General features: G+C 64.9%; 54 protein-coding genes (2 of these 54 only partly in view). 22 read left to right on the top strand and 32 right to left on the bottom strand.

Features of this window, described 5'->3' with window-relative positions:
- Together AC5WEY_RS03590 and AC5WEY_RS03585 are read left to right on the top strand one after the other, a co-directional pair.
- Nucleotides 1-1,529, top strand: partial view of a DUF4118 domain-containing protein gene (locus AC5WEY_RS03590; RefSeq protein ID WP_495644718.1) — the 3' portion only. Its footprint begins 1,009 nt before the window's first position; only the last 1,529 of its 2,538 coding nucleotides appear in the window; its start codon lies beyond the left edge, outside the window; the stop codon is at nt 1,527-1,529.
- Complete coding sequence (locus tag AC5WEY_RS03585; RefSeq protein ID WP_495644717.1) at nt 1,526-2,203, top strand: response regulator; 678 nt, start codon at nt 1,526-1,528, stop codon at nt 2,201-2,203. Before AC5WEY_RS03590 ends, AC5WEY_RS03585 begins: the two co-directional genes overlap by 4 nt.
- 3 nt (nt 2,204-2,206) lie before the next feature.
- On the opposite strand, the gene ggt is transcribed toward AC5WEY_RS03585, so the two are convergent.
- The 3 genes from ggt to AC5WEY_RS03570 form a co-directional block, all read right to left on the bottom strand.
- On the bottom strand, nt 2,207-4,129 hold the full coding sequence (gene ggt / locus AC5WEY_RS03580) for a gamma-glutamyltransferase (RefSeq protein ID WP_495645516.1): 1,923 nt from the start codon (nt 4,127-4,129) through the stop codon (nt 2,207-2,209).
- Nucleotides 4,130-4,165: 36 nt separating this feature from the next.
- Complete coding sequence (locus AC5WEY_RS03575) at nt 4,166-6,379, bottom strand: putative bifunctional diguanylate cyclase/phosphodiesterase (RefSeq protein ID WP_495644716.1); 2,214 nt, start codon at nt 6,377-6,379, stop codon at nt 4,166-4,168.
- 134 nt (nt 6,380-6,513) lie between these two features.
- Nucleotides 6,514-7,413 (bottom strand): NAD(P)/FAD-dependent oxidoreductase, encoded by a 900-nt coding sequence (locus tag AC5WEY_RS03570; RefSeq protein ID WP_495644715.1) that lies wholly within the window; start codon nt 7,411-7,413, stop codon nt 6,514-6,516.
- A 318-nt stretch (nt 7,414-7,731) separates the two neighbouring features.
- Between AC5WEY_RS03570 and AC5WEY_RS03565 the strand changes: the two genes are divergently transcribed.
- Complete coding sequence (locus AC5WEY_RS03565) at nt 7,732-7,974, top strand: hypothetical protein (protein WP_495644714.1); 243 nt, start codon at nt 7,732-7,734, stop codon at nt 7,972-7,974.
- Here AC5WEY_RS03565 and AC5WEY_RS03560 read toward each other — a convergent pair.
- Nucleotides 7,971-8,129, bottom strand: a complete 159-nt coding sequence (locus AC5WEY_RS03560) for a hypothetical protein (RefSeq protein ID WP_495644713.1) — start codon at nt 8,127-8,129, stop codon at nt 7,971-7,973. The genes AC5WEY_RS03565 and AC5WEY_RS03560 overlap by 4 nt on opposite strands.
- 267 nt (nt 8,130-8,396) lie before the next feature.
- On the opposite strand from AC5WEY_RS03560, the gene AC5WEY_RS03555 reads away from it, so the two are divergent.
- Both AC5WEY_RS03555 and AC5WEY_RS03550 read left to right on the top strand, forming a co-directional pair.
- Nucleotides 8,397-9,272 (top strand): SGNH/GDSL hydrolase family protein, encoded by an 876-nt coding sequence (locus AC5WEY_RS03555; RefSeq protein WP_495644712.1) that lies wholly within the window; start codon nt 8,397-8,399, stop codon nt 9,270-9,272.
- 61 nt (nt 9,273-9,333) lie between these two features.
- Entirely contained in the window at nt 9,334-9,975 is a 642-nt protein-coding gene (locus tag AC5WEY_RS03550) for a LysE family translocator (protein WP_495644711.1), read from the top strand.
- Here AC5WEY_RS03550 and atzF read toward each other — a convergent pair.
- From atzF to AC5WEY_RS03525, 5 genes are read right to left on the bottom strand one after another with little or no spacing between them, the layout of a single operon-like run.
- Nucleotides 9,925-11,658, bottom strand: a complete 1,734-nt coding sequence (gene atzF / locus AC5WEY_RS03545) for an allophanate hydrolase (RefSeq protein ID WP_495644710.1) — start codon at nt 11,656-11,658, stop codon at nt 9,925-9,927. The two genes, AC5WEY_RS03550 and atzF, sit on opposite strands and share 51 nt — an antisense overlap.
- On the bottom strand, nt 11,648-13,672 hold the full coding sequence (locus AC5WEY_RS03540) for a 5-oxoprolinase/urea amidolyase family protein (protein WP_495644709.1): 2,025 nt from the start codon (nt 13,670-13,672) through the stop codon (nt 11,648-11,650). Before AC5WEY_RS03540 ends, atzF begins: the two co-directional genes overlap by 11 nt.
- Nucleotides 13,669-14,322, bottom strand: a complete 654-nt coding sequence (locus tag AC5WEY_RS03535) for an urea amidolyase associated protein UAAP2 (protein ID WP_495644708.1) — start codon at nt 14,320-14,322, stop codon at nt 13,669-13,671. Before AC5WEY_RS03535 ends, AC5WEY_RS03540 begins: the two co-directional genes overlap by 4 nt.
- Nucleotides 14,319-15,101 (bottom strand): urea amidolyase associated protein UAAP1, encoded by a 783-nt coding sequence (locus AC5WEY_RS03530; protein WP_495644707.1) that lies wholly within the window; start codon nt 15,099-15,101, stop codon nt 14,319-14,321. The genes AC5WEY_RS03535 and AC5WEY_RS03530 overlap by 4 nt, the downstream gene beginning before the upstream one ends.
- A gap of 3 nt (nt 15,102-15,104) precedes the next feature.
- A complete protein-coding gene (locus AC5WEY_RS03525; RefSeq protein WP_495644706.1) occupies nt 15,105-16,652 on the bottom strand; it encodes an amino acid permease in 1,548 nt (515 codons plus the stop codon).
- 187 nt (nt 16,653-16,839) lie between these two features.
- Here AC5WEY_RS03525 and AC5WEY_RS03520 point away from each other — a divergent pair, with 187 nt between their 5' ends.
- From AC5WEY_RS03520 to AC5WEY_RS03505, 4 genes are read left to right on the top strand one after another with little or no spacing between them, the layout of a single operon-like run.
- Entirely contained in the window at nt 16,840-17,541 is a 702-nt protein-coding gene (locus tag AC5WEY_RS03520) for a TetR/AcrR family transcriptional regulator (RefSeq protein ID WP_495644705.1), read from the top strand.
- Nucleotides 17,538-18,203, top strand: a complete 666-nt coding sequence (locus AC5WEY_RS03515) for an SDR family NAD(P)-dependent oxidoreductase (RefSeq protein ID WP_495644704.1) — start codon at nt 17,538-17,540, stop codon at nt 18,201-18,203. Before AC5WEY_RS03520 ends, AC5WEY_RS03515 begins: the two co-directional genes overlap by 4 nt.
- A gap of 10 nt (nt 18,204-18,213) precedes the next feature.
- Complete coding sequence (locus AC5WEY_RS03510; protein WP_495644703.1) at nt 18,214-18,657, top strand: cupin domain-containing protein; 444 nt, start codon at nt 18,214-18,216, stop codon at nt 18,655-18,657.
- Nucleotides 18,650-19,468, top strand: coding sequence for a spermidine synthase (locus AC5WEY_RS03505; protein WP_495644702.1), 819 nt, complete (start codon nt 18,650-18,652; stop codon nt 19,466-19,468). The genes AC5WEY_RS03510 and AC5WEY_RS03505 overlap by 8 nt, the downstream gene beginning before the upstream one ends.
- On the opposite strand, the gene AC5WEY_RS03500 is transcribed toward AC5WEY_RS03505, so the two are convergent.
- The 5 genes from AC5WEY_RS03500 to uraD are packed head-to-tail and all read right to left on the bottom strand — an operon-like array spanning nt 19,465 to nt 23,447.
- Complete coding sequence (locus AC5WEY_RS03500; protein ID WP_495644701.1) at nt 19,465-20,226, bottom strand: IclR family transcriptional regulator; 762 nt, start codon at nt 20,224-20,226, stop codon at nt 19,465-19,467. The two genes, AC5WEY_RS03505 and AC5WEY_RS03500, sit on opposite strands and share 4 nt — an antisense overlap.
- Before the next feature lie 43 nt (nt 20,227-20,269).
- Nucleotides 20,270-21,670, bottom strand: a complete 1,401-nt coding sequence (locus AC5WEY_RS03495; RefSeq protein WP_495644700.1) for a nucleobase:cation symporter-2 family protein — start codon at nt 21,668-21,670, stop codon at nt 20,270-20,272.
- A gap of 12 nt (nt 21,671-21,682) precedes the next feature.
- A complete protein-coding gene (gene pucL / locus AC5WEY_RS03490; protein ID WP_495644699.1) occupies nt 21,683-22,573 on the bottom strand; it encodes a factor-independent urate hydroxylase in 891 nt (296 codons plus the stop codon).
- A 5-nt stretch (nt 22,574-22,578) separates the two neighbouring features.
- On the bottom strand, nt 22,579-22,908 hold the full coding sequence (gene uraH / locus AC5WEY_RS03485) for a hydroxyisourate hydrolase (RefSeq protein ID WP_495644698.1): 330 nt from the start codon (nt 22,906-22,908) through the stop codon (nt 22,579-22,581).
- Nucleotides 22,905-23,447, bottom strand: a complete 543-nt coding sequence (gene uraD, locus AC5WEY_RS03480) for a 2-oxo-4-hydroxy-4-carboxy-5-ureidoimidazoline decarboxylase (protein WP_495644697.1) — start codon at nt 23,445-23,447, stop codon at nt 22,905-22,907. The genes uraH and uraD overlap by 4 nt, the downstream gene beginning before the upstream one ends.
- A gap of 221 nt (nt 23,448-23,668) precedes the next feature.
- On the opposite strand from uraD, the gene AC5WEY_RS03475 reads away from it, so the two are divergent.
- The 7 genes from AC5WEY_RS03475 to allB are packed head-to-tail and all read left to right on the top strand — an operon-like array spanning nt 23,669 to nt 31,101.
- Nucleotides 23,669-24,064: an allophanate hydrolase-related protein gene (locus tag AC5WEY_RS03475; RefSeq protein ID WP_495644696.1), complete on the top strand. Its 396-nt coding sequence runs from the start codon at nt 23,669-23,671 to the stop codon at nt 24,062-24,064.
- A gap of 12 nt (nt 24,065-24,076) precedes the next feature.
- Nucleotides 24,077-24,913, top strand: a complete 837-nt coding sequence (locus tag AC5WEY_RS03470) for a hydroxypyruvate isomerase family protein (RefSeq protein WP_495644695.1) — start codon at nt 24,077-24,079, stop codon at nt 24,911-24,913.
- 8 nt (nt 24,914-24,921) lie between these two features.
- A complete protein-coding gene (locus AC5WEY_RS03465; protein ID WP_495644694.1) occupies nt 24,922-25,818 on the top strand; it encodes a 2-hydroxy-3-oxopropionate reductase in 897 nt (298 codons plus the stop codon).
- A gap of 1 nt (nt 25,819) precedes the next feature.
- On the top strand, nt 25,820-27,619 hold the full coding sequence (gcl, locus tag AC5WEY_RS03460; RefSeq protein ID WP_495644693.1) for a glyoxylate carboligase: 1,800 nt from the start codon (nt 25,820-25,822) through the stop codon (nt 27,617-27,619).
- Nucleotides 27,620-27,621: 2 nt separating this feature from the next.
- Nucleotides 27,622-28,755 carry a glycerate kinase gene (locus AC5WEY_RS03455; RefSeq protein WP_495644692.1) on the top strand — a complete coding sequence of 378 codons (1,134 nt, stop codon included), beginning with the start codon at nt 27,622-27,624 and terminating at the stop codon, nt 28,753-28,755.
- Complete coding sequence (gene alc / locus AC5WEY_RS03450; protein WP_495644691.1) at nt 28,752-29,795, top strand: allantoicase; 1,044 nt, start codon at nt 28,752-28,754, stop codon at nt 29,793-29,795. Before AC5WEY_RS03455 ends, alc begins: the two co-directional genes overlap by 4 nt.
- Nucleotides 29,746-31,101, top strand: coding sequence for an allantoinase AllB (gene allB, locus AC5WEY_RS03445; protein ID WP_495644690.1), 1,356 nt, complete (start codon nt 29,746-29,748; stop codon nt 31,099-31,101). The genes alc and allB overlap by 50 nt, the downstream gene beginning before the upstream one ends.
- Here allB and AC5WEY_RS03440 read toward each other — a convergent pair.
- Complete coding sequence (locus AC5WEY_RS03440; RefSeq protein WP_495644689.1) at nt 31,098-33,467, bottom strand: HNH endonuclease signature motif containing protein; 2,370 nt, start codon at nt 33,465-33,467, stop codon at nt 31,098-31,100. The two genes, allB and AC5WEY_RS03440, sit on opposite strands and share 4 nt — an antisense overlap.
- Nucleotides 33,468-33,899: 432 nt before the next feature.
- Nucleotides 33,900-34,316, bottom strand: coding sequence for a MarR family winged helix-turn-helix transcriptional regulator (locus tag AC5WEY_RS03435; RefSeq protein ID WP_495644688.1), 417 nt, complete (start codon nt 34,314-34,316; stop codon nt 33,900-33,902).
- A 99-nt stretch (nt 34,317-34,415) separates the two neighbouring features.
- On the opposite strand from AC5WEY_RS03435, the gene AC5WEY_RS03430 reads away from it, so the two are divergent.
- Complete coding sequence (locus tag AC5WEY_RS03430) at nt 34,416-35,333, top strand: alpha/beta hydrolase (protein WP_495644687.1); 918 nt, start codon at nt 34,416-34,418, stop codon at nt 35,331-35,333.
- Nucleotides 35,334-35,408: 75 nt separating this feature from the next.
- Here the strand turns inward: AC5WEY_RS03430 and AC5WEY_RS03425 are convergent, their stop codons facing one another.
- From AC5WEY_RS03425 to AC5WEY_RS03400, 6 genes are all read right to left on the bottom strand, one after another.
- On the bottom strand, nt 35,409-36,485 hold the full coding sequence (locus AC5WEY_RS03425) for an XdhC family protein (protein WP_495644686.1): 1,077 nt from the start codon (nt 36,483-36,485) through the stop codon (nt 35,409-35,411).
- Between the two features lies 1 nt (nt 36,486).
- A complete protein-coding gene (locus AC5WEY_RS03420; RefSeq protein ID WP_495644685.1) occupies nt 36,487-37,929 on the bottom strand; it encodes an NCS2 family permease in 1,443 nt (480 codons plus the stop codon).
- Nucleotides 37,930-38,039: 110 nt separating this feature from the next.
- Nucleotides 38,040-40,364 (bottom strand): xanthine dehydrogenase family protein molybdopterin-binding subunit, encoded by a 2,325-nt coding sequence (locus AC5WEY_RS03415; RefSeq protein WP_495644684.1) that lies wholly within the window; start codon nt 40,362-40,364, stop codon nt 38,040-38,042.
- Complete coding sequence (locus AC5WEY_RS03410; protein WP_495644683.1) at nt 40,361-41,713, bottom strand: 8-oxoguanine deaminase; 1,353 nt, start codon at nt 41,711-41,713, stop codon at nt 40,361-40,363. The genes AC5WEY_RS03415 and AC5WEY_RS03410 overlap by 4 nt, the downstream gene beginning before the upstream one ends.
- The gene (locus AC5WEY_RS03405; RefSeq protein WP_495644682.1) at nt 41,710-42,183 is read right to left on the bottom strand and encodes a (2Fe-2S)-binding protein; all 474 of its coding nucleotides are present in this window, start codon (nt 42,181-42,183) and stop codon (nt 41,710-41,712) included. Before AC5WEY_RS03405 ends, AC5WEY_RS03410 begins: the two co-directional genes overlap by 4 nt.
- Nucleotides 42,184-42,185: 2 nt before the next feature.
- Nucleotides 42,186-43,052: an FAD binding domain-containing protein gene (locus AC5WEY_RS03400; RefSeq protein WP_495644681.1), complete on the bottom strand. Its 867-nt coding sequence runs from the start codon at nt 43,050-43,052 to the stop codon at nt 42,186-42,188.
- A 147-nt stretch (nt 43,053-43,199) separates the two neighbouring features.
- Here AC5WEY_RS03400 and AC5WEY_RS03395 point away from each other — a divergent pair, with 147 nt between their 5' ends.
- Both AC5WEY_RS03395 and AC5WEY_RS03390 read left to right on the top strand, forming a co-directional pair.
- A complete protein-coding gene (locus AC5WEY_RS03395) occupies nt 43,200-44,705 on the top strand; it encodes a PucR family transcriptional regulator (RefSeq protein ID WP_495644680.1) in 1,506 nt (501 codons plus the stop codon).
- A 24-nt stretch (nt 44,706-44,729) separates the two neighbouring features.
- On the top strand, nt 44,730-45,026 hold the full coding sequence (locus tag AC5WEY_RS03390; protein WP_495644679.1) for a putative quinol monooxygenase: 297 nt from the start codon (nt 44,730-44,732) through the stop codon (nt 45,024-45,026).
- Between the two features lie 17 nt (nt 45,027-45,043).
- Here the strand turns inward: AC5WEY_RS03390 and AC5WEY_RS03385 are convergent, their stop codons facing one another.
- From AC5WEY_RS03385 to AC5WEY_RS03370, 4 genes are all read right to left on the bottom strand, one after another.
- On the bottom strand, nt 45,044-46,897 hold the full coding sequence (locus AC5WEY_RS03385) for an EAL domain-containing protein (RefSeq protein ID WP_495644678.1): 1,854 nt from the start codon (nt 46,895-46,897) through the stop codon (nt 45,044-45,046).
- Nucleotides 46,898-46,979: 82 nt separating this feature from the next.
- Nucleotides 46,980-49,349, bottom strand: coding sequence for a lysylphosphatidylglycerol synthase transmembrane domain-containing protein (locus AC5WEY_RS03380; protein ID WP_495644677.1), 2,370 nt, complete (start codon nt 49,347-49,349; stop codon nt 46,980-46,982).
- Between the two features lie 9 nt (nt 49,350-49,358).
- A complete protein-coding gene (locus AC5WEY_RS03375) occupies nt 49,359-49,946 on the bottom strand; it encodes a GNAT family N-acetyltransferase (RefSeq protein ID WP_495644676.1) in 588 nt (195 codons plus the stop codon).
- A complete protein-coding gene (locus AC5WEY_RS03370) occupies nt 49,915-51,198 on the bottom strand; it encodes an MFS transporter (RefSeq protein WP_495644675.1) in 1,284 nt (427 codons plus the stop codon). Before AC5WEY_RS03370 ends, AC5WEY_RS03375 begins: the two co-directional genes overlap by 32 nt.
- 89 nt (nt 51,199-51,287) lie before the next feature.
- On the opposite strand from AC5WEY_RS03370, the gene AC5WEY_RS03365 reads away from it, so the two are divergent.
- Nucleotides 51,288-51,602, top strand: a complete 315-nt coding sequence (locus AC5WEY_RS03365; protein WP_057476799.1) for an ArsR/SmtB family transcription factor — start codon at nt 51,288-51,290, stop codon at nt 51,600-51,602.
- Between the two features lie 33 nt (nt 51,603-51,635).
- Nucleotides 51,636-52,784: a macrolide family glycosyltransferase gene (locus tag AC5WEY_RS03360; RefSeq protein ID WP_495644674.1), complete on the top strand. Its 1,149-nt coding sequence runs from the start codon at nt 51,636-51,638 to the stop codon at nt 52,782-52,784.
- Nucleotide 52,785: 1 nt separating this feature from the next.
- On the opposite strand, the gene AC5WEY_RS03355 is transcribed toward AC5WEY_RS03360, so the two are convergent.
- Nucleotides 52,786-53,244, bottom strand: coding sequence for a hypothetical protein (locus tag AC5WEY_RS03355; protein WP_495644673.1), 459 nt, complete (start codon nt 53,242-53,244; stop codon nt 52,786-52,788).
- A gap of 71 nt (nt 53,245-53,315) precedes the next feature.
- Nucleotides 53,316-53,642: an Rv0313 family protein gene (locus AC5WEY_RS03350; RefSeq protein WP_495644672.1), complete on the bottom strand. Its 327-nt coding sequence runs from the start codon at nt 53,640-53,642 to the stop codon at nt 53,316-53,318.
- A 29-nt stretch (nt 53,643-53,671) separates the two neighbouring features.
- Here AC5WEY_RS03350 and AC5WEY_RS03345 point away from each other — a divergent pair, with 29 nt between their 5' ends.
- Nucleotides 53,672-54,424 (top strand): alpha/beta fold hydrolase, encoded by a 753-nt coding sequence (locus AC5WEY_RS03345; RefSeq protein WP_495644671.1) that lies wholly within the window; start codon nt 53,672-53,674, stop codon nt 54,422-54,424.
- Here AC5WEY_RS03345 and AC5WEY_RS03340 read toward each other — a convergent pair.
- The 4 genes from AC5WEY_RS03340 to AC5WEY_RS03325 form a co-directional block, all read right to left on the bottom strand.
- Entirely contained in the window at nt 54,413-55,156 is a 744-nt protein-coding gene (locus AC5WEY_RS03340; protein ID WP_495644670.1) for an AIM24 family protein, read from the bottom strand. The two genes, AC5WEY_RS03345 and AC5WEY_RS03340, sit on opposite strands and share 12 nt — an antisense overlap.
- Nucleotides 55,157-55,165: 9 nt before the next feature.
- Nucleotides 55,166-55,843 (bottom strand): AIM24 family protein, encoded by a 678-nt coding sequence (locus tag AC5WEY_RS03335; protein WP_462665221.1) that lies wholly within the window; start codon nt 55,841-55,843, stop codon nt 55,166-55,168.
- A 1-nt stretch (nt 55,844) separates the two neighbouring features.
- On the bottom strand, nt 55,845-56,453 hold the full coding sequence (locus AC5WEY_RS03330; RefSeq protein WP_495645515.1) for an AIM24 family protein: 609 nt from the start codon (nt 56,451-56,453) through the stop codon (nt 55,845-55,847).
- A gap of 76 nt (nt 56,454-56,529) precedes the next feature.
- On the bottom strand, nt 56,530-56,782 hold the final stretch of the coding sequence (locus AC5WEY_RS03325; RefSeq protein WP_495644669.1) for a response regulator. The gene runs 422 nt beyond the window's last position; only the last 253 of its 675 coding nucleotides appear in the window; the start codon falls outside the window, past its right edge; its stop codon occupies nt 56,530-56,532.

The raw sequence follows: 56,782 nt of genomic DNA, 5'->3' as shown, positions 1-56,782 counted from the left end.
GGGTGAATGCAACGCAGCTGGTGATCGGTACCTCGAGACGGTCGCGCGCGGCGCGGATCCTGGACGAGGGTATCGGCGCAGCAGTGGTGCAGAACTCGGGAAAGATCGACGTGCACATGGTCACTCACGCCGAGCAAGCCCGCCGCCGGGGCATGCAGGTCGATTCGGGACGACGTCGCATTCTGGCGTGGGTCGCCGCTGTACTGGTGCCCTGCCTCGCCGCCGCCGTACTGAGCACAGTCGGACCGAACTTCGACTCCAGCGGCGAGAGCGCCCTGTTCTTCATGGTGGTGCTCTGTGTCGCACTGTTGGGAGGGGTTGCGCCGGCGGCACTGTCGGCGCTGATCGCGGGATTCCTGCTCAACTACTTCTTCACCACACCCCGGTACAGCCTCACCATCGCCGAGCCGGAAAACTTCGTCGTCACCGTGGTGCTGCTCGTCGTGGCCGTTGCCGTTGCCGCCCTCGTCGACGCTGCGGCCCGGCGAACGCGTCAGGCACGGAGGGCAACGCAGGAAGCCGAGCTGTTGACGTTGTTCGCCGGATCGGTGCTGCGCGGAGCGGACCTGACGGCACTGCTCGAGCGCGCCCGCGAGACCTATCGGCAGACCGGTGTTGCGCTGTGGGACAACCAGTCTCAGACGGTGGTGGGCAGTGCAGGCGCGCAGACCCCAGAGAACCGAGCCGGGGCCGATACCGAGGTCGATGCGGGCGACTTCACTCTGTTGCTCGTCGGAGAGCGCACGCGCGCACACGATCGACGCGTATTGGCAGCGGTGGCCAACCAGGCTGCGGGCATGGTCCGTCAGGCACGGCTGGCCGAGGAAGCCAGCCGCGCCAACGCGCTCGCCGAGGCCGACGCGCTTCGTCGAGCACTGCTCTCGGCCGTCAGCCACGATCTCCGGACGCCGCTGTCCGCCGTCAAGGCGGCGTCCTCGTCTCTGCGCAGCACCGACGTTCAGTTCTCACCCGAGGACACCGACGAGTTGCTCGCCACCATCGACGAATCGGCCGATCAGCTGACCGCTCTGGTGAGCAATCTGCTCGACTCCTCGCGGCTGCAAGCCGGTGTGGTGCAACCGAGTCTGCGTCCCGTCTTCGTCGACGACGTGCTGAGCGGTGCACTGGTCGGTGTCGACAGAACGAGGGCAGGCGATCGGGTGCGGGTCGAGGTGGGTGACGTCGAGGTTCTGGCAGACCCTGGTCTGCTCGAACGTGTGCTCGCGAACCTGGTGGACAACAGCGCCCGGTACGCCCCCGCCGGTGACATCACCGTCACGGCCTCGGCGCACGGCGAGAGGGCATCCATCTCCGTCGTCGATCACGGCCCCGGAATCAGCGAGGGAACCGAGGACACGATGTTCGACGCGTTCCAACGACTCGGTGACCGCGACAATTCGATAGGCGTCGGGCTGGGACTGTCGGTGGTGCGCGGATTCGTTCGGGCCATGGGCGGTACCGTCACGGCATCGAACACCGTCGGCGGCGGGCTGACGATGACGGTCGAGCTGAAGGCGGCGAGCAGGTGAAGGTGCGGGTGCTCGTCGTCGACGACGAGCCACAGATCGTGCGAGCGCTGCGGATCAATCTCAATGTGCGCGGGTTCGAGGTGGTCACTGCCGCAACGGGTGGCGAGGCGCTGCGAGTGGCTGCGAACTTCCACCCGGACATCGTGATTCTCGATCTCGGCCTACCCGACATCGACGGTATCGACGTCATCGCCGGACTGCGCGGCTGGACCGAGGTGCCGATTCTGGTGCTCTCGGCACGGACCGACTCGGCCGATACCGTCGAGGCACTCGATGCCGGTGCCGACGACTTCGTGACCAAGCCCTTCGGGATGGACGAGTTGCTGGCACGTGTACGCGCGGCCCTGCGCCGCGGCCCGCAGACCGTGACCGATCCTCTGGTCGAGACCGCGGACTTCACCGTCGATCTGGCCGCGAAAACCGTTGTCCGAGCCGGCGAGAACGTTCACCTGACCCGCACCGAATGGGGCGTCCTCGAACTGCTCGTACGCAACGAGGGCAAGCTGGTATCGCAGAAGGACATACTGCGCACCGTCTGGGGCCCCGGGCACGAGCGTGAAACACATTATCTACGAATCTATCTCGGCCAGTTGCGGCAAAAACTGGAACGCGACCCGGCGGCCCCGGTGCATCTGATCACCGAGACCGGTATGGGTTACCGATTCGTGAGCTGACCCCTACCCACCCAGTACCTCACCCTCACGGCGGGGGTCTGCGCCCCCGATCCAACCGTCGTCGGTGCGTTGCAGGGCGCTCAGTCCGCTGGACTGGTCTGCGACCGAGACCTGATGGCCCATCTCGCGCAGCTTCACCACCACGGGATCGTTTTCGCCCGTCACGTTCGGATGCTCGCCGCCGTAGTTCGTGGACGGTGTGTTGGCCGCACCGAAGTCGACCATCGATACCGCCTGCTGCGGATCCATGCCCCAATCGAGCAGTCCCACCAACGTTTTGACGACGAACTGAATGATCACCGATCCGCCGGGAGATCCGGCGACCAACACGAGATCACCGCGTGCGCCGTCGTCGCCCCGGTCGAACACCAGCGTCGGGGCCATCGAGCTGCGCGGACGCTTTCCGGGCTCGACGCGGTTGGCCGTGGGAGTTCCGTCCTCGGCGACGGGTGCCGCGGAGAAGTCGGTGAGCTGATTGTTGAGCAGAAAGCCGTCGACCATGTGGAACGAGCCGAAAGCCGATTCGACGGTCGTCGTCATCGATGCCGCGTTGCCCTCGCTGTCGACGATGGAGATGTGGCTGGTGCCGTGCTCTGGGTCGGTGGACGAGGCGAACTGCACCGGGCCGAAGTCGCCGGGTCGTGCGGTGCCCATCGACTTCGACTCGTCGATGAGTCCTGCTCTACTGCTGAGATATTCGGGGTCGAGCAAGGCGTCGGGTGAACCGCCGGGCAGGGGTACGAAGTCCGGATCGGCCACGTACTTGTCGCGATCGGCGTAGGCCAGTCGCTCGGCCTCGGAGATCAAGTGCACGGCCTCGGCCGTCGGGGTTCCGCCGTTGGCGTCCATTCCCGTCGGGGCGTACTGCGCCAGATCGAAGTTCGACAGTATTCCCATCGTCGACGCCACCGCGATGCCACCCGACGACGGTCCCGGCATACCGCAGATGTCGTGGTCCCGGTACTCGGTGCACACGGCGGTGCGGGTCTTGGGCTCGTATCCGGCGAGGTCGTCGAGGGTGATCTGTCCGGGGGTCCGGCCGGCGGTGGTATCGGCGGTGGCGTCGACGATGGCCTGCGCGATGTCGCCGGTGTAGAAGGCGTCGGCACCATCGGTTGCGATGGTGGACAACGTCTTCGACATCGCCGGGTTGTTCAGCACTGTTCCGGTCGGCTTGCCGGTACCGTCCGGCTGCAGGAAGTAGTCCTTGGACGCGGGGTCGAGGGCGAGCTTGGGCGCCGAGTCTGCGATGGACGAGGCCATCCGTGGACTGATTTCGATTCCGTTGTCGGCGAGCTCGATCGCGGGCTGGAAGAGATCCCCCCACGGCTTGTCGCCGTGATCGTCGTGGGCTTGCTCCAGCATGCGCAGCACGCCCGGTACGCCGATCGATCGGCCACTGGACCGCGCATCGGGTTGCGGCACAGTCCGGTTCACGTCGTCGATGTATCGCAGGTAGTCGCCGGTGGCGCTCATCGGCGCGGTTTCGCGGCCGTCGTAGCTCTGTACCTCGCCGGACGCGGCGTCGTAGTACATCAGGAAGGCACCGCCGCCGATACCGGACGACTGCGGTTCGACGAGACCGAGCACCGTCTGCGCGACGATCAGTGCGTCGGCTGCGGTACCGCCGTTACGCAATACCTCGCACGCTGCTTCGGTCGACACCGGGTTCGCCGTCGAGACCGAGTACGACGCGGTCTCCACCGGCGTCATGTCGGATCGATAGCCGGTCGCGACTTCCGGATTGGTGGAGATGTCGCCCGAACCCGCGCTGGGCGTCGCTCCTACCGGCGTGCCGCCGCTGGCCCCGAGAACGCAACTGTTCTCGGCGGCGGAGTCGGTGCCGGTGCTGTCACTGCTGCTACACGCGGCGAGCGGTACCAGCAGGAGGGCACAGGCAAGAGCGGTCGATCGCAGCGGGCGCATTCCGGTTGCAGACACCGCTCGACGCTAACACCGTGATCACCGTTGCTGCGCGGATTCGAGGAGCCAGTGTGCGATGGGAGCCGGCCTGCCGAACAGGAAACCCTGCGCGAAGCGGCATTCGAGTGACTCGATGATCGAGGCCTGCTCCTCCGTCTCGACACCTTCGGCCACCGTGTTCACCGGTAGCGCCGAGGCCATGGCGACGATCGCGCGAATCAGTTGAGTATCGGATTCGGAACGACCGATCTCGTGCACGAACGACTTGTCGATCTTGAGCAGCGCGATCGGCATCGCGCGCAACCTGTTCAGCGAGGAGTACCCGATTCCGAAGTCGTCCAGCACGATGAGTACACCCATCGCAGCGAGCCGATCGAGAAGGCTTTTCGCAGTGCCCATGTCGTCGATCAGAATGCTCTCGGTGATCTCGAGCGCCAGATCTGCTCCGCTGAGCCCGAACTCGTCGAGCAGTCCTCGCACGATGGTCGGCAGCGAATCGTCCCGCAATTGCATCGGGGATACGTTCACCGACATCGTGACGTCCTGATCGTGAGCGCGCAGTGTCACCAGATCCGAGAGCGCGCACCGCAGCACCCACTCTCCGATCTCCTTGATCAGACCGGTGGATTCGGCAATCGGAATGAATTCGTTGGGCGTACACACCCGGCCGTCCCTGTTCCAGCGGACGAGTGCCTCGTAGACGACCGTGGTGCGCGAGGCGGTGTCGACGATGGGCTGGTAGTACACCTCGAGCTCGCCGCGCCTGATTGCACCGCGCAGCGCAGTCGTGGTTTCCATCGCGGAAGTGGCACGTGCGCGCAAGGATTCGTCGAAGAACGCATAGCGCGCCGCGCCGAGGGATTTGGCGTGATACATCGCGGTATCGGCCTCGCGGATGGCGTCGTGCAGGCGGTCTGCTTCGGCGATGCCGACCGATGCCGTGACGTAGGCCGTTGCGGCGCTGAGCGGGAACGGCTCGTTCATTCGGTCGATGATGCGGCGTGCCAACGCTTCTGCGCCGAGACGATCGCGCCGGGACAAGATCACGAATTCGTCGCCCGCGTATCGAACGACGGAGTCGGCGGCACCGACGGCTGCGCGGATCCGACGCGCAGCGGCGACGATCAGTTCGTCACCGACGCGATGACCGTACGAGTCGTTGACGATCTTGAAATTGTCCAGGTCGACGAACAGGACGCAGGTGCGTCCGTGGGCCTGGGAACGCTCGTGCCTGGCGAATTCCTCGTCCAGCATCGTGCGGTTGGGGAGGCCGGTCAGCAGGTCGTGTGCCGCGAGGTGTTTGGCGTGTTCCTTGCCGAACTGGACTCGCGTGAGCGCACGTTCGCCGCGCAGGAAGGCACCGACCAGGATCGACGCGAGCAACAGCGAACGCACCACCAGGTCTCCGGTGGATACCGCCGAGCCCAGTAGGGGCACGGTGGCGCACACGACCAGCAGAGTCACCACGAACACGACCCGACGGTTGCTGTGGGCGGGTGCCGGATCCTGTCGCTGAGAGACGGTGCGCATCGACGGGTCGAGCGCTGCCATCGCCAGGGAGAGGTATGCGAAGAGGTAGATGCCGTCGAGCAGACCCGAGGACGGCGCGTCGGCAGTCGTGGCGGCGAATGCGTACGAGACGTCTCCGACGAGCGTCGCAATCAGAGCGATCAGTGCCCATCGCAGAGCCGGTGTGCGGGGTTTGGACGAGTACAGCAGGTAGGTGGTCAGCGTGATCAGCGCCGCGTCGATCGCCGGGTACACGCCGTTCACCACGGTCGATGCCGACGAGTACGAGGATTCCAGGGCCGGTGAGATGAACAGCAACCATGACAGAAACAGGGTGCCGAGGAAGATCAGGCCGGCATCGACCAGTGGTGTTATGTCGTCGATCGACTGGCGATCTCGGATCCACCGCGACAGTGCGTATCCGACGAGTGCGTACCCGGTCAGCGTGAACAGGTCCGGTAGCAACGAAAAGGAATGGCTGGGATCACCCCGGAGCGAGACGCCGAACATGAACACCACCGACGCACCGAACAGTGCCCACCAGCACCGAGAGTCGTCGGGACGGTAGCGGCGAATGGCGGCGCTGATGGTGAGCACCGAGCCGACGGCGACTGTGGCCAGGACTCCCGCCCGCACGTCGGCGTTACCGAGAACGAAGAATGCGGTCGCGATGACGGCCACCGCAGCGAGTCCTGCTGTTCGTCTGGAGTGGACGGCAAAGGGCGCAGCGACCTTCGTGTTCATCGAAGGACCTACTTCCTGCTCGCGCGCGGCCTGCCCACCGCCTATTTTCGACGCCTCCTCCGGTGAATATACGTCTTCGATCAGTGAATTCGGTGGCGGATCTGTCGTATGAGGGGAAAGCGGCACAACAGCTGTCAGGTCGCCGCCGCGGAGGTGTTCCGCTGGACTGCGCTGCGAACCTCTTCCTCGATCAGGTCCCCGTTGATCGCGGCACCGGCTCGCACGCCGGCGGCCGCGGCAGCGACCACTGTGTCCATGGGTGCGGCGACGTTCCCGGCCACCCAGACACCGGGCACCGAGGTAGCACCCATGGGGTCGGCCTCGATGTAGGTGCCGAGAACGTGGTCGTTCATCACCATCTCGGTGGTATCGATTCCGAGCGAGACCAGGACGTCGGCGCGAGAGGCGAAGTTGGGTCCCACGACCAGCGCGTCGAGTCGAACCTCCCGCCCGTCCGCGAGGGTGACGCCCACGATCGCGTCGTCGGCCACATCCACCCGAGCGATCTCCTGGTCGATGATGTCGATGCCACGGGCCCGGAGTCGGTGTAGCTCCTCGGCGGTGAGTTCCGAGGCAGTATGGGCGAACACCGTGACGTTGTCGGTGAGCTGACGCCACATCTGAGCTTGGTGCCCGGACATCGCGCTGCCGATGATGCCGATCGCACGGTCTCGAACTTCCCAGCCGTGGCAGTACGGGCAGTGCAGTACGTCGCGGCCCCACCGCTCGGCGAGGCCGGGAATGTTCGGGAGAACGTCGGTGAGCCCGGTGGTGACCAACAGGCGACGGCCACGAACGACGGAGCCGTCGGCCAATGTCACTTCGAAGCCGGAATCTGTCCGGCTTGCCGACCGGGCAGTGCCCTCGATGATGTGGACGCCGTAGCCACGTGCCTCGTCGCGGCCGAGCCGTACCAGTTCGAGAGGCGATTCGCCGTCACGGGTGAGGTAGTTGTGGGAATGCGCGGCCGGCGCATTGCGGGGATCGCCGGCATCGACGACAACAACCGAGCGTCGGGACCGGCCGAGGGCCACCGCAGCGCTGAGACCGGCAACGCCGCCGCCGACGATGATCGCGTCGACCGGGGTGTGGTGAACAGTGTCTGAAGTCATGTAGGGAGTGTGCGGCCGAAAACCTACTATCGGCAAGTTTCATTGCCAATCCAGCAACTTATTCGGGTATCACATACCGAGACTCACGACTCGGTCCACCGAAGCAGGGGATCGATCTTTTTCGGATAGGAACTTTCAACCACCGCGCTGTTAGTGCTGACCGTAAGCGCGGATGTACCGCTTGAACAGGCAGTTCATTCGAGGTCTACTGGTCGGTAAGAATCGAGCCCGGGGGGACGTATGGGTCATTTCGAGATAGGCGAGACCGTTGTGGCGGTCCGAGATCTGGGGCGCGTGCGGTGGCGCAGCGGTATCCCCAAGGGAACTCTGGGGGTTGTCGTCGGCGTGGATTGGCTCGGCGATGCCCGAGTGAAATTCTGCGTCGGCGAATCGATGCGTGCCCGAGGCGAGACGGTCGAGCACATCGTCGCCGACGGCGACGTTCGCACGGTGCGGGCCGTTCCCCGCCGATTGACCGGCTAGTTGCTGTCGGTGCGCTCGTCCGAGGTCGCGGGGCCGGTTTCGATTGCGCCGCCTTCGCTGGACCAATCGTTGTCCTCGGAAGAGGCTGCCGGGTCGGACTGAACGTCCTCTTCTGCGTCGGGGGCCGAGGTGTTGTCTTTGTTCTGGGAGGTCATGACGTGGGGGTACCCGCACGGTGCCGAACGAACCGTCGACACCGCACGGGTACTCGATCGGCCGCTCTCTACAGGCCGAAGGGCAGGGTGCCCGGTGCCAGCTCGAAGCCGCTGCTGCCTGCGGAGATGGAGCCGAAGCCGCCGAGGATGGCGTTGATGAAATTGGTGATCATGAAATGTTCCTGCCTTCGTTGTGTAGATGTCGTTGTGTAGACGTTTCCTGCGGACAACCCGGTCGAGGCTACCGGCAGCTGTAGCGTCGTAGCTGTGAGAATCCAGGGAATCCTCGCCGGTGTCGCTGCGGCTGCCTGTGTGCTCACGGCCTGCACGACGGAATCGCCCGCGCCGACGGCGAGCGCTCCCGACCCGCTCGACTATGTCGCCCTCGGGGATTCGGCCGCGTCGGGTCCGCGTATCCCCGACCAGGTCGGCGCGCCGGGATGCCAGCAATCCGACTCCAACTACCCGCACGTTCTCGCGGAAGAACTCGCTGTTGCTTCGTTCGTCGATGTCACATGCTCGGGGGCAATCACCGAGAACATCGTCTCCACTCCGCAGAGCACGTCAAGCGGTGAGGTTCCGGTGCAGCTCGATGCACTCTCTGCCGACACCGATCTGGTGACGATCACGATCGGTGGAAACGACATCGGGCTGGTCTCGACGGCTGTGAGCTGTCTGACATTCACGGCGTCGTCGGCGACCAACAACTGCAAGGACCGCCTCACTGCTGGCGGCGTCGACACCGTCGCGGCCGCCATCGCGGAAAAGGCCCCGAATTGGGGAGCGATGCTCGACGCGGTGGCCGAGCGTGCGCCGGACGCCCGGGTCCTGGTCGTCGGTTACGGCACGTATCTGCCGGACGGCGGATGCTTCCCCACTCAGCCGATGCTCCCCGAGGACGCCGATTACATCCAGGGCAGCATCACCGCAATGAACGAGGCCCTGAAGACGCAGGCCGACGAGCACGGTGCCGAGTTCGTCGACACCGAGCCGCTGAGCGTCGGCCACGACGTCTGCGTGGCTGCCGATCAGCGATACTTCGAGGGCGTCATCCCTCAGAATCCTGCTGCGCCACTGCATCCGACGGCGGCCGGAATGGCCGCGATAGGCGACGCGGTCGCGGAAGCCGTGCGCGCCGGATAGGTAACCACGACATGGCAACTGGCCATGGAACCGTTGGCCCCGCTCGCCCATGCTCGACATCATGGTCTCGTATTCCGCTGTAATCGGGGTGTTCGCGGTGGCTCTGGCGTTGGTTCTGACGCCGGGGCCCAACATGATCTACCTCGTCTCGCGCAGCATTTCGCAGGGCAGGCGTGCGGGAATGGTCTCGCTCGCAGGTGTGGCTGTCGGCTTCCTCGTCTATCTGACGGCCACCAATCTCGGCCTGGCAGCGGTGTTCACGGCCGTGCCTGCGTTGTACACGGTGGTCAAGCTCGCGGGCGCTGCCTACCTCGCCTGGTTGGCCGTGCAGGCGCTGCGGGGCTCCGTGTCGGCGTTCGAACCGACTCAGCTGCAACAGGATTCGACACGCCGGCTGTTCACGATGGGTCTGGTGACCAACCTGCTGAACCCGAAGATCGCGATCATGTACATCTCCGTCATCCCGCAGTTCGTCGATCCCGCGGCCGGTCACCTTCTGCTGCAGGGCTTCACGCTCGGCGGTGTGCAGATCGCCGTGGCGGTCGCGGTCAACCTGCTGATCGTGGTGCTGGCCGGATCGATCGCCAGGTTCCTTGCCGTCCGGCCCACCTGGCTGAAGATGCAGCGCTACCTCATGGGCACGGTGCTCGGGCTACTCGCGGTCCGGGTCGCCACCGACGGCGGCAGGCCCGTTCCCGCCTGAGCGGTAGGCGCGCCAACCGCCGTACTCGGTGATGTCGGTCCCTCTGTCGGCCGCATCATGCGCGCAGCAGAACCCGGTGACCCAGCGACCGTCCGACAACTCGACCGGACCCAGCCCCATCGGCGCGGGCAACCCGGCGAGGAAGGTGCCGAGCGCGGCAGCGGACATCCGGTACAGCTCGCCGGAAATTGGTGCCCCCTCGCCTTCCCGCCGTACCAGACCGGGCTTGGGCGGCGTGGTGTGCAGATCCACGAGCCGATAGTCCGCGGACGTCGTCACCTCACCACTGAATCGCGCTCCGCGTTCGGTCAACTGGTGGTGCACGGGAAATCCGCGCAGGTGTGCTCCCACGGCCAGAACCTCGATGCCGTCGTCGATCAGCGAGGGTGCCTGCGTTTCGCTCAGCCGAGCAGCCAGATCGATGGCGATCTGATCCTCGAACGCGGGAACGACGAACATGACTCCGAACGGATGGCCGTCCGGCGTCGGAGCACCGGGAACGGCCACCGCGGCCATGTCGAGCAGGTTGCAGAAGTTGGTGAACGTACCGAGGCGACGATTGATGCCCAGCGGATCCGACTGCACCGCAGCGATACTCGGATGTTCGGTCGTGGTGGGTAGCAGCAGACCGTCGACGTCGTGCAGCAGTTCGCGGGCCGCGGCTTTCGCGGCAGCGAGGGTGCCGAGATCGTCCACGTATCGGTGCGCCGACGGCCCCGCCGCCGATCCGACGATCGCGGCCACCGTGGGATCGGCACCGGCCGGAGCAGTGTCCAGAAATTCTCCGACGGCCGAATAGCGCTGCGCCACAATCGCTCCGTCGTAGAGAAGCGTCGCCGCATCGAGTAACCCCGAGATGTCGACCTCGACGTAGGTGAAGCCTCTCTCGTTCAGGCCCGCGACCGTCGCCTCGAATGCCCGACGGTACGCCGGGCTCAGTGACACCAGATCTTCGGTGCGCGGAACGGCGACCCGGGGTTCCGGCGACGCGGCCAGTCGTACGTCGGCGGGCCAGGCCCGGCTGCGTGGATCGGCCTCGGTAGGGCCGGCCATCACCTTCATGGCCGCCGTGGCTCTGTCGAGATCGTGAGCGAGCACGGTGACGCAGTCGTAGTCGGCGCACGCGGGCACCACCCCGGTGTTCGGTACGATTCCCAGCGAGGTCTTGATGCCCACCAGGCCGTGAAATGCGGCGGGGACTCGTCCCGAACCGGCTGTGTCGGTACCGATTCCGATGTCCGCGATACCCAGTGCTACGGCCGCAGCAGAGCCGGAGCTCGAGCCTCCCGAGACCAGAGCCGGGTCCCATGCGCAGCGCACCGGTCCATAGGGACTCCGGGTGCCGACCAGTCCGGTGGCGAACTGGTCCAGGTTGGTCTTGCCGAGTATCAGTGCGCCCTGGCTCGTCAATCGCTCGATGGCAGTGGCGGACTCTGTGGGCGTGTAGGCGAATTCGGGGCAAGCCGCGGTGGTGGGCAACCCCGCCACGTCGATGTTGTCCTTGACCGCCACGAGTGTGCCGGCGAGGGGTAGATCTGCGCCTGCCTCCAGGGCACGTTCGAGCGCCGTGGCCTCGGCCAACACGTCGTCCTCGTCGCGCAGGGTGATCCACACCTCGGGGCGGTCGACCTCCGCGATTCGTTTGTAGGCCTGCAGAACTCGTTCTCGTACCTCAGGCAGCATCGATCTTGCCTCTCTTGTCGAATTCTCCGGCGGCCGACCATGCGTCTCGCTCGGCTCCGAACGCGACGGACTGGGTCGCGCGGAACTCGGCGATGGACTCGGAATTGGTCTCGAGGAAGTTCTCGTGCTCGGCGAGTGAGAACTCACCGTCGGTGATCTGCACTCCACCGCCGCGGCCGGCCGCCAGATCGGCGCGCAGGTCCATCAGCTCCTCGGGTTCGACGGAGTACCAGGAGATCCTGTCGAAGAACCGCAACAGCCAGGGTGTGCCCTCCTCGAAAGGACCACCGCTGTACGCGGCACTGTGGTTCCACACCTGCGTGGTCCGGCCGACGAACTGGTAGCCGCCGGGGCCTTCCATGCCGTAGATGCACAGGTACGCGCCGCCGATGCCGACGGCGTTCTCCGGCGTCCACGTGCGTGCCGGGTTGTACTTCGTCGTCACCAGGCGGTGTCGTGGATCCAGCGGCGTCGCCACCGGAGCGCCGAGATACACGTCGCCGAGTCCGAGCACCATGTAGTCGGCCGCGAACACTGTATCGAAAACGTCTGCGACAGAATCGAGTCCGTTCATCCGTCGGATGAATTCGATGTTCCAGGGACACCACGGGGCGTCGGCACGCACGCCGTGCATGTAACGCTGGATCGCTTCCCTGGTCGACGGGTCGTCCCACGACAGCGGTAGTCGAACCTGGCGGCTGGGCACCACGAGTTCCGAGGCCGCGGGCAGATCGTCCTCGACCTCGGAGAGTAGGCCCATCAGCGAATCGATGGACAGCACATCGGGATTCACCTTGACCTGCAGCGACCGGATGCCCGGGGTCAGATCCAGCAGGCCACGGGGTGCGATCGCCTCGACCCGCTGGTGCAACGCGTGCACTCGTGCTCGCAGAGTGAGGTCGAGCTTCATGTCGCCGTACTCGACGAGCACGTTGTCGTCGCCCGACCGGCGGTAGGTGACGCACGTGTCGGCGTCGCGCCGAGCGATGACGCCGTCGTCGCCGTCGCCGCCGGCAGAGAACACCGCGGGCAGTGAGGCGCGCCGGGCGAGGCCGAGTGATCCCAGCGGCGCGGTGGCTGCGGCCCGGACCGGAACGAATCGGATGGTGTCGCCGGGGCGCAGTTGGCCGAGCTTCCAGCGTTCGGCCGCGACAACGGTGACAGGACAGACGAATCCGCCGAGACTCGGGCCGTCGGGACCGAGCAGGATCGGCGTGTCACCGGTGAAGTCCAATGCGCCGACGCTGTAGGCGTTGTCGTGGATGTTCGACGGGTGCAGTCCGGCCTCGCCGCCGTCGGCGCGAGCCCACTGCGGCTTGGGGCCGATCAGCCGGACTCCGGTGCGGTCGGAGTTGAAGTGCACCTCGTAGCGGGTGGCGTAGAGGGTATCGATGTCCTCGCGGGTGAAGAACTCGGGTGCGCCGTGCGGGCCCTCGGTGACGGCGATGTCCCAGGCGGACGTATGCACCGGCAGGTGTTCCATCGGGATCGGTCCGAGGACGGCGGAGTTGTCCGATCGGCCGGCCAACCCGATGATGTCGCCCTCGCCCAGGATGCCGCCGCGATGCCCGCCGAACTTCCCGAGCGTGAATGTTGCTGCGCTGCCCAGATAATCGTCGACGTCGAGGCCGCCCTGGATCAGCACGTACACCCGCAGACCGTGGCCGGTCGTGGTGCCGACGTCCAGTTTCGCACCGGCGGGAACCAGTACGGGTCGCCACTGCGGCACCGGTCGACCGTCGATGCGCACCGGCACCGCGGCACCGGTGACGCAGACGTAGGTGTCGGCGTCGAACGTCAATGCCGGCCCTGCCATGGTCGATTCGAGTCCCGGTGCGCCCTCGGGGTTGCCGAGCGCGGTGTTGCCGAGCCGGAACGACAGATCGTCCATCGGACCCGACGGCGGTACGCCCACCTTCCAGTAGCCGACGCGTCCCGGCCAGTCCTGCACCGTGGTGAGCATTCCGGGCCGCTGCACGGTCATCTTGGCCGCTGTCGAATTCACTGCGTTCATGCGCGAGCCGACTCTCGCGTCACGATCATCTGCACCGCGGTGGGGTCGAATCCGTTGCACGGGTTGTTGATCTGCGGGCAGTTCGAGACCAGCACCAACGTGTCGATCTCGGCGCGCAGTCGGAGCTTCTTGCCGGGGGCCGAGAGGCCGTCGACAATTCCGAGCGTGCCGTCGGCGTCGACGGGCACGTTCATGAAGAAGTTGATGTTGGGGGCGAGGTCTCGCTTGCCGAGACCCCACTTGGAACCCTCGATGAGGAAGTTCTCGACGCACGCGTGTTGGTGTTGGGTGTGGTGGCCGTAACGCAGGGTGTTCGATTCCCTGGAGCAGGCGCCGCCGACGGTGTCGTGATTGCCGACCTCATCCTCGACGATTGTCATCAGCGGAGTCGAATCATCGCTGCGCAGAACGGTACCGGTGGTGAGAAACAGGTTCTGTTGCGCGGTGACCGTGGCAGCTGCGGAGTACCGGAGCGAGTGGTCGTGTGCGCCGTACAACAGGGTGTCGACGGCCTGATTGCCGTAGAGGTCGACGATGGTCAGGATGTCACCTGCTTCGACGACGGCGGACCAGGGTCCGAACGCGGGGGCGATCTCGTCTCGCACGATCGTGGTCTCGAGGGTGCAGGCGGTCACTGCACTTGTGGTCATTGCGCTGCCTTCCATGCGTTCTCGGTGTTCAGCACTGCGCGCTGGTATTCCGGTTCGGTGTTGGCCAGGGTGAGCAGCTCTTCGGGTGCCTTCCAGGCCAGTACGTCGAGCGTCGTTGTGGGGTAGTCGGGACTGGGGTCCAGTGGGTGAGCGGTGTTGGCGAGCAACACGATCACCGGCAGGTGGATGAGCAGGTCCACCGAGCGGCCCGGTCCGGCCGAGCCGGTGCTGACGAGGGTCCCGTCCGCGGCGACGGTGACGCCGTGGAAGAACGACAGCGATGGTCCGACGTCACGTGGTTCGAGTCCGTGTTTGGCTGCGGCGAGGGTGAACAGTTCACGCCCTGCCGGGGCCGACGAATGTGGCCCGCTCTCTCCGTATTTCGCGGTGTTCGTCGCCGAGGACGTGGTGCCGCACAGTGCGTCGTGGTGGCCGGAGGTGTCGTCGACGATGGTCGCCAGCACGCGGCCCTGATCGGAGAGAAGCGGGTGCCCGGCGCTCAAGTAGGCCTGCCAGGGAACCTTGACGGTGTCGGCGGTGTTGAGCCGTTCCCATGGCGCGTCGGCGCGATAGAGCAGCAGGTTGGCGCAGGCTGCGCCGTCGACGTCGACGAGACGCAGGCGGGTTCCGCGAGCGAGAACCTTGGTGGTGTAGCTGCCGCCGGGCACCGATTCGGCCCAGGTCAGTTCCGAGATGCCCTGTGGTGCGGTGGGTGCGGGCGCGACCGTCGCCTGGGATCGTGCGTGTTCCTTGGCGGAATACGTTGTTGCCGTGCTCATGGTTCAGGCTCCGATCGTGACTGGCTTGGGGTGGGCTTTGCCGTGGGGCAGGCAGGCGATACCGACGACGATCACGGCGAGGACGGTCAGGGGTGCGGCCCACCGCAGCAGGGGGAATTCGCCGGTGGGGTCGAAGATCTCGGCTCGCGGCCACGACAGGTTGATCACCATAAGGCCGCCGTAGAGAACTGCGGCGATGTTGACGGGCAGGCCGAGGCGTCCGAGGGTGAAGAGCTTCTCGCCGTCGTTGTCTTTCTGCACGCCGCCGTGCGGCCATCCTTTGAGTCGCTGGATCAGCAGCGGGACGGTGACCATCATGTAGGCGAGGTAGATCAGCACGATGCACACGCTCGACAACGTGGTGAAGATCGCGGAGTTACCGACGTTGACGGCCAGGATCGCCACGCAGGCGAGGCCGATGAGCACCGAGGGTGCGATGGGGGTCCCGGTGCGTGAGTTGACCTTTGCCAGGGCAGCGGACGCGGGCAGTCGACCGTCACGGGCCATGGAGAACATCAGCCGTGAGGCCGCGGTCTGGATGGCGAGGGTGCAGATGAACACGGCGATGGCGACGTCGATGAGCAGGACCTTGCCCCATGGGGAGGTGAGGATCGAGTCGATGACGTACGGAAGTCCCTGCGTCGCAAGCTCACCGTCGGTGAGGCTCGGTGCGGCCATCAGTGCGCCGACGATCATCAGACCGCCGCCGAGTGCCGATGCCGAGAGGGCGAGGCGGATGGTGCGTGGTGCGACGCGTCGGGGATTGCGGGTTTCCTCGGCGAGTTCGCCTGCCGAGCCGAAGCCGACCATGACGTAGGCGGCCATCAGGCCCGAGACGATCCAGGCTCCGATGTAACCGGGATCTGCTCCGGCACTGCCGGTATCGAAGACGACCTGCGGTCCGCGCTCGGCGTGGGTGAAGAACACCAGTACCAGTGCGATGACGCCGACGATTTCGCAGGTGACGCCGATGCTGTTGATGCGCGACATCCAGTTCACGCCGATGCAGTTGATGGTGGTGGTGAGTACCAGCAGAATCGAGCCCAGCACAACGGCATTCGCTGCTCCGCTCGACGAGGTGAGTGCGGTGTCCTCGCCGATCAGCTGGAATCCGCCCCAGACGCTGGGGAGTACCACCTGCAGTGCGATCGCGGCGGCGGAGGCGGTGACGATCTGCGCGATGATCATGAACCAGCCCGCGAACCACCCGACGAGCTCGCCGCCCATGCGCCTCGACCAGTGGTAGATCGCGCCGGAGATGGGATAGCGGGCCGCCAGTTCGGCGAAGTTGAGGGCCACCATGAACTGGCCGAGGAACACCAGTGGCCAGGTGAGGAAGAAGGCCGGGCCGCCGAAGCTGAAGCCGAGGCCGAAGAGCTGGAAGATGGTGGTGAGGATCGAGACGAACGAGAAGCCGGCGGCGAACGACGCGTACTTACCGAGGCTGCGGTGCAGCTGCTGGTCGTAGCCGAGGGCCGCCAGATCCGAATGGTCGGTGGTGGACGTCGGTTCCGAACCCGAGCCCGGGGCCGGCAGTGTTGTCGAGCTCATGTTCTCTCCTACGGGCGAGGTGGGTGGTGAGTGACCGCCCGCTGCATCGCCGAGGCGGGTTTCTGTCAGTTGATAGTTTTCGGCGCCGCCGTTCCCGGGCGGTGACCGTCGTGAAACAAGCTCGTTTCGTCTATTTCGATCAGATGACAGAAATCTCACCTGCACGTCGAGCTGACAAGATGGGGCCATGACCGGCGCAGGCAGACCGAGGTTGAGCACAAAGAAGCGGGCAGGGGACACCGCCCGCGAGGAGATTCTCGACGCTGCAGCCGAGCTGTTCACCACACGCGGCTTCACCAACACCTCGACTCGCGTCATCGCCGACGCCGTCGGACTGCGTCAGGCCTCGCTCTATCACCACTTCGCCACCAAGGACGACATCCTCGACGCACTTCTGAGCGGCACCGTCGACGCGCCGTTGGCTGTTGCGCAGCGCATCCGCGATTCCGGGGTCGAGGCGTCGACACAGATGTATGCGCTCGCCTACTTCGACGCCGGGCAGCTCGCCGCGTCCACGTGGAATCTCGGCGCGCTCTACCTGCTACCCGAGCTGCGCAGCGAGCGCTTCGAGACCTTCCGCGACCATCGATACACGTTGATGAGCCTGTATGCGGCCATCGCGTCGGACACGTTGGTTCAGCTCGACTCCGAGCGTCGGCAAGGCACGGAAGACCTACCGTTTCGCCTGGTGGAAACCGTGGTCAACGCGCGTGCAGACCGGGAGAACGGCCGCCGCGATCCGACGGTGGATGCGGCGGGGATCGCCGAGGCCGCCCTGCGGGTGCTGGGCTGGACCGCGGATGTCTCCGGATTGCACAGGCGTGCGGAAGCCCTGCTCGAAGCGATTGCCGGAATAGTCGAGGATCGTCGGTCCTTGCACTCGACATGACATCGATAGCAATAGTCGGAGCAGGTGCAGGTCTCGGTGCAGCAGTGGCGCGTAAGTTCGGCGCACAAGGCTTCTCGGTCGGCCTCATCTCTCGTAATCAGTCCCGTGTCGACGCACTTGCAGATCAGCTCGCGGCCGACGGCATCTCCGCCAAAGGGTTCGTCGCCGATGTGCGTGACCCGGCCTCGATCGCCGCAGCTTTGGAGCAGGTGACCGAAACACTCGGCCCCATCGAGGTGCTGCAGTACAGCCCGCTCCCGCAGAAGGACTTCATGCGGCCCGTCCTCGAGACCACGCCGGCAGACATGGTCGGACCGGTCGAGTTCTCCATCTACGGACCGATTGCTGCCGTCCACCAGGTGCTTCCGGGAATGCGGTTTCTCGGTGAGAACAAAGGCACCATCCTGTTCGTCAACGGTGGCTCCGCAGTCAAGCCCGGTCGTACGGTCACCGGCACGTCCATCGCGTTCGCCGGGCAAGCCGCGTACGCGCAGCTGCTCAACGAGGAGTTGGCAGCGGAGGGAATCCATGTGTCGCAGTTGATCATCGGCGGTGCCATCGACGGCAAGGATCCGAAGAAGAGCCCCGAGGCTCTCGCCGAGCAGCTGTGGAGCCTGCACACCGGACGGGATCGCTTCCGGGTTCAGGTCGCCACGGATTAGGGTTGCGTCCATGACGTCGCTGCCCGACTGGGCTCAGAGCCTGGACCTTGCACCTCATCCCGAGGGCGGTTGGTTTCGCGAGACGTGGCGTAGCGACGTGACGATCCCACAGGCATCTCTGCCCGACGGCTACCCGGGGCCACGTGCGGCAGGGACGGCAATTCTGTTCCTGCTCATGCCCGGTCAGCAGTCGGCGTGGCACACCGTCCGCGGCACCGAGATGTGGCTGTACCACCGAGGCAGTCCGGTGCAGCTGGACCTCGGCGGCGCAGGGGACGCACCGGGTGATGTGACCTCACTGTTGGTTGCGCCCGAATCGCCACAGCAGATCGTGCCGCCGTCGGTCTGGCAGCGGGCGCAGCCGGTGGGCGACGAACCGAGCTTGGTCAGCTGCATCGTCACTCCCGGGTTCGATTTCGAGGACTTTCGGCTCGAGGATCCCGCGAATGGGTAGGAAGCGTGCGTCGGCCGGCTCTTTGGAGCCGGGAGTGTTCGAGATCGATTCGGGCACCTGCGAATTGGTTCGTGACACGTTCTCCGACGACGGCTGGGTGGTCAACGTCAACGACGTCCCGAGCTCGCACATCGACATGAACGATCCCACCGTGCTCGAGTTCGAGTACATGCGGTGGATCTCGGGACTGGTACGTGCGCAATGGGATTCGACCTTCCCGCTGCGGGCGCTGCACCTCGGGGGTGGGGCCTGCACGCTGGCACGCTCGTTCACCGCAGAATTTCCCGGTGCGCGTCAGGTGGTCGTGGAGCTCGACGGCAAGCTCTCGGAGCTGGTTCGCGAATGGTTCGACCTACCGCGGGCACCGCTGCTGCGCATCCGCGTCGGCGAAGCCAGAGCGGTCACCGAGACCTTGAGTGAGAACAGTCGTGACCTGATCGTGCGAGACGTGTTCGCGGGAGCCACAACTCCGGCTCCGCTGCTCACCGCGGAGTTCACCACCCATGTCCGACGCGTCCTGTCGCCGGGCGGCATGTACGTCGTCAACTGCGGTGACCGCCGGGACCTGTCGCTCGCGAAGCAGGAGGCGTCGACCATCGGAAGTATCTTTCCGCACACGGCGATCGTCGCGGATCCGGCGATGCTCAAGGGCAGGCGTTACGGCAACATCATCATCGCCGGCAGTGACGTCCCGATCGGGGATTCGCCAGCATTGGCCCGCGAACTACTCGGCGGGGCAGTTCCGGCGCACGTGTGGTTGACCGAGGAAGTGCAGTCCTTCGCTCGCGACGCCAAGGTGTTGACGGATTAGGGAGCTGGAACGTTGCTCGCGAGGTCTTTTGCGAGTCGCTCGGCCGCCGAGATCAGCAGGGGTACGAACTGTTCGGCCGATTCGAGGGTCACCCGCGCCGAGGGCCCGGCGATGGACATCGCCGTGAGCGTCGGTGCGCCGAGTACCGGGACGGCGAAGCACCTCACCCCCACCTCCTGTTCGCCGTCGTCGATCGCGTAACCGCGTTCGCGGATCAGCGCGAGATCGGCGATCAACGCGTCGAGCGTGGTGATGGTGTTGACGGTCCGGGGAGTCATGCCGAGACGGCCGACGATCGCACGGACGGCATCGTCGTCCAACTGCGACAGCAACGCCTTGCCGACGCCGGTGGAATGCGGCAACACGCGCTGACCGACCTCGTTGAACATCCGCATCGCGTGCTCGGACGGCACCTGCGCGACGTACACCGCCATGTCGTCCTCGAGAAATGCCATGTTCGACGTTTCGTGGGTGATGCGGACCAGCTCTGCGAGGTAGGGCTTGGCCCATCCGCCGATGAGCTTGGAGGCACTGTCGCCCAATCGAATGAGCTTGGTGCCCAATGCATATCGGCGCGACGGTAAGCGCCTGACGTAGCCCAGGGACACCAGCGTGCCGATCAGTCGGTGCACCGTCGGCATCGGCAGATCGGTCGCCTCGGCAAGTTCGCTGATTCCGATGGATCCGCCGGAGGCGGCCATGATGTCCAGCAGCTCGAACGCGCGCTCCACGGACTGCACCCCACCACCTGCCGCCACAGTCCACCTCGCACCCTCGTAGTCGTACCCGTCCCGAAGAACTCTACTGGTGATGCCGCGTCGCCACCGGCGGTGCAGCGGTCACGACCGAGGGCGAGGGCTTCTGGCCCTTCGTGATGACGTTGAACAGGATGTTCAGCACGACGGCCACGATGCTCGCGGCGCTGATGCCTGAGTCGAGAACCACGTGGACCCAGTCGGGGAAGGCCGCGTAGAAGCCGGGCACGGCGATGGGAATGACACCGAACCCGATTGCCACCGCCACGATGACGAGGTTGAGGTTGCCGTCGAAGTCCACCTTGGACAGCGTCCGGATGCCGCTGGCCGCCACCGAGCCGAACAACACGATGCCGGCGCCGCCGAGCACGGGCAGCGGTACCGACGCCACTACGAGGCCGAGGACGGGGAAGAGGCCGAGGAACAGCAGCACCGAGCCGCCGGCGGCGACGACATAGCGACTCTTGATCCCGGTGACGGCCACGAGCCCGACGTTCTGGGCGAACGCACTGGCCGGGAATGTGCCGAACACGGGAGCGATGGTGGTGGCGACCATGTCTGCTCGCAGGCCGTCGCCGACGCGTCGAGCATCGACGTCGGTGCCCACGATCTCACCGACGGCCAGGATGTCGGCGGTGGTCTCGGTCATGATCACCAGGATGACGACCACCATCGACATGATGGCTGCCACCTGGAATGTCGGTGCTCCGAACGCGAACGGTTCGGGGAAGCTGAAGATGGCACCGTCGCTCACGCCGGAGAAATCGGCCTTGCCGACCAGGACCGCGAACAGCGTGCCGACGATGATGCCGATAAGGATCGACAGGCGCGAGAGGGTGCCCTGCACGAGCCGGCTGACGAGCAGAACCACCACGAGGCTGAACGCCGCCAGACCGATGTTGGACATCGAACCCCAGTCGGCGGCCTGCTGATTACCGCCCATGGCCCACCGAACCGCAACGGGCAGTAGCGAGATGCCGATGACGGTGATGATCGTGCCGGTCACCACCGGTGGGAAGAAGCGGACAATCTTGCTGAAGAACGGGGTGATGAGGATGCCGATCGCGCCTGCGGCGATGATGGCTCCGAACACCGAGTTCAGTCCGCCCGGACCGCTCGCGATCGCCACCATCGTCGACACCGACGCAAACGAAATGCCCTGCACCAGAGGCAGCTTGGCCCCGAAATAGGGTACTCCGAGTGTTTGCAGCAAGGTGGCCGCTCCACTGACGAACAACGCGGCCGAGACCAGCAGTGCGATCTCGGTGCCCGTCAATCCCGCTGCGCCGCCGACGATCAGAGGTGGCGCGATGACGCCGCCGTACATCGTCAGGATGTGTTGCAATCCGTAGACGTACGACCTGCCGATCGACAACCGCTCGTCCTCGGGACGGGCGGGGTCGTGCGGCGCATGAGTCTTGGTCGAGGTGCGTTTCGTCAGCTTCATGTCGGCTCGCTCCTAGCAGAATCCGGGCACGGTATCCCAGGCGCGGCCTGCGTCCGGGGCATCGTCGCGTTCCACCGTGGCCTCGATCAGACCGTAGGGGCGATCCGCGACATAGAAGACCTCGCCGGGGTTGTCGAGTCCGAACGGCTCGAGGTCGACGAGGAAGTGGTGGATGTTGGGCATCGAGAACTTGATCTCGCCGATCTCCGGGTGCGCTTCGAGAACCTGCTTGCCCATCTGGAACAGGCTCTGCTGCAACGCAAGCGAGTGAGTCGACGCGAAGGCGTCGAGCATGATCGAACGGACGTCGTCGAAGGTCTTGTCGAAATCGAGCTCGGTGGTGAGGTACCGCCAGCGGGCACTGACCGACGTGGCCAGAATTCGATCCGTGGTTTCCTTCAGCGTGGTGTAGCGGTCTTTCGGGTAACCCCAGAACTCCGACGCCGTGGAGTTGAGGACGACGAGGTCGCTGACTCCGGAGACGATCGAAACGTCGTCACCGTCGATCGTGACGATCGTGTTCCGCTTCTCATCACTCGCCTTGACGAAGGAATGGTCGTAGCCGTCTTCACCGTTCGCGATACGCGACCACTGGTACTGCTCGATCTCCCAGCGTCCACCGGTGATCCAATCGAAGTTGCCGGTGAAGTGCGTGCCGAGCCGGAGTGCGAAGTTCTCGATCGCGCCGATGCCGTCGCGGGCGAAGGCGTAAACGGTGTTCTTTTGGGTGTCGGTGGCAACGACATGTGCGTTATCGCCTTCGATGTGGACAGCGTCGAGGTCGCCGCGCAATTGGGAGGTGACACTGACGTCGGTGATCCGGTGGCGGGGCGTCTCGCGGTCGATGCGGACGAGCCTGCATTCGGCCTTGCCGTACTGGTTTGCTCCGAGCACGATGGTCATGGTTTCTAGCTCCCTCGATAGGTGGTGAAAGCGAACGGGCTCAACAGAAGTGGGATGTGGTAGTGCTGGTCGGGTGCGGTGATCTCGAAGGTGACGACCACCTCGGGGTGAAAGCATTCGGTGTTCTGTGCCGCGAAATACGCGCCGGTGTCGAAGGTGAGGCGGTAGGTCCCGGGCGTCAGTTCACTCGGTCCGAGCGAGGAGACTCTGCCTTGTTCGTCGGTGACCGATCGTGCCACTGCAGTGCCGTCGGTATCGCTCAGCTCGATCGAGACTCCCTGCGCAGGAATGCCTCTCGCAGCGTCGAGTACATGGGCGGTGACATGGCTCGTCATTCGCCCAGGCTTCCTGTCGCACGGATTTCGGCGATCTCCCGCAGTTCGTGCTCGACGACCGCAGCTTCGGTCTGCGGGTCGTTGCCGAGTCGACTGTCCAGCGCGTTCAGAACCTCGTGTGCATCCCGGCCGGCTGCCCTGATCAGGAACACCTGCCCGAAGCGCCTCTCGTAGGCCAGGTTCCCCACTCGCAGGCGTTGTTCGACGCTCACGTCCGAGACGTCGACGCCGGATTGCTCGTTACTCGCATGGCGTGCGCCGGCGTCGTCCCCCTCCGGCCGTTCGCCGATGCGGGGATGCACCGCAAGTGCTCGGTGTACTTCGTCGGCCGTCAGTGGTGATGCGGCGTGGGTGATGGCGTGGCGAAGGGCCCCGTCGTCGGCGAACGGTCGGTGCCGCAGAACCTCGTCGACCCAACGGGGGATGTCCAGGCAGAGCGACAGCATTCGGGCAGCCTCGGCCTCGGGGGCCTCGTTCAGTTCGGTCGCCGCGTCGACGCTACGGGTTTTTGATTCCGCATTACGAAATGTTGATTCCACTGAACGAGCGTGACACCGATCACAACTGCTGTCAAGGGTCGATGTGTGCCGCGTTCCTGGAGAGCGCTGTCATGTTGCGGCAGCGCGGTATTGGGAGCACAGGCCTACCCCGGGTCTTGACAGGACCACGTGGCGCACGCCACACTCGACCAAGCAAACGGAATTACTATTCCGCAATACGGATTTTCGATCGTTCGCTCGACGCCGAAAGGAACGACTACATGACGGAGCTCTTCTGCAATGGCGGTGCCATGCGCGGCGGCAGCCTGCACCACAACGTCTCGTCCCACCCGTTCGTGGGGACAGTGCGCACCATCCCGAACTACCGCTTCTTCTCGGTGCGGGACGAGTTCCCGGCCCTGCTGCTCGACCACACTGCCGGTGCGGCCATCGAGGGCGAGCTGTACGACATTCCGCTCGACGACATCCGTACGGCATTCCTCCCGGACGAACCGCCGGAGCTCGAGCTCACCGTGGTTGCGCTCGAGGACGGGCGTTCCGTTCTCGGCGTCGGACTCCGCCCCGGAGTGCTCGACGCGCAACCGGACGAGCTGACCGACATCACCTACGCCGGCAGCTGGCGTCGATACCGCGGGCTGCCGCAACCTCAGAACTGAAAGGCACTGCGCATGAACCCCTTTGCTGACTCTCGACTCCACTACACCGTCAACTGTTCCATTCTCTTCACCGATGCGCCCCTGCTCGATCGCCCGCAGCGCGCGCGAGATGCCGGCTTCGACGCCGTCGAATTCTGGTGGCCGTTCTCGAACCCGGTCCCGTCCGATGCCGACGTCGATGCGTTCGTGTCGTCCGTTCGGGATGCTGGCGTACAGCTGACCGGCCTGAACTTCGCCGCGGGAGACATGCCCGCCGGTGACCGCGGAATTCTCTCCGATCCGGCGCAGGTGCAGGCGTTCCGCGACAACATCGACGTCACCGTCGGAATCGGTGAGCAGCTGGGCACGCGCGCCTTCAATGCCCTGTACGGCAACCGCGTCGACGGTGTGGATCCGCTGGATCAGGACGAGGTTGCCATCGAGAACCTGGCCGCCGCAGGCAGAGCTGCCGCGAAGATCGGCGGCGTCGTGCTGGTGGAACCCGTCAGCGGCGCACCCGCGTATCCGTTGAAGTCCGCTGCCGGAGCCGTCGCGACCATCAAGTGGGTCGCCCGAGAGCAGGACGTACACAACCTCCGCCTGCTCGCCGACCTCTACCACCTCGCCGTCAACGGAGAGGACGTTCCCGCAGCACTCGAGGCGCACCACGAACTGATCGGGCACGTGCAGATCGCCGACTCCCCGGGCCGCGGTGAACCGGGAACCGGCAGCCTCGATCTCGGCGGACAGCTCACCGGTCTCGCAGCACGGGGTTACGGCGGCTACATCGGGCTCGAGTACAAGGCCACCCGCGAGGACACATTCGACTGGCTCGAACTGGCTCTTTCCACCGGCACCACTACCAAGTAGGGATTGATATGAGCACCATTGCATTCATCGGCCTCGGGATCATGGGCAGCCCCATGTCCGTTCACCTCGCCAAGGCCGGCCACCAGGTGGTCGGCTACAACCTGACTCCCGATCGCACCGGCCCCCTCGTCGAAGCCGGCGGCACTGCGGCAGATTCGATCGCCAAGGCCGTCCACGACGCCGACGTCATCGCGATCATGGTCCCCGACTCTCCCGATGTCCAGGACGTCCTGGCCGGTGAAGGCGGAGTGTTCGACAATGCTCGACGCGACGCGCTGATCATCGACTTCTCCAGCATCCGTCCCGACGTCACTGCCACGTTGGCCGCCGACGCGTCCGCGCGCGGGTTCCGTATCCTCGACGCCCCGGTCTCCGGTGGGCAGGCCGGTGCCGAGAACGCGACTCTGTCGATCATGGTCGGTGGCAGCGCGGACGACTTCGCCACGGCCAAGCCGATTCTCGATGTCGTCGGCAAGACCGTCGTGCATGTGGGACCGAGTGGATCCGGGCAGACAGTCAAGGCAGCCAACCAGTTGATCGTGGCCGGCAACATTCAGGTGCTCGCGGAGGCGATCGCGTTCCTCGAGGCCTACGGTGTCGATCTGGCCGCGTCGGTGGAGGTTCTCGGCGGCGGCCTCGCGGGTTCGGCCGTCCTGAACCAGAAGGCGCAGAAGATGTTGGACCGCTCGTTCGAGCCCGGCTTCCGCATCGATCTGCACCACAAGGATCTCGGCATCGTCACCTCGGCTGCGCGGGAAGCGGGCGTCGTGATTCCGATGGGTGCGGTGCTGGCACAACTGATGGCCTCGGCGCGCGCCAACGGCGATGGTGGACTGGATCATTCGGCACTGTATCGCGGTGTCGCTCGCCTCTCGGGCTCCCCGATCACAAGCAAGGACAACTGACATGCCCAGGATGCGCGCGGCCGATGCCGCAGTGAAGATTCTCGAACTCGAAGGTGCAACAACCGCATTCGGCCTGCCCGGTGCTGCGATCAACCCGTTCTACGCGTCGATGCGCAAACACGGCGGTATCCGCCACGTGTTGGCCCGCCACGTCGAAGGTGCCTCGCACATGGCGGAGGGCTTCACCCGTGCGGCCCCGGGAAACATCGGCATCTGTATCGGTACCTCCGGTCCGGCCGGTACCGACATGATCACCGGGCTGTATTCGGCCATGGCCGACTCGATTCCGATCCTCGCGATCACCGGTCAGGCTCCGGTGGCGCGGCTGCACAAGGAGGACTTCCAAGCCGTTGACATCGCGTCGATCGCGGCACCCGTCACCAAGATGGCGATGACAGTGCTCGAGCCGGCCCAGGTTCCCGGTGCGTTCGCGCAAGCGTTCCATCTGATGCGCTCCGGTCGGCCGGGTCCGGTGCTGATCGATCTGCCTATCGACGTGCAGCTGGCCGAGATCGACTTCGATCCCGACACGTACCAGTCGCTGCCCGTGCACAAGCCCGTCGCCTCGCGTGCTCAGGCCGAGAAGGCCATCGACATGCTCCTGGCCGCGGAGCGCCCGCTGATCGTGGCCGGCGGCGGCATCATCAACGCGGATGCGTCGGACTTGCTCGTGCAGCTCGCCGAGATCCTCGACGTTCCCGTCATCCCGACCCTGATGGGCTGGGGCACCATCCCGGACGATCACCGCCTCGCCGCGGGAATGGTCGGTCTGCAGACCGCGCACCGATACGGCAACGCAACGCTGCTGGCCTCGGACTTCGTGCTCGGCATCGGAAACCGTTGGGCCAACCGGCATACCGGTGGACTCGACACGTACCGCAAGGGGCGGAAGTTCGTCCACGTCGACATCGAACCGACCCAGATCGGACGCGTCTTCGCGCCGGACTACGGCATCATCTCCGACGCCAAGGCGGCTCTCGAGCAGTTCGTCGCCGTCGCCGAAGAGCGTCGTGCCGCAGGGTCTCTGCGTGATCTGTCCGGTTGGGTCGACGACTGCGCAACCCGCAAGCGCACGATGCATCGGCGTACCCACTTCGACAACGTGCCGATCAAGCCTCAGCGCGTGTACGAGGAGATGAACAAGGTCTTCGATCGCGATACCCGCTACATCAGCACCATCGGGCTCTCGCAGATCGCGGGCGGTCAGTTCCTGCACGTCTACTCCCCTCGCAACTGGATCAACTGCGGGCAGGCCGGCCCGCTCGGCTGGACCATTCCCGCGGCACTGGGTGCAGTGGCTGCCGATCCGACTGCGAATGTCGTTGCCCTGTCCGGCGATTACGACTTCCAGTTCATGATCGAGGAGCTGGCCGTCGGTGCCCAGTTCAACCTGCCGTACGTGCATGTGGTGGTGAACAACTCGTACCTCGGGCTGATCCGGCAGGCGCAGCGCGCGTTCGACATGGACTTCTGCGTGCAGTTGGGATTCGACAACATCAACCACCAGGACACCTTGGACACTCAGCCCGGCATCCCCAAGGGCTATGGCGTCGACCATGTGCAGGTCGCAGAAGGGTTGGGCTGCAAAGCGCTCCGTGTTACCGAGCCCGAACTCATCGGTGAGGCGCTCGTGCGGGCCAGGACTCTGGCGAACGAGCACAAGGTTCCCGTCGTCGTGGAGATCATCCTGGAGCGGGTCACCAACATCTCGATGGGTACCGAGATCGACAACGTCGGCGAGTTCGAGGAACTGGCGAACACCTCGTCCGACGCGCCTACCGCGCTGCTCCTGCTGGACTAGAGATGACGCGAATTCTGCTGGCTCCCGACAAGTTCAAGGGTTCACTGTCCGCGGCCGAGGTCGCTCGGGCGTTGGCCGACGGTCTGGTTGCGGTGGACCCGTCACTCGAGACGGTGTGCCTACCCGTCGCCGATGGGGGTGACGGCACCGTCGATGCTGCCGTCACCGCCGGGTGGGATCGGGTGGCCGTCACGTGCTCGGGGCCGACCGGTGAGCCGGTCGATACCTCGTATGCCCGTCGCGGTGATACTGCCGTCGTCGAACTCGCCTCGGCGGTCGGGCTCGAGCTCCTGCCCGGTGGTATCCCGGATGCGCTGGGAGCGAGCACATTCGGCCTAGGCACCGTCATCGCGCATGCGCTCGGGGCAGGTGCGGGCCGAATCGTCGTTGGGCTCGGGGGCAGCGCATCCACCGACGGCGGCGCGGGCATGCTGACGGCGCTGGGGGCACGCATCCTCGATGCCGACGGCAACGATGTCGCGCGCGGTGGCGGTGCATTGCGGGGCGCGGTGCAGCTGGATGTGTCGGGTCTGGTGCCGTCGGCTCGGGATGCGGTGTTCGAGCTGGCCTGCGACGTCGACAACCCGTTACTCGGCCGGACCGGAGCGGCAGCGGTCTACGGGCCACAGAAGGGTGCCGGACCGCAGGATCTGCTGTACCTCGAACACGGAATGCGGCAGTGGGCGCACCTGGTGCGCAACGCAATCGGACGGGATGTCAGTGGTCTCGCAGGCACAGGTGCGGCAGGTGGCACGGCGTTCGGTGCCATCGCTGTGCTCGGTGCGATTGCCAAGCCCGGTATCGCCACCGTGCTCGAGCTGATCGACTTCGGCAGCGCTCTGGCGGCGGCCGATCTGGTCGTCACCGGTGAAGGCTCGCTGGACGAGCAGAGCCTCTACGGCAAGGCACCGATCGGTGTCGCGCACGCAGCACGCGAAGCGGGTGTTCCGGTGATCACCGTGGCGGGACGCATCGTCGTCGGCTTGGACCGGCTGCGCACTCACGGGATCGTTGCCTCCTATGCATTGTCCGATCTCGAGCCGGACCGTCGAATCTCCATGCGCGACGCAGCCAGGCTCTTACACGAGGTAGGCCGAACGTTGGCCACCACAGAACTTTTGGAAGGAATTTCATGAGCACCACGCACTTCACCTCGTTGACCGATCTCGCGTCGCGGGCACTCGGCGGCAGCGTCTCGGCCGCGAACGACGAACTGTTCGCCCAGCGCGAGAACCTGATCAAGCCCGACGCTCCGCTGTTCGATCCCGCCGATTTCGGCCACAAGGGAAAGGTGTACGACGGGTGGGAGACTCGACGTCGTCGTGACGAGGGTGGGCACGACTGGGCGATCGTACGTCTCGGCGCACCGGGCATCGTGCACGGCGTGGTGGTCGACACCGCACACTTCACCGGCAACTACCCGCCGTTCGTCTCGATCGAGGCGGCGTCGATCGAGGGCTACCCATCCCTCGACGATGTGCTGAAGGCGGAGTGGCACACCATCGTAAACAAGTCTGCGGCAGTGGGTGATACAGCAAATACGTACGAGGTGTCGGATCGGCACCGGTGGACGCATGTACGCCTGTGCATCTACCCCGACGGCGGAGTGGCTCGATTCCGCGTGCACGGCGAAGTCGTGCAAGATCCTCGATTCCTCGCCGGCACCATCGACCTGCTCGCGGCCGAGAACGGTGCGCGGCTCACCGATTGCTCGGATGCTTTCTATTCGTCCCCCGCCAACATCATCCTGCCCGGACGGGCCCGGAACATGGGTGAGGGCTGGGAGAACTCCCGTCGTCGCAACGGCGGCAACGACTACGCGGTGTTCGCACTCGCGGCACCGGGCGCACCCCGGCACGTCGAGGTCGATACGAGCTACTACGTTGGTAACGCGCCGGGGTGGGTTCGCCTCAGCGCCATCGATTCTCGTCGCCGACACATCACGGATCCGACGGCGTGGACCGAGATTCTTCCCCGAACAGCCGTGCAGCCCGATACCCGTCATCGCTTCCTGCTCAACGAGACGGAGGCGTACACACACCTGAGGCTCGACGTGTACCCCGACGGCGGTTTGTCTCGGTTGCGATTGTTCGGCGAGCTCGACGCCGATGCCCTCGACGCGGCAGATGTCGCGTGGAAGTCCGCCGAGCTCCAGAGTGTCTCCAGTGCAGTCTGATCTGGTTCTTCGTGCTGCTCGTGCGGTGATAGGTGGGCAGGAGGTGGCGGCGACGGTGTCTGTTTCGGACGGCCGGATCGTAGCAATCGACTCCCTGGATGCGCGCGTATCTGCGGCGACAGTGGTCGAGCTCGGGCCGGACGAGGTGTTGCTGCCCGGGCTGGTCGATACTCACGTGCACGTAAACGAGCCGGGGCGAACCGAGTGGGAGGGGTTTGCCAGCGCTACCCGGGCGGCCGCGGCGGGTGGCATCACGACCATTGTCGATATGCCGCTCAACAGCATTCCTCCGACGGTCGACGTTGCGGCGCTGGACGTCAAGCGCCGGGTGGCGGCCGAGCAATCGGTGATCAATGTCGGTTTTTGGGGCGGTGCCGTGCCAGGGAATCTCGAGCAGCTGCGACCACTGCACGATGCGGGAGTGTTCGGATTCAAGTGCTTCCTGCTCGCGTCGGGCGTGGACGAGTTTCCGCCGCTGACGCTGCCGGAGTTGGAGAAGGCTCTGATCGAGATCGCGTCGTTCGACGGGCTGATGATCATGCACGCGGAGAACGCCGAGCTCATCGCCGAGGCACCGTCGGCGGCGGGTCGTGAGTACTCGGGATTCCTCGAATCGCGTCCGCGGGCGGCCGAGAATCGGGCCATCGAGCAGGTGATCGAGTTGTCTCGACAGACGGGGTGTCGGGTACACATTCTGCACCTGTCGAGTGCGGAGGCCCTGCCGATGATTGCGGCGGCGAAGCGGGACGGGGTGCGTCTGACTGTCGAAACCTGCCCGCACTACCTGTGTTTCGACGCCGAGGCCGTGCCTGCAGGGGCGACGCAGTTCAAGTGTTGCCCGCCGATTCGCGAGGCCGGAAATCGAGAGGCGCTGTGGCAGGGTTTGCACGACGGCACGATCGACACCATCGTCACAGACCACTCCCCCTGCACTCCAGATCTGAAGAGGTTCGACACCGGAGACTTCGGTGACGCGTGGGGTGGGATCGCGTCGTTGCAGGTGTCCCTTGCTGCGGTGTGGACCGAGGCACGTGCCCGTGGGTTCGCACTGACCGACATCGTGCGGTGGATGGCCACGAACACCGCCGATCAGGTGGGCATGACTGAACGCGGACGCATCGAGGTCGGTTGTGCTGCAGACCTTGTGGTGTTCGCACCCGACGAGAAGTTCACCGTGGACGTCGCGCAGCTGTACCACCGCAACCCGGTGACTGCGTACGATCGACTGGGCTTGTCGGGTGTGGTGCGACGGTCATGGATCGAGGGTTCGGAATCCTCGACGGGGCGATTGCTGGCGCGCGACTAGAACGGTGGGGCTGCCGTGTCCTCTGCCTCGGACTGTTCGTTGTCGGGTGGGTTCGGTGGGTCTGGGTAGGCGATGATGCCGGATCGTCTGGGTTTGGTCGGGATGTGGGGTCTCAGGTCGTTGTCGAGGATGGGTACGGCTGTGCCGTTGGCGGGCAGTGTGATTCGGGTGGTCTTCGAGGTGGATCGCCAGAGGATCGCGCCGCCCGGGAGCATGACGGCGCTCCAGTAGCCGGCGGTTTTGACGGTGTGGTGGAACTCGCAGAGACATTGCAGGTTGTTGACCGTCGTCCAGCCACCGCCGCGGGGGTCGGCGTGATCGAATGCGGTCACGTGGTCGAGTTGGCATCGGTCGGCGGGTCTGTGGCAGCCGGGGAAGCGGCAGTGTCGGTCACGTAGCCGGACTGCTGCGGTGGTGAGGGTGTCGGGTCGGTAGATCAGGGCTCGGTCGGTCAGTGGGTCCCGTCCGACGGATCTTCCGAGGGTGGGGTCGGCGGCGATGGCGGCTTCCAAGGCTGCGGCAAGCGAGGCATTGCCAAGGTAGATGCCGCCGGGTGTGTGCATGGTTCGGCTAGGCCGGATCGACGAGCCCAGGTCTAGGGCAGAGCTGTGCCGTGTGCCCCTGCTGACGGGTGTGTGGGTGCAGAACAGAGAGGCCGCGGAGGTCAGTGATCCCAGGCGACGCTGACGTTGGTCGTTGCTGGCGGCTGTGGCAGAGGAGCCTATTCGCAGTGGCTTGCCTTCGGCTGGTTTCTGATCTGTCATCGTTGGACCGGACCTCGTGGGACCGGATGGTGTTGCGGGGCTGGATAGTGATGTGGGCGAACGTGATTGCGACCAGTTCGGTGCGATACCAGGTGCCAGCACTGCCTGCTCCGCAGGTGATCCCGAAGCTGAAGCGGCTTCGGACGATGCGGCTGCTTCAGAAGCGGTCGCTGGTGTTGCCTCCGCCAGTGGGTCGGTCGCTGGTGCCCCTGCAGGTGTTGCTGCGTGATCGCGGACAGGACCGGCGGCACCGGGTTCGGGGGTTGTAGGCGGGTGTGTCGCTGGTACGGGTGTGGACTCGTAGTCCTCCTCGGACCCGCCAGTCTCGCCGTTCTCATCGGGCCCTCCGGTCTTCTCGTTCTCCTCGGGCCCGCCGGTCTCGGCCGTCTCGTCTCCCGGCGGCTCCGGTGCAGGGGCGTTTGCCGGCGCACGTTCAGGTGCAGGTGCACTGGTTGAAGTCGGTGAGGTCGAGGGATCAGCCTCTGCCCCCGAATCCGTAGCCGACCCCATTACCCCATCAGAATCAGCATCCAAATCCGCTTCAGAATCTGCATCTGCGTCTGTATCTGCAGCCGAGTCCGCGTCTGCGTCGAAATCAGCGTCTGTGTCGATGTCCGTCACCGTTCCCGCATCGGATCCCGTTTCAGCCCTGTCCGTCTCGCTGCCGCTGCGTCGTTCCCATTCCCCGGTCTCCGGGTTCTGCACCGCCAGGCCGAGCTTCTCGGCGAGAGTGACCGCCTCGGTGAGCAGGACCTGCCATTGACTGTTTCGTGCCAACTCTCGTGCGAGATCCGGGTCGATCGAGCCATGCCCGGCGAGATACGCCGGGTTGGCGAGTAGTCCGATGAGGGTGGCGATGTCGACGGTGATCATCGTCAACGGCACCCGTCGATCCGGCAACGCTGCATCTTTTTTCGGGCAGTCCTCTCGTTGGCACAGGCATGTTAGTCGGGGTTCACCGTGCATCCTCGCCATGAACGCATCACACAACCGGTCCTGTTTACCGCGAGGATCTTTCGGACAGAGCGTGTCGGCCATCTCCTCGAGCAGCTGCCACGCCGCCGCGGCCTCGGGTGCAGTCAATTCCGCTCGGATCCGCGCCAACTCACCGGCCGGGTTGTAGGAGATGTGCCTGAATCGTTTCGCGAACTCGCGTAGTGCTGCCGCTTCCTCCGGGGCGACTCGCAGCAAGATGTCCCAGATTTCCGTCTCGAGTGGACCGGGCGAATTGCGGCGGGCGGATTCGACGATCTCGTCCTCGACCATGCGCACGATCTCGTCGGAGAGGTTGTCGAGGATCCGGCACACCGTCCGCACTCGCGGAAGATCGATCTCCCCGGCCTCGAATGCTGTCCGTACCAGGGGTAGTCGCGTGTGCAGGGCAACACCGACGGAGATGTACGATTCGGCGACCGTCGCCGAGCAGCCCAACGCGGCCGCCATCTCGGTGCGCCCGTACCGGCTGTAATGCTTGAACTTGGAATCGTGGGTGATCCAGGTCCGATGAACGTCGTAGCAGGCGGCGATCTTGCGGAACGCATGCTGGTTTTCTGCCTGCGCAGCGGCGGTCAACGCCTCCAACGACACGATCGGTACAGCCATCCCCATTCACCCCCCGGTGACCCGAAACAAGAACGCATGTTCGAACTGGGCAAAGAGTATCGCGACCCTCCGACAAGAAACGAAAACCCGCGATTCAAGGCCACTGAGCTGCACGTTTTCGTACAGGGTCCAGCCAAGTAATCCGTGACGAGGGGTGAGGTTACGACCGGACGTCGTCTTCCCGAACCTCTGAACCGCGATCTCGTCCACAGTCGAGGCAACGGCGGAAGTCGCCAGAACAGTTGTTCATTCGCCTTTCCAAGCCGGAACACGTTGTGTCACAGGTACTGCCGAGACCGGTGGTCCCGCATGAGCAACGCAAGGCCTCTCTGCCCTGCCGGCCGGGGTCGGCTCCGGCCGGCTGAAACAGCACGCACCACTCGTGTCGCAAGCCGAGTGAACTTGCGAGGCAACCCGCCCTGACTGCGTCGACTAATCGTCCGTGACGAGCGACAGCAGGATCCTCCGAAAGTCGACTCTGTCTTGCTCGTCCAACTTGTCCATCATCGCGCCGAACTCTGCCGCGAGAGCAGCGAGTGCTCGCTCCAGGACCACTCGGCCCTCCGCCGTTGTCGATAGTCGATGACGACGCAGATCGGTTTCATCGATCTCCCGGGTAACCAAGCCTTTGGCGACAAGTGCTCGAAGATAAACCGTGACACTGGCCTTGGGCAACATCAGGTGTGCAGCCAACTCGGCCGGATATTTGCTGTTGTCCACCTCGTCGAGAACGAAGAACTCCTTGGTCTCGATCCCGAGTTCGTCGAACTGCGGCGATGCCGCGTTCATCACTCGAGTCAAGAGCCTGTGGTTCAACTTCCACAACTGTGCCGAATCGGTCGACTGCATACACCTCTCCTCAACTGGTACAGTTTCGTACTAGTTCCATATCGCACAATCATGTTTTGCATACATTGCGAAGCTGAACAAGAATACGGGAGAGGCTTCATGATCGAGCACCTATCCATCCCTCGGGGCACCCTCACCTTGGCAGCCGATCTACACCTACCCGACAATTTCGATCGGACGCAGCCGCATCCACTCATCGTGCTGTCCACGCCGGGTAGCAGCGTCAAGGAGCAGATCGGTGCCAACTATGCGGCAGCGCTCGCCCGCCGGGGAATCGCGGCCATCACGTTCGACCCCGCCTACCAAGGCCAGAGCAGCGGCGAACCACGCGATCTCGAAGATCCCTACCGTCGGGGCGAGGACATCTCGTACGTGATCGACAAAGTGACAAAACTCGACATGATCGATTCCGAACGCATCGGAACCCTCGGGATCTGCGCTGGAGGCGGATACGCAGTCCACACGGCCCGCACCGACCACCGCATCAAAGCCGTCGGCACCGTCGTCGCGAGCAACATCGGAGCGGCCTGGCGCGCGGGCTCAGCTCCCAACGGCCCAGCTGCAGCCCTCGACGAACTCGCCGCGGCCCGATCAGCGCACGTGGCCGCAGGTACGGACGAGCGCGCGAACTGGCTGCCCGATACTCCCGAAGACGCAGTTGCACTTGGCATCACGGACATCGACAGCACCCAAGCGATCGCCTTCTACCGGACCCCGCGCGGCAGCCACAAACGTTCCACCAACCGCCGACTGTCACGAAGCGATTCACTTCTGATGGGCTACGACGCATTTCACCTCGTCGATCCGCTGCTCACCCAACCCCTCCAAGTAATCATCGCCGGTCGGAAGGGCAACACCGGCCAGTACGAAGCAGGAATGGCATTGTGGGAAATGGCCCCGAATCCCGTCGACCTGCTCATCGTCGACGGTGCCGGCCACTACGAAATGTACGACGAGGCGGAGTACGTGGATCAGGCAGTCGACAGGCTCTCGACCTTTTACAACCAGAACCTCTGATCGCTGAGTGGAGCCCGGGAATCGAGGAGCCGTGGCAGCGATACTGCATGTGGCTCCGAGCCCTGAGGCATCGAACTATGCGTACTTGGCGTCCGCCCCGTCGTGGTGAATCGGGCCCGCTGTTCGTGTCAGTGGCAGCGCACTACCCCCACGTCGCACGGCGACGAATTCCGCCGCGATAGCCAGCGCAGTTTCCTCGGGCGTTCGGGCTCCCAAGTCCAATCCGATCGGCGACTTCAAGCGTGCGAGCTCCTGCTCGGTCAACCCGACGTCGCGCAACCGGGCCGCGCGATCGTCGTGAGTCCTGCGCGAACCCATGGCCCCGACGAACGCGACGGGCATTCTCAACGCCACCTCGAGCAGCGGCACATCGAATTTGGCGTCGTGTGTCAGCACGCAGATCACCGTCCGGGCATCGACTGCCGTCCGCGCCAGGTAGCTGTGCGGCCATTCGGTGACCACCTCGTCGGCGTCGGGGAACCTTGCAGCAGTGGCGAATACAGGTCGAGCATCACAGACCGTGACGTGATAGCCGAGGAACTTGCCCACGCGGGCAAGAGCCCCGGCGTAGTCGATGGCCCCGAAGATCAGCAGCCGCGGGGCAGTGGCGTACGACTGCACGAACACGTCGAGATCCGGCCGGCACCGCACCGACCGGATGCCGGTGCCCCCGGAGTCCAACATCGCCAGCGCCTCACCCACGACCACGGCGTCGACGTCCGAAAAACCGGTCGTACCCATGGTCGCCGAGGACGAGACCGCGAGCGATTGCCCGGAGCCGTCGAGCATCGTCACCGTGGCCACCGCAGTGTCCGACGCAATGGCCGCGAGTACGGACCGCGGAGGGCCGAGACGCACGAAGACCTCGATCACTCCTCCACAGGTCAAGCCGACAGCAAAAGCGTCGACGTCGCTGTAGCCGAACGACTCCCGCTTGGACTCGCCGGTCTCGAGAACTTCACGGCACAGCTCGTACACAGCGCCTTCGACGCAGCCACCGGAGACGCTGCCGACGGCCTCTCCGTCGGCGCAGACTGCCATCGCGGCACCCGGAAGCCGTGGAGCACTTCCGGATACCGCGATGACCGTCGCCACCGCGTAGGGAACACCTTGGTGGTCCCAGGCGGTCAGACGATCGACGATCTCTTTCACGTTACGAGATTCCCAACGCTTCTTCGATGGGGTGCAGGGCGAAGTAGACCAGGAAGATTCCCGACATCAGGTACAGCAGCCAATGCGTCTGGCGTGCTTTGCCTTTGGCGAGGCGGACCAGGGTGTACGAGATGACACCCGCTGCGACTCCCACGGTGATCGAGTACGTGAAGGGCATCAGCACGATGGTCAGGAAGGCCGGGATCGCGATTTCGGTGTTCTCCCAGTCGATCTTGCGTACGTGCGTCATCATCAGCGCGCCCACCAGAACCAGCGCGGGGGCTGCTGCACCGACGGGGACCACCCCGGCCAACGGGGTGAAGAAGATCAGACTGGTCAGCAATCCGCCGGTGACGACGCTCGCGAGACCGGTTCGGGCACCTTCGGTGACGCCGGCAGCGGACTCGACGACGGCAGTGTTGGCGGATCCGTTGATCGCACCTCCGACGATGGCACCGATGCCGTCGACGGTGAGGATGCGGCTCAATCCCGGCATCCTGCCCTGCTTGTCGACCAGGCCCGCTTCTTCGCCGACGCCCAGGATGGTGCCCATGGCGTCGAAGAAACCCGAGAGCACGAGCGTGAACAGCACCACCGAGGCCGTGACGACACCTGCCCGAGCGAACCCGCCGAACAGGTCGACGTTGAAGAGCAGGTCGAATTGCGGTGTGGCGACGATGGAATCGGGCACCTTCGGCACTACCGGACCCCACGCTTCCGGTGCGATGTCGAACACCGAGTTCAGGATGATCGCAAGATTGGTGGCGACGAAGATACCGATCAGCATCGCGCCCGGCACTTTCCGAACGAACAGCATGATCATCAGGATCAGGCCGACACAGAAAACGAACACCGGCCAGCCTGCGAGCTTGCCGAACGTGCCGAGAGTGACCGCGGTGGAGGCGGCTTCGTGGTGTCCGACGAAGCCGGCGTCGACCAGTCCGATGAGCGCGATGAACGCGCCGATTCCGACGCCGATCGCTTGCTTGAGCACCAGCGGAATCGCATCCATGATGAGCTGCCGAATACCGGTGAGGGCGAAGACGACGATGATCACGCCCTCGAGCACCACCAGGCCCATTGCCTGCGGCCACGTCATGTACGGGGCCGCCTGAAACACCACGATGGGGGTGACGCCGAGGCCGGCCGCCATCGCGAGGGGCGCGTTGCCGACGACGCCCATCAATACGGTCGTCAGGCCGGCAGACAGAGCGACCATCGTCGACAGTTGTGCCGCATCGAGCGTCGCGCCCGTGACATCGCGCGCATCGCCGATGATCAGCGGAATGAGGACGATCAGGTACGCCATCGCCACGAAAGTGGTGACACCGCCGCGGATCTCACGTGATACCGACGAACCTCGGGCGGTGATATCGAAGAACTTGTCGATCTGAGATCGACCTCGTCCGCTCTTGCGAGTACTGGGTGTGTGTACATCGGTCATGATCGGCCCTCCCAGGGCGTGATCAACCATTCTCCGAGCGTGTGACGGTGACCGTGCCGGGGGAGTTGGCCTCGGGTCGCGCTGTGCTGGAGAAGGTCTCATCGAATGAATCAGGGGTTGACGATGTGTTCGGGTCGAACGGGAACTCGGGTCAAGGCGAGCCCGGTGGCGTTGCGGATGGCAGCGACTACGGCAGGCGTCGAGGACAGCGTGGGCGGCTCGCCCGCGCCACGAAGGCCGTAGGGTGCCAACGGATCCGGGTTCTCCAGAATGTCCAGCTTCATGGGCGGCATGTCGAGAATCGTCGGGATGAGGTAGTCGGTGAACGACGGGTTCTTCACCAGACCGTCGACGACGACGATCTCCTCCATCACGGCAAGACCGAGCCCTTGGGCTGTGCCGCCGTGGATCTGGCCCTCGAGCGAGAGACGGTTGAGGATCTTGCCGACGTCCTGAACAGCGGCCATCTCGACCACCTTCACGAGCCCGAGATCGACGTCGACGTCCACCACCGCGCGGTGGACACACAGGGCGAGCTGGGTGTGGCTCGCGCCCTGTCCGGTGACGGGATCCATTCCGCTGGTGGGACGATGGTGAAATTCGCGCGTCTGCTCGATGACTCGGTCGCCGAGCACGTCCTCGATGGTGGCCAACACACCGTCGGTGGCCGAGACGATCTTGCCGCCGTCGAGGCTCAGCTCGGCCATCGCACGACCGAGGTACAGGCCGGCCAAGACGAAGACCGCCTCACGGACGGCCTCGCACGCGGTCTTGACGGCTCCACCGGTCATGTACGACTGCCGTGACGCCGAGGACGATCCCGCGTTGCCGACCTTGGTGTCGGCCGGGTGGATGACGACCTTGGTGACGCCGAGTTCGGTGCGGGCGATCTGCGCTTCCAACGTCACCAGACCCTGCCCCACCTCTGCGGCAGCGGTGTGGACCAATGCCGTTGCCTCGCCGCCGATCACCTCGAGACGGACGCGTGCAGTGGAGTAGTCGTCGTAGTTCTCGGAGAAGCAGATGTTCTTGATCCCGACGCCGTAGCCGATCCCGCGTACGACGCCTTCTCCGTGCGTGGTCTGCGAGGCTCCGCCCGGCAGGTTGCGGATATCCGACGCATCCAGCTGGGCAGGTAGTTCCATCGCTTCCGCTCGGGCGAGCATCTCGGCGAGAGGTGCCGGCGCTTCGATGACCTGACCGGTCGCCAGAATCGAGCCCTGGCTGACGGCGTTGATCTGACGGATGGCGACGGGCCCGATGCCGCAGGCTTCGCCGAGCTTGTCCATCATCGACTCGTACGCGAAACATGCTTGTACTGCGCCGAATCCGCGCATCGCACCACACGGCGGGTTGTTGGTGTAGACCCCGTACGCGTCGATCTCGATGTTGGGGATGACGTATGGTCCGACGCCGAGCGAGGCCGCGTTGCCGACGACGTTCAAGGTGGCCGAGGTGTATGCGCCACCGTCGAGGATGATCTCGACGTCGGCGAACACGAGCTTGCCGTCGCTGGTCGCACCGTACTCGTAGTGCATTTGCGCGGGGTGCCGGTGCACGTGACCGAAGAACGACTCGTAGCGGTTGTAGACGATCTTGACGGGCTTTCCGGTGTGCATTGCGAGCATCGCGGCGTGGATCTGCATCGAGAGGTCCTCGCGACCACCGAACGCTCCGCCGACGCCGGCGAGCGTCATCCGGATCTTCTCTTCGGGCAGGCCGAGGCACGGGCCGATCTGCGCGAGGTCGTTGTGCATCCACTGGGTTGCGACATACAGATCGATGCCGCCGTCCTCGGCCGGTACGGCAAGTCCGGATTCCGGTCCGAGGAATGCCTGGTCCTGGATTCCGACCGAGAAGTCGCTGCTGACGACGACGTCCGCGGTCGCCCGAGCCGCGGCGACGTTGCCGACGCGAACCGGCTGATGCCGCGCCACTCCGCCGCGTTCCTGCACCTTCGGGTACTCCGGATCCAGGGCTGCGCGACGGGCATCGGTCAGTGGCTCGAGCACCTCGTAGACCACGACGATCTTTTCCATTGCGCGCCGCGCGGTTTCGGGATGGTCGGCTGCGATCAGCGCTATCGGTTCACCCTCGTGCCGCACCTCTTCGAAGGCCAGCACCGGCTGGTCCCACGTGTGGTCGAGGCCGAAGCATTTACGTCCGGGGACGTCCTCGTGCGTGAGGACAGCTTCGACGCCGGGCGTTGCCAACGCCTTCGAGATGTCGACGGAGACGATCCTCGCGCGGGGATGCGGGCTGCGAAGCGTTGCGCCCCAGAGCATGCCGTCGATGAACAGGTCGGACGAATAGGCGAACTCGCCCTTCACCTTCAACGTGCCGTCGGGTCGCAGTGGGCTGTCGCCGACGCGGCCACGGCCCGGGGCCGGGATGTCGGCGGGAGCTTGCCGGGGTGTCGTGGTCGGGGCGCTCACAGCACATCCTCCGCGAGTTTCATCAGGCGACGGTGCGCATCGGCTCCGGCGCGGCCTATTTCGTCCTGCGGTGCGCTGGTCAGAACGTCGTTTTCGACGATCGTCCGACCGCCCACCATCAATCGCGCGAGCGGTGGTGTCTGCCCGTATGCGAACGCGACGACCGGATCGTCCACGGCCGAGTAGAACCCGTCGATGCGCCAGATCGCGATGTCGGCCAGCTTGCCGACCTCGAGCGAACCGATCTCGCGCTGGCGACCGAGTATCGTTGCGCCGCCTATGGTTCCGATCTCGAGGGCCTGACGCGCGGTCAGTGCCGTGGGACCGAACTTGGCTCGCTGCATGTACATCGCCTGACGCACTTCACCGGCCAGCGGCACCATCTCGGCCGAGGCGGAGCCGTCGACACCGAGGCCGACGGGTGCGCCGGCCGCGAGCAGATCGGAAATACGGGCGATGCCCGCGCCCAGCCGTGCATTGGAACTCGGGCAGTGGGCAGTGCCGGTGCCGGTGGCCGCCATCTTCGCGATGTCGGAGTCGTGCAGGTGGACTGCGTGGGCGAACCACACATCGTCACCGAGCCAGCCGACCTGCTCCATGTACTCGACCGGGGTGCAGTTCATCTGAGCGAGGCAGTGCTCCTCCTCGTCGAGGGTCTCGGCAAGGTGGGTATGCAGCCGAACGCCTTTGGCGCGAGCGAGCCCGGCGGACTCCACGAGCAACTCTTTGCTGATGGAAAAGGGCGAACAGGGTGCGACCGCGATGCGAAGCATGGAGCCGAAGGACGCGTCGTGATACGTGTCGATGGCCTCGGCGGTGGCGGTGAGGATGTCGTCGAGCGATTCGACCACCTCGTCCGGCGGCAGGCCGCCGTCGGACACACCCCGGTCCATCGAGCCGCGGCACGGTTGGAAGCGGACACCGATGCGCTGTGCCGCATCGATCTCAGCGGCGAACAGATCGCCTCGGCCCTTGGGGAAGATGTAATGGTGGTCGGTGCTCGTGGTGCACCCGGACTTCGCCAGCCATCCCAGACCGGCTGCGGCGGCTCCGCCGACGACTTCGGCATCCATCTTGGACCATGGCTTGTACAGTGCAACAAGCCATTCGAACAGCGTGTTGTCCTTGGCCAAACCTTGAGAGGCCCACTGGTAGAGGTGGTGGTGAGTGTTCACCAGCCCGGGGGTGACGAGGCAGCCGGACGCATCGATCGTCTCGGCCCCGGCGATGATCGGTGCCGGGCCCGAACCGATGGCGCTGATCGTGGTGCCCTCGACAACGAGGTAGCCGTTCGGGATTTCGTCGCCGACGATCGGGGCGATGTACGCGCCCGAGATGACGGTGGTCATTTGGCTTCGGCCTTTCGGGTTGCTGCGAGCCGTACGGCGTCCAGGATCTTCTCGTATCCGGTACAGCGGCAGAGGTTTCCGGCGAGAGACTCGCGAATCTCGACGTCGGACGGGTTGGGAACGCGCTCGATGAGATCGTGCGCCTGGACTACGAGTCCCGGGGTGCAGAAGCCGCACTGGACGGCTCCGCACTCGACGAACGCCTCCTGCATGGGGTCGAGCTTGTCACCGTCTGCGAGGCCTTCGACGGTACGAATCTCGCGGCCCTCGACCTGGCCGGCGGCCACCAGGCAGGCGCAGGCCGGGATGCCGTCGAGATAGACCGTGCACGATCCGCATTCACCCTGTTCGCACGCGTTCTTGGATCCGGGAAGACCCATGCGTTCACGCAACAGGTACAGCAGACTCTCGCCCTCCCAGACGTCGTCGGATTCCATGTCTTTTCCGTTGATGGTGCAGTTGACTCGCATGTTCAGGCCACCTTCCGTGCGGCTGTGAGGTCTCGCCATGCCCAACCCAGCGTGCGCCGGGCCATCACGGAGAGGGCGTGCTTGCGGTAATCGGCAGTGCCTCGTACGTCGTCGATGGGACTTGCTGCCGCACTGACCAATCGGCCGAATTCCTCGGACACCCGTGGATCGAGGGCACCGTCCCAGTCGAGCTCGGCCGCGAGGTAGTTCTCGGCATCGTAAGCCCGACGCGGCGTCGGCGCAGCGGAGCCGAGACCGGTGCCGACGCGGCCCTCCTGCGGAAACAGTGCGATCGAGAACGAGCACACAGCAATGACCATCGCGTTGCGAGTGCCGATCTTGGAGAAGTACTGAGGTCCCGCAGCCGGCATGACGTGGAACGCTCGGATCAGCTCGTCGGGCTCGCAGCAGTTGCGCTTGACACCGAGGTAGAAGTCGGTGGCGGGGATCATCCGCACGCCGCGTGCGGCCGACTCGACTTCCACGGTTGCGCCCGCAGCGAGCAAGGGCGCGTGCAGATCTCCGGCGGGGGATGCGCCACCGAGATTGCCGCCGACGGTGCCGCGATTACGGATCTGCGGGGAACCGACGGTGCGGGACGCCTGTGAGATGCCCGGAAGCCTGGCTCCTAGCTCGGCGATGATGCGCACGTACGGCACGCCTGCTCCGACCCGGAGCGTGCCGTCGGCCAGCTCCTCCCACTCGGTGAGTTCGGTGATCGGGTTCAGGTCGAGCAATCCGCCCGGCCGATGCAGGTCGAAGTTCATTTCGACCATGACGTCGGTGCCGCCCTGGATGGGCACCACGTCGACGTCGTCGGCCTTGGCGGCCAACGCATCGACCCAGGTCTGTGGTCGCAGGAAATCCATATTCGGTGCTCCGCTCGCTGTCCATATTCTGTGTTCACCCAGTACAGCCGCCGAGCGAGACAGGAACGAGGGACAGGAACGACGAAGTATGACGCCGATCACAGTGTAGGTTTTGGAGGATCCTACGAAGAGGAGGTCGATGACACCGTGAGACTGCGTGATCTGGCCGATCTTCCCGATCTGAAGCTGCAGCCGGTCGTGACTCCCGAGCATTTCGACCCGACGATCAGGTGGGTCGTCACCACCGACATGCTCGACCCGAGCCGCTACCTCAGCGGCGGCGAACTGGTGCTGACCGGCTTGATGTGGCGGGCGGGCCCGGAGGATTCGAGAACATTCGTGCGGGCGGTGTCCAAGGCCGGGATCGCGGCGCTAGCGGCCTCCGATGGCGGTGTCGTGCCGGACGACCTGGTCGATGCCTGCCGCGAACACGGTCTGCCGCTGTTTCGGGTGCCGGCCGACATCGCGTTCGCCACGGTCACCGAAAGCGTCGTGCGTCAGCTCTCGACGGCGCGAGCATCGGATCTGAGCCTCGTGCTGGATCGGCATCGACGCCTGGTGGCGAGCGCCGGACCCGGCGGCGGCCTGGGGCCGCTGTTGGAGATGGTGAGTTCCGATCTGGGTATGAGGTGCTGGGTCGTCACGTCGTCGGGACGCGTTCTCGCCGGATCCGAGAACCCGCCCGACACTGCGGCCGTGGCGCAAGAGTTCATGACATCGGTACGTCTTCCGCGATATTGCCCAACGCAGCGGGTGTCGATCTTTCCGGTCGACGGGGAGGCCACTCCTCGCGTCGTGGACTGGTTCGTTGCTCTCGAAAGCGATTGGCAGACATGGGATGTTCCGAGAACATCGTTGGCCGGACAGTTGGCGTCGATCGTCGCCGTCGAACGCGGTCGCGTCGACGAACGCGTGTCCGGATCGGGCATCCTGGCGCAGGAATTCGTCCGCTCCATCGTGGGTGGCGCGACACCGGCCGACATCCTGGCGCAGATGCACGTCATCGGACTCGACACCGAAACACGCTATGCGGCAATCGTTGCTGCGACCTCCGGCGAGGCTCTACGGCTCGGTGAGTTGCGGCCGCTGCTGCGAGAATTGCTCGCACCTCTCGACATCACGCTGGGAGTCGTCGAGAACGAGGCCATCGCTCTGGTGGAGGCCCGCACCGACAAGACCGACTCCATTCGGCGTGCCGTCCGGTCCGTGGCCCCGGGATTGATCGGTAGCGGCACCACCATCGGGGTCAGTGCTCCCACCGCGGCCGCCGACATCAGAAGTGCAATCGAGGAAGCGCGCTACGCTCGCCGGCTGGCCGAGGGACGGGGTGCGGATTGCAGCGTCGTCGGGCATGACGAATTGGCTACGCTGACAATACTTCTGGCAAATGTTCCTGACGACGTCCGACGGATGTTCACCTCGAGGCTGCTGGATCCTCTGACGGAGTACGACGATCAGCACAACAGCGATCTCATCGCCACGCTGTCGGTCTACCTCGACACCAACGGTGCCTGGACCCGCTGCGCCGAGCAATTACACATGCACGTCAATTCGGTTAGGTACCGAATGCAGCGCATCGAGGAACTCACCGGCCGTGACCTGTCGCGACTGGAGGACAGAATCGAGTTCTACTTGGCTCTTCGGCTGAGATGATGCGTCCCGGTCTACCCTGGAGGCATGGCTCTCATCGCAACACTGGATCTGACGTTCAAGCCCGAAGCTCTTGCCGATGCGCGTGCGTTGCTGCGCACCGTGCTTGCCGATACCCGCGCGTTCGAGGGCTGCCTCGGCGTGGAGGTGTGGGTGGACGAGGAGAACGAGGCGCATGTCGTCGCCTACGAGACGTGGGAGTCAGCCGAGGCCGACGCGAACTACCGCGAGTTTCGCGCCGGGCCGGGCAAGATCACCGAGATGCCGCCGCTGTTGGCCGCCGCGCCTGTGCTGACGAAATTCACCGTCGATTCGTCGATCTGACACTGCGCGCGGCACCGTCAGTCGACGATGCTCGCCAACGGAAGTGGCCTGCCGGTGAGGAAGCCCTGCACCATATCGGCTCGGAGTTCGACGGCGACCTGCAGTTCCGCCTCTGTCTCCACACCTTCCATGATGACGGTGGAGCCGATTTCGTGCGCAAATCCGATCACCGATGCAGCGGCGGCCCGTCGGACCGTATCGGTGTCGATTCCGTGCACCAATGCGTAGTCGACCTTGAGAGTGTCGGGCCTCAGCTCGACCACTTGGCGTAGGCCGGCGAAGCCGGCACCGACGTCGTCGACGGAGATCGAGATACCCTCCACGCGTAGGGATTCGATGGTGCGAGCGACGGCGAGGTAGTCGTCGACTCGTTCGTGTTCGGTGATCTCGATGTGGAACGTTCGGTCTTTCTGGAACGGTCGTAGCTTCGCAGCCAGGTCCGTGGAACGAATGGTCTCGGCAGATGCGTTGAGGGAGATGAAAATTCCGCGAGGCAGAGACTGGGCGGCAACGAGGGCACGGTCGATGGCCGCAACCTCGAGAAGCGGCCCGATTCCGGCGTTGGTGGCGTCGCGAAACCACATCGTCGGCGAGCCGAACCCGAACGGAAAACGCGACAGCGCCTCGTAGCCGACGACGGTAGTGGTGACGGTGTCGCAAATGGGTTGGAACACCACGTCCGGCCCACCTCGGGAGATCAGACCTTCGATGCGAGTGCGAATGTCGGCGCGCGTTCCGGTGCTGCTCCCGCGCGCGCGGCCGTCGTCCTCGGCCAGCCGAGACTTGTTGCGATACATCTCGATATCGGCCAGCGCGATCAATTTGCGCACCACCGTCGGGGTGACGGGTTCGTGCCCGAGAGATTCCACGGCAGATCCGAGGCTGGCGGTGAACGGCGGCCCGGAGAACGTCTCGTCGAGACCGCTCCGGATCTTGTCGACAGTCGATTCGATGTCGCCGGGGGAACCGACGTGGACCACCACGAACTCGTCTCCACTCAGCCTCGAGACCACCGACGACCGCGGGACCGCAGCGGTGAGTCGCGCTGCGATCTCGATCAACACGGCGTCGCCCGTCGGGTGACCGAACCGGTCGTTGATTTCCTTGAACCGGTCGATGTCGAGAACGGTGACGCCGATGGTTCGATCGGATGCATCGTCGGCATAGGCGATTCCGACGCCGTCGATCGCTTCGAGCAATCCACGCCGGTTGTACAGTCCCGTCAACGAATCGGTGACTGCACCCGACGCCCGAGAACGCAGATATCGAATGTAGGCCCGCATCATCAGTGGGGTGAGGTACAGCGTGACGACGGTGACCGCGGTGGCGGCCACCAGCCACAGGTTCGTTCCCTGATTCACCGCGAGGACGGACAGAGCGAGCACCGTCGTCAACGAGACGGCGAGGTGAGCCCACATCACTCGAAACGAACTGGCAATGACGGTGAAGACCGCCACGATGGTGAACATCATGCACCCGGTCAGCGGAACGAGGTAGTTCGTGCTGCTGAACAGGGTGGCTACGACGCCGATGTCGGCGTAAAGAACAAAGGCGTTGGCCACTCGTGGTGACGGCCACGGCCTCAGGAACCAGGCGAGCGCCACCGGAATCGTCGTCAACGAGCCGATGAAGATGTAGACGTCGAGGCCCTCGTAGTGGATGCCGGTGGCAGACATCAGGACGCCGGACACCCCGAACAGGAGCGTCACGACTCCGATGAAATAACGCACCCACCGCTCACGCGCGGTGTTCGCGAAGTAGGTGTAGTCGTCCTCGACACTGTCGAGAGGGGTGCCGATCCCAGGTCTGTACTGCGTGCGGCCTTCGGCCTCCACCGTAATCCCTGGTCTGGAAATGGGCGTACCTCTCATGGGCAGATCCCCGGCCATCACGAACGCTACCAGCGCGACCTCTGGCGAGGCCGAAATCGGGCGTACCCGTCGGCCTACGGGGTCAGACCATGTCTTTCTCGGTCATCCAACGCAGCGTGGGCCACCCCAGGAACACCGGCAACCAGCAGGTCAGCACCCGGTAGAGCAACACCGACGGTACTGCGATCGAGGCAGGTAGACCGAACGCGGCAAGACCGCCGATCAGGGCGGCTTCCACGGCACCGACGCCGCCGGGTGTCGGCGCAGCGGACGCGAGGGTTCCGCCGATCATCGTCACGACGGTCACGGTCACGAAGGTCGTGCCACCGCCGAAGGCTTCGATGCTCGCCCACAATGCCAGCGCTGCACCCAATGTCGTTGCGGCGCAACCAAGAATGATGATCGAGAAGCGCTTGGGGTCTCGCGCAAGCTCGCCCAGTTCGGTGAGGACTTCGGTGACCTGCGGCCGGACGGCCACTTTGAGCCACAGCCTGAGCTTGGGTACGAACATGAACGTCCCGACGACGCCGAATGCGGCACCGGCGATCAGATACAGCACGGTGTTGCCGGGCACCATGTTCGACAGTCCCGAGGAGGTACCGGCGACGACGCTGAAGAAGATCAACAGGCTCACGTGCGTGATCACCTGGACCGATTGTTGCAGTGCCACAGCCGCAGTCGCGCGAACAGCGCCCAGCCCGCCCTTCTGCAGGAATCGCACACTCAGAGCCAGGCCTCCGACGCCCGCGGGGGTCGTCGTCGCGGCGAAGGTGTTGGCCACCTGCATGACCGTCAGATTCCAGAAGCTGACCTTGCCGAACGCGCACGCCCACAACGCAGCTCCGGCACCGACGTACGTCAGAGCAGAGACCGCCAACCCGAGCAGAACCCACCACCAGTTCACCGAACCCAGTTCGGTCACGAACGCAGGCACCGCACTGATGAACGGGTACGCGACGTAGACCAATCCGATCAACAACACGAGCGAGATGATCTGGTTTCGGCTGAAGCGAGTGACCTGTTCGGCCTCGATCTTGGCGGCACCGGTCTGCTCGAGCACCTCGAGCCGGACGGCCTTCATCGTCTTGCCTGCGTCGTGAACCGATTGACGAATCCGAGACGGAATGGCGGACTTGGTGAGCCGGCCCGATGCCGCGATCACGGTATCGAAGCCGAGGACGCCGACGGCCGTCGCAACGGCACGGCGAGGGCCGAAAAGGTCTGCGGTGGTGAGCAACAGCTGCGCCACATCCGATTGCATCTGGGCATCGGACGCACCCAGTTCGGCGTGGCCGTAACCGCAGAACAAGGCTCGACCCTCGTCGATTCGAAGTTCGCCTCGATGCAGATCCCCGTGCGAGATCTGGTTCTCGTGCAGGGTGTTCAGTGCCTTCCACAACGCGGTGAGGGTGGCGTCGTCGTGCTCGGCCTCGATCGATTGACCGTGGGGTAGGTCGTGCGCGTACAACGTCCACCCCCGATCGAGCGCCGCTACCGCCAGCGGATGGCTGCCCGCCGCACCCAGCCTCTCGATGGCCAAACCCATCAGGGCTCGATGCTCGACGGCCCGGCGCATCGATGCATGGAGTGGCGCAGTCTCACTGCCCCGTCGCGTGATCCATCGCCAGAACTGTCGGAGGGCGCCGCCGCTGCGCTGATTCTGCCCGTACAACTCGACCAGCACGTCGGCGTCGGGCGTGTGTGCGTTCAACACCAACGGACCCGGTCCGGCGGGACGCACCACGGTGAACTTGTCGATGGTGACGCCGCGATCGCGGAACAGACGAACTGCTGCGTCGAGCGGAACCTCGAGAGCGGGTGTGCCGACCAACAGGACGATGACGGCTCCGACGAGCCACCCGACGGCGAGGCCGAGCATCGAGCGAGCCGGGACGACGGTGGAGACGACCAGATGAATCGGCACGAACGCGAGCAACAGCGTCCACCATGCCCGACGCCACCGCGCGGGTAAGCCGGGGCCGGACACCGTCAGGGCCGCAGCCAACATGGCGATCCAACGTGAGTCGTCGAGGAACTGCGAAAGGAAGGTGTCCAGTCGCTCGGGAACGTCCAGGTCCCAGGTGGGAGTGGAGATTCCGGTGCCGGTGATCGACAGCGCCATTGCGGCCAGCAGTGCCGCTGCTGCGTAGCCGGCGAGCAGTTTCCATTTACGGCCGGCAATCAGGCCGATCAGCACTCCGAACGGAAGCGCGAGAATGGCGACGCCGTAGACGATATAGACGGCATTGGACTGATCGGGGCTGAGTACACCGACGATGTTCGACACCGATTGCTCGAGCGCATCCCACTGATTTCTGGTGATCAGCGAACCGGCGATGACCACACCGAGCAGCACCACAGCCGACACGACCCGAATGATGTCGCTGGTTCTTCGCACCAGCGGTTGAAGCAGGTTCCCCGCTACGGGAATGTCCCGCCCATCCACACGCATGGGGCCAACCTACCGTGCGGTACGCCTGCGGAGTTCGTTGCGGACGGCGGGCCATTCGGATTCGATGATCGAGAACACCACGGTGTCGCGCAGTGAACCGTCGGGCATGCGTTGATGATTGCGCAGAATGCCGTCCTGCTTGGCGCCGAGCTTTGCGATCGCCGTGCGCGATTGCAGGTTCATCCAGTGCGTGCGAAATTCGACGGCGATGCAGCCCAGTTCCTCGAAGGCATGCGTCAGCAGCAGCAGTTTGCTCGCGGCGTTGGTGCCGGTTCCGTGCGCGGAGCGGGCATTCCAGGTGTACCCGATCTCGACCCGGCGGTTGGTCGAGTCGACGTTGCAGAACGTCGTCGCACCGATGATCTGGCCGGTGTCGTTGCGGCGCAGCGTGAACGGAAGCATGCTTCCTGTTTCGAGCAGTCCGAGCCGACGATCGATCTCTGCCGCCATGTCCTCGGGTTTCGGAACGCTGGTGTACCAGAGGTTCCACAACTCGCCGTCGCGGGCGGCGTCGGACAGTCCTTCGAGATGGTCGTGGCTCAGCGGCTCCAGGGTCACGAGATCGTCAGCGAGGGTCACCGGTTGCAGAAAAGGCATTCGCCGACGATACGTCGGATCGTGCCGTCCGGGAAAGCGCAATGATTGTCGCTGCGGTGACCGCGACAGCGATGACGACGAGGGCGATCACCTCGGTGAACGCGTGTGCGTAGGCATCGGCGAATCCGGGTTGCCCGGATGCAGCGGCGTCGGCATCGACTCGATCGGTGAGTTCGCTTCGGATGAGGAAGGCCAGTAGCCAGGAATAGCCAGCGACCGCGATGGCTTCGCTGCCGATGCGGAACAGGTTGAGTACCCCGGCGGCGGTGCCGCTGCTGTGCGGCGGAACCGCGGCGAGTGCTTCGCCGTCGACCAGGCCGATGGGCAGACCGAATCCGAGCCCCACCGCGATCATGGGGACAACGACGGCGGCAAGCGGGACGCCGGGCTGCAGCGCCAGCATGCCGAGGTTGCCGAGTACGAGGAAGCCGAGGCTCGCGAGGATGACGCGAGTGGGCGTGACGGCGTCGAACATCGCGCTCAGTCGTGCGACGGTCAGTGGAGCGAGAAGAACCGGGATGGTCATTGCCAACATGAACAGCCCGGCTCGGCCGGGGGTCAGCGACGCGACGGCGCTGAGCGCGGCCGGCAGGTAGGTGAGCAGAGTTACGAAGCCGATGGCTCCGGCGACCGGGACCAGGCACAACGAGAGGAATCGACGGTTGCGCAGCAGCGTGAAATCCAGCAGACGGTTCGCGGTCGATTCGCTTCGCAGCGCAGGCAAGGCCAGTGTGCCGACGGCAGCGACCAGTAGGACGATCGCCTGAGCGGCGAATACCCCGCGCCAGTCGACCGCGGCGATCAGCAGGCCGGAGATAGTGGGCCCCAGTGCCAAGCCGAGCCCGTTCACGGTGCCGAACAGTGCGAATGCCGTGGCCCGCGCGGTCCCGTGAAAATGCAGCGACAGAATCGACGTCGAGCCCACCAGAACCGCGGCGGCACCGGTGCCCGCGACAACCCGCGCCGCGTCGAGTACGAGTAATGAGGGCGCGAGTGCGCTGACCAGGCTGGCGGTGGCAGTGAGCAGCACACCGATGCGGAACGACGTGCGGTGGCCGATGCGATCCGACACCGCACCCCAGACGACGGTGAACAGGGCGAACGCGACGTTGAAGCCGTTGACGACCCACTGCAGGGGCGTGGGATCGGAGCCGAGATCGGCCGCGATCACCGGGAGTGCAATGGCTGTACCGGAGATCGACATCGGCACGACGAACTGCGCTACAAGTACGACCGGTAGAACTGCCCTCATGAATCCCCCTGCGCTTAGGTACGATGCTTTTCGTACTAGAACAGGTTTTGAGGTACGGCGCAAGTCGTACCTTGACGCGGGAGGAGCGCATGGCAGACGAGAACGGGCATCCGGAGCCCGAGGAAATGCAGCTCGGTGCAGTGATGTCGGCACTGGCGGATCCGCTGCGTCGTAAGGTGGTCACCGAACTCGTCGGCGACGACGATGGTGCCGAGCGAACGTGCATGTCGTTCGAGCTCGGGGTGACCAAATCGACTCTCACGCACCATTTTCGAGTGCTGCGAGAAGCAGGGCTGGTCTTTCAGGTGGACCGCGGTAACAGTCGGAAGGTCACGCTGCGTCGCCGAGAGCTCGAGGATCGGTTCCCCGGTCTGCTCGATCTGATCGCCAACGAAAACCGCTAGCCCGAAGCGGACGCCCGTCGTACGGTGATGCCCATGCACATCGCAATGATCGGCACGACGGCTCCCAGTCACATCTATCCATCACTGGCCGTCATCACCGAGTTGGTGCGACGCGGGCATCGCGTCACCTATGCCATCGGAGATTCTCTGCGGCACATGGTGGAACCCGCAGGCGTGGAGGTGGTCTCGTTCGAGTCGATACTCCCTGACGGAGAGGCGTCGTGGCCCGATGATCCGGCCTCGGCCATGCAGGTGTTCCTCGACGAGGCGATACAGTCGTTTCCGGTGCTCACCGCGGTGTACGACGACGATCAGCCGGAGCTGTTGCTGTACGACATCGGCGGCATGACTGCACCGGTCCTGGGGGTGCGCTACGGGGTGCCTGCCGTGCAACTCTCGCCGACGTACGTGGCGTGGGACGGGTATGCCGAGGATCTCGGGGACGGGATGGCCGCTATCCGAGAGTCGCCGACCGGTGTCGTCTACCGCGATACCTATGCAACCTGGTTGCGAGAGAACGACATCGACGCCGATCCGTGGGAGTGGATCACGTATCCGGCGCACTGCCTGTCGCTGATTCCGCGGGTGATGCAGCCGCATGCAGACCGAGTGGCCGAGTCGGTGCAGTTCGTCGGCCCGTGCCTGGATCCGGTACGCCTGAGTGACCGCAGCTGGACGGCACCCGAGGGGCCGATCCTGTACATCTCGCTCGGTACCGGATACAACGAGCGACCCGAGTTCTATCGACTGTGCATCGAGGCGTTCGGGAACACGGACTGGCATGTGGTGATCTCCATAGGCCGACGCGTCGATCCGGCCGTGTTGGGTGACCTCCCTGCGAATGTCGAAGTACACGAACATGTTCCGCAGCTCGCGGTACTGGACGCCGCCACCGTCTTCGTCACCCACGCCGGGATGGGCGGGTGCACCGAGGCGCTGTGGTTCGGCGTACCGACTGTGGCAGTACCGCAGGCTGTCGATCAGTTCGGCAACGCCGCGATGCTCGCCGAACTCGGGGTTGGCGTGCACCTGGACTTCGAGAAGGTCACGGCTGTGATGCTGGCAGAGGCTGTGGCCGAAGCCCGCGAATTCGGTTCACGTGCAGCAGAACTCGGTGCCGAGGTGCGAGCGCACGGTGGCGTCGAACAAGCCGCGAATGCGGTGGAGGCATTCGGCCGCTGAGTTACGTCGCGAGTGCTCGTAGCTCCTCGAAGGTCGAGGCGTAGGTTTCGCGGACCTGATCCCAGGATGCCGTCATGTCCACGCTCTGCGGATCGGGAGTCGGTAGCGCGTAACCGTACTGGGAGCGAGGCACCGGATTGCCGGGCAGCACGAGCACCTGGGTGAACGCCGCGGAATCAGGATTGAACGTCAGGGTATGGGATGCGACGTTGCGGCCCCAATCCTCTGACGGCCACGACAGAAAGATCACGTGTTGAGGGTTGGCCGCGACGTCGGTGTACGAGACGTAACTTCCGTAGTGATCCTCGCCCGGAGACATGATCTTGTACGAGCCGTTATCGGTGTAGATCAACAGTGCCTCGGCAAACGGCTTCTGGTCGAACAAGGCCGTGTAGCGAAGTGCGTGCACGAACACTGGCCGACCCAACGGAATCGAGATGGGCTCCTGCTGTGTGGTCATGAGGTTCGAAGGTACCGACGTGAAGAATCCGGTGCAGTGAGCCGCGCTGAGCGCGGTCTACTGCACCCGATTCAGTCCTCCAGAACGCTGACGCTCACGCCGTAGGGCAGGAAACGGACCCGTCGACGCGGGTCGGTGTTGTCCTTGTGTGCACGGAGGGCATCGAGTTCGGTGGCGTAGAGCTGGTCGACATGCGGCGATCCCGCGTCATCGACGCTGTAGATCGCCCAGACCCCGTCACCCTTCTGACCGGTGGTTTCTGGCTCCGGCGGAGCTTTCGGTGCTCCGACATTCGAGGCGAAGAGCGAGCCGACAACCTCGCGGAGTCCCTCGGTCGCCTCGCGTGCGAACTTGTCGAAGTCGTCGGATCCGAATCCGAAGGGTCCTTGGTTGGCCATGGCAGTACCTCCTGGGGTGATACTCCAGTATGCGCGTTTTCTCCGAACTGCCGCCGAGCGTCCGCGCGCTCACGTTGCCGGGCAGCACCGACCCGGCTCTGGTCTTTCTGCACGGCCTCGGCTCGGCGGGCGTTCCGGCATTCGGTGCTGTTGCCGCAGACGCAACGTTCGAGGGTCGAGAGCGGCTGCTGCCGGATCTGCTCGGCTTCGGTTCCAGCGATCGCCCGCTCGATTTCGGCTACTCGCTCGACGACCATGCCGCTGCCGTTGCGGACCTGCTCGATCAGCGGAATCTGACGTCGGTCGACCTGGTCGGCCACAGCCTGGGCGGATCGATCGCCACCGTGCTCGCCTACCGTCGACCCGATCTGGTGGGCCGACTGATCGTGCTCGAACCCAACCTGCTGCCGTGGGACGGCACCGCCAGTGTCGAGATTGCCAGACAATCCGAAGCAGAGTTCGTCGACACCGGTTATGCCGAGCTCATCGCCGAGGCCGACCCGGACTGGGCATCGACTCTGCGGGTCGCGGACCCGATCGCGCTGCATCGCACCGCCGTCGGGCTCTGCGTGGGATCGGAACCGACAGTCGAGGCCATGCTGGAGTCGATAACCGTTCCGCGTCTGTTCGTCTATGGAGAGCGCACCGGCGCGCCGAGTCAGCAGGCCGGGTTGGCTTCCTCAGGGGTGGGTTTCACCCGCATCGACAATGCCGGCCACGTCATGATGGCCGATAATCCCCATGACACAGTGAAGGCATTGAAAGCCGGTCTACTGCTGTAGCCGGGCCCCGATGGTGTTGTGCAGAGCCCGCAGCGAGTTCTGACCGAGTGAGACCGTCTGCGATTCGATGTAGCGCAACAGGTGCGAATCGTTGAGCACCTTCTCGCTCGACTGGATCAGGACGGTGCCGGCACCGGTGAAATCGAACTGACGCTCCTCGCCGCTGTTGGCACCGAGAAATCCGCGTGCCGCGCCGAGGAAGTTCTGCATCCAGTCTGCATCGAAGTGATGCGACGGGGACGGGCAATCTGCCCATCCCACAAGCGCTTCCGGGTCGATGCGAAGCGGCGGCTCGGCGAACATGACGGTGCCGTTGGAGGAGGCCAGGAACTTTCCGGTACCGAGCAGTGTCAGAAATCCGGGGACGATGGACTGCTTGAGGTCCAGAGTCGGCTCGAACGCAAGCAGATTCGCGGCTCGGATCGTCAGGTTGCCGTCGTCGAGGTCGTAGCTGTTGATGTTGAACCCGCGGTCGCCGAGGATCAGCTTGCCCTGACCCTGCGCCAGTACCCAGTCGTTGGAGTACAGCGGTGACGAGAACCGCGCGGCGACGATGGCAGGCATCGAGGTCTGCCCGAGCGGCTCGAAGCGAATGTTGCCGTAGTACGCAATCATCGCGCCCTTCGAGGTGAACCACGGCTGGCCTGAGAGTTCGACGCAGAAGGCGTAGTCGTTACCGGGCACGTTGTCGTTGACCGGCAGGGTGTATGGGGTGTGAATGTCCAAACTCATTGCCGCTCCCTAGAACTTCTGCTCGGACGCCTGGACCCACACGGTGCCCATACCGGTCATCTTCAACTGGATCGCCTCGCCGCTGCCCTTGCCGACGGCGTCGCGCCAGCCGACATTGGCGGAGATGTCGACGTTGATGTTGCCGATGTGGCATACGTACGCCTGCGGATCGACCACCACCTGTGGGTGATCGGGCCCGACCTGCAACGGTGTAGCGCCGCCGTGTGAGAGGACCGCGACGCTCCCCTGACCGGTGAGTTGCGTCGTGAACAGACCTTGCCCGGTCATCGCGCCGCGCACTGCTCCGCGGACGCCACCTTGGGAGGTCAGGGCGACGATGGAACTCTGCAGGTACCCGTCGTGCACCAGGAGTCGATCGGCTTCGACGGTCAGCATCGACGAACCGTCGAGGTGGATGATCTCGACGTACAGTCCGGCGTGACCGTAGAAGACCTCGCCCTGCCCCTCGGCGGCCATCATCGCCACGTGCTCGCCCGCCATCATCCGGCCCGCCATCCCGGCGACGCCGCTCATGCCGGGCATGGCACCCGCCGAGCCGCCCATCGAGTGCGGAACGAACCGGACGTCGCCGGTGTAATAGAGCATCGACCCACGACGCGCGAGCACGTTCTGATTCGGTGCCAGAACGGATTTCACGACTTTACTGTTGACGAGTTCGAGTGGCACGTCAGCGCTCCTCGGGTTGGATGTAGACGACGCCCTGGCCGTCGAAGCGGAGGGAGAACGCCTCGCCGCTGCCGCCGCCGATGGCGGAGCGCCACGTGACGTCGGTGACGAAGCTCTGGTTCAGTTGGCCGCGGTGGGCGACGAATGCGTCGGGATCGACGACGAGGGGGTACTGGGGATCGACGGCGAGGGCAATGATCGGCCCACCCTTCGACAACAGCGCCACGGTGCCGGATCCGCTGACGACAGTGGTGAACAAACCCTGTCCCGACGATGCGCCACGCAGGCCGGAGAACTTGACGTCGGTCTTCAATTGACCTGTGAGAGCGAGTAATTGGGAGGATTCGATGTGAAGGTTGTCGCCCTGCACCTCGACCAGCGTGATGTCTTGGGCATCGGCAGCAAAGTAGACCGTGCCCTTACCCGATACGTCCATCAACGACAGTGACTCTCCGGTCACCTTCTGTTTGAGTGCGGCGCGGAATCCGCCGCCACCGCCCATCCCGGCGCTCTTGAAAGCAACATCGCCCTCGTAGGCCACCATCGAACCCGACATCGCGCGCAGGGAGTCACCGGTCAGGTCTGCGACCAAGACACGGTGCCCGTTCATCCTCAGCTGAGCCACGGGGGAACTATGCCACTGCTCGCGCCGTCGTGGCTACTGCTGGAGGTATGCCGGCGTGCCACTATCGACGGCGATACAGCCGTTCGGGTCGCCCGGCCCTGCCGTACTGCAGCCGGATATCGAGAATCTCGTGTGTCAGGTAATGCTCGAGGTATCGGCGTGCACTCACGCGCGAAATGCCGACGAGATCGGCACATTCACTCGCCGACAATTCGGTTCCCGGCGTGATGACGTCGAGCACCGACTTCCCTGTCTCGGCGGACATTCCCTTCGGCAACTGCACGCGTTCGGCGGCGGCGGTTCCACGACCGAAC

It is taken from the genome of Rhodococcoides sp. S146-33, from assembly GCF_059489205.1.
This window is presented reverse-complemented; position numbering and strand designations above follow the sequence as displayed.

Coding starts and splice junctions, on each gene's coding strand:
- ggt (WP_495645516.1), bottom strand. CDS start 4,129: ATGCGCCCGCTGCGATCGACCGCTCTTGCCTGTGCCCTCCTGCTGGTA.
- AC5WEY_RS03575 (WP_495644716.1), bottom strand. CDS start 6,379: ATGAACACGAAGGTCGCTGCGCCCTTTGCCGTCCACTCCAGACGAACA.
- AC5WEY_RS03565 (WP_495644714.1), top strand. CDS start 7,732: ATGGGTCATTTCGAGATAGGCGAGACCGTTGTGGCGGTCCGAGATCTG.
- AC5WEY_RS03560 (WP_495644713.1), bottom strand. CDS start 8,129: ATGACCTCCCAGAACAAAGACAACACCTCGGCCCCCGACGCAGAAGAG.
- AC5WEY_RS03550 (WP_495644711.1), top strand. CDS start 9,334: ATGGTCTCGTATTCCGCTGTAATCGGGGTGTTCGCGGTGGCTCTGGCG.
- atzF (WP_495644710.1), bottom strand. CDS start 11,658: ATGCTGCCTGAGGTACGAGAACGAGTTCTGCAGGCCTACAAACGAATC.
- AC5WEY_RS03540 (WP_495644709.1), bottom strand. CDS start 13,672: ATGAACGCAGTGAATTCGACAGCGGCCAAGATGACCGTGCAGCGGCCC.
- AC5WEY_RS03535 (WP_495644708.1), bottom strand. CDS start 14,322: ATGACCACAAGTGCAGTGACCGCCTGCACCCTCGAGACCACGATCGTG.
- AC5WEY_RS03530 (WP_495644707.1), bottom strand. CDS start 15,101: ATGAGCACGGCAACAACGTATTCCGCCAAGGAACACGCACGATCCCAG.
- AC5WEY_RS03525 (WP_495644706.1), bottom strand. CDS start 16,652: ATGAGCTCGACAACACTGCCGGCCCCGGGCTCGGGTTCGGAACCGACG.
- AC5WEY_RS03520 (WP_495644705.1), top strand. CDS start 16,840: ATGACCGGCGCAGGCAGACCGAGGTTGAGCACAAAGAAGCGGGCAGGG.
- AC5WEY_RS03515 (WP_495644704.1), top strand. CDS start 17,538: ATGACATCGATAGCAATAGTCGGAGCAGGTGCAGGTCTCGGTGCAGCA.
- AC5WEY_RS03510 (WP_495644703.1), top strand. CDS start 18,214: ATGACGTCGCTGCCCGACTGGGCTCAGAGCCTGGACCTTGCACCTCAT.
- AC5WEY_RS03505 (WP_495644702.1), top strand. CDS start 18,650: ATGGGTAGGAAGCGTGCGTCGGCCGGCTCTTTGGAGCCGGGAGTGTTC.
- AC5WEY_RS03495 (WP_495644700.1), bottom strand. CDS start 21,670: ATGAAGCTGACGAAACGCACCTCGACCAAGACTCATGCGCCGCACGAC.
- pucL (WP_495644699.1), bottom strand. CDS start 22,573: ATGACCATCGTGCTCGGAGCAAACCAGTACGGCAAGGCCGAATGCAGG.
- uraH (WP_495644698.1), bottom strand. CDS start 22,908: ATGACGAGCCATGTCACCGCCCATGTACTCGACGCTGCGAGAGGCATT.
- AC5WEY_RS03475 (WP_495644696.1), top strand. CDS start 23,669: ATGACGGAGCTCTTCTGCAATGGCGGTGCCATGCGCGGCGGCAGCCTG.
- AC5WEY_RS03470 (WP_495644695.1), top strand. CDS start 24,077: ATGAACCCCTTTGCTGACTCTCGACTCCACTACACCGTCAACTGTTCC.
- AC5WEY_RS03465 (WP_495644694.1), top strand. CDS start 24,922: ATGAGCACCATTGCATTCATCGGCCTCGGGATCATGGGCAGCCCCATG.
- gcl (WP_495644693.1), top strand. CDS start 25,820: ATGCCCAGGATGCGCGCGGCCGATGCCGCAGTGAAGATTCTCGAACTC.
- AC5WEY_RS03455 (WP_495644692.1), top strand. CDS start 27,622: ATGACGCGAATTCTGCTGGCTCCCGACAAGTTCAAGGGTTCACTGTCC.
- alc (WP_495644691.1), top strand. CDS start 28,752: ATGAGCACCACGCACTTCACCTCGTTGACCGATCTCGCGTCGCGGGCA.
- allB (WP_495644690.1), top strand. CDS start 29,746: ATGTCGCGTGGAAGTCCGCCGAGCTCCAGAGTGTCTCCAGTGCAGTCT.
- AC5WEY_RS03440 (WP_495644689.1), bottom strand. CDS start 33,467: ATGGCTGTACCGATCGTGTCGTTGGAGGCGTTGACCGCCGCTGCGCAG.
- AC5WEY_RS03435 (WP_495644688.1), bottom strand. CDS start 34,316: ATGCAGTCGACCGATTCGGCACAGTTGTGGAAGTTGAACCACAGGCTC.
- AC5WEY_RS03430 (WP_495644687.1), top strand. CDS start 34,416: ATGATCGAGCACCTATCCATCCCTCGGGGCACCCTCACCTTGGCAGCC.
- AC5WEY_RS03420 (WP_495644685.1), bottom strand. CDS start 37,929: ATGACCGATGTACACACACCCAGTACTCGCAAGAGCGGACGAGGTCGA.
- AC5WEY_RS03410 (WP_495644683.1), bottom strand. CDS start 41,713: ATGACCACCGTCATCTCGGGCGCGTACATCGCCCCGATCGTCGGCGAC.
- AC5WEY_RS03405 (WP_495644682.1), bottom strand. CDS start 42,183: ATGCGAGTCAACTGCACCATCAACGGAAAAGACATGGAATCCGACGAC.
- AC5WEY_RS03400 (WP_495644681.1), bottom strand. CDS start 43,052: ATGGATTTCCTGCGACCACAGACCTGGGTCGATGCGTTGGCCGCCAAG.
- AC5WEY_RS03390 (WP_495644679.1), top strand. CDS start 44,730: ATGGCTCTCATCGCAACACTGGATCTGACGTTCAAGCCCGAAGCTCTT.
- AC5WEY_RS03385 (WP_495644678.1), bottom strand. CDS start 46,897: ATGAGAGGTACGCCCATTTCCAGACCAGGGATTACGGTGGAGGCCGAA.
- AC5WEY_RS03380 (WP_495644677.1), bottom strand. CDS start 49,349: ATGCGTGTGGATGGGCGGGACATTCCCGTAGCGGGGAACCTGCTTCAA.
- AC5WEY_RS03375 (WP_495644676.1), bottom strand. CDS start 49,946: ATGCCTTTTCTGCAACCGGTGACCCTCGCTGACGATCTCGTGACCCTG.
- AC5WEY_RS03370 (WP_495644675.1), bottom strand. CDS start 51,198: ATGAGGGCAGTTCTACCGGTCGTACTTGTAGCGCAGTTCGTCGTGCCG.
- AC5WEY_RS03365 (WP_057476799.1), top strand. CDS start 51,288: ATGGCAGACGAGAACGGGCATCCGGAGCCCGAGGAAATGCAGCTCGGT.
- AC5WEY_RS03360 (WP_495644674.1), top strand. CDS start 51,636: ATGCACATCGCAATGATCGGCACGACGGCTCCCAGTCACATCTATCCA.
- AC5WEY_RS03355 (WP_495644673.1), bottom strand. CDS start 53,244: ATGACCACACAGCAGGAGCCCATCTCGATTCCGTTGGGTCGGCCAGTG.
- AC5WEY_RS03350 (WP_495644672.1), bottom strand. CDS start 53,642: ATGGCCAACCAAGGACCCTTCGGATTCGGATCCGACGACTTCGACAAG.
- AC5WEY_RS03345 (WP_495644671.1), top strand. CDS start 53,672: ATGCGCGTTTTCTCCGAACTGCCGCCGAGCGTCCGCGCGCTCACGTTG.
- AC5WEY_RS03340 (WP_495644670.1), bottom strand. CDS start 55,156: ATGAGTTTGGACATTCACACCCCATACACCCTGCCGGTCAACGACAAC.
- AC5WEY_RS03330 (WP_495645515.1), bottom strand. CDS start 56,453: ATGAACGGGCACCGTGTCTTGGTCGCAGACCTGACCGGTGACTCCCTG.